The 57,124-nt window shown below is 39.2% G+C and carries 57 protein-coding genes (1 of these 57 cut by a window edge); 24 read left to right on the forward strand and 33 right to left on the reverse strand.

Going from position 1 to position 57,124, the window contains the following annotated elements; all coding sequences use genetic code 11:
• Window positions 1-182 precede the first annotated feature (182 nt).
• Both EHW67_RS11950 and mnmE read right to left on the reverse strand, forming a co-directional pair.
• On the reverse strand, window positions 183-1,337 hold the full coding sequence (locus EHW67_RS11950; protein ID WP_126162625.1) for a site-specific integrase: 1,155 nt from the start codon (window positions 1,335-1,337) through the stop codon (window positions 183-185).
• 180 nt (window positions 1,338-1,517) lie between these two features.
• Window positions 1,518-2,915 (reverse strand): tRNA uridine-5-carboxymethylaminomethyl(34) synthesis GTPase MnmE, encoded by a 1,398-nt coding sequence (gene mnmE, locus EHW67_RS11955; protein WP_126162626.1) that lies wholly within the window; start codon window positions 2,913-2,915, stop codon window positions 1,518-1,520.
• A gap of 297 nt (window positions 2,916-3,212) precedes the next feature.
• On the opposite strand from mnmE, the gene EHW67_RS11960 reads away from it, so the two are divergent.
• Complete coding sequence (locus tag EHW67_RS11960) at window positions 3,213-3,686, forward strand: hypothetical protein (RefSeq protein WP_126162627.1); 474 nt, start codon at window positions 3,213-3,215, stop codon at window positions 3,684-3,686.
• A gap of 135 nt (window positions 3,687-3,821) precedes the next feature.
• Window positions 3,822-4,163 carry a DUF4870 domain-containing protein gene (locus EHW67_RS11965; protein WP_126162628.1) on the forward strand — a complete coding sequence of 114 codons (342 nt, stop codon included), beginning with the start codon at window positions 3,822-3,824 and terminating at the stop codon, window positions 4,161-4,163.
• Window positions 4,164-4,279: 116 nt separating this feature from the next.
• Here the strand turns inward: EHW67_RS11965 and dnaN are convergent, their stop codons facing one another.
• From dnaN to EHW67_RS11990, 5 genes are all read right to left on the reverse strand, one after another.
• The gene (gene dnaN / locus EHW67_RS11970) at window positions 4,280-5,398 is read right to left on the reverse strand and encodes a DNA polymerase III subunit beta (RefSeq protein ID WP_126162629.1); all 1,119 of its coding nucleotides are present in this window, start codon (window positions 5,396-5,398) and stop codon (window positions 4,280-4,282) included.
• Between the two features lie 145 nt (window positions 5,399-5,543).
• A complete protein-coding gene (gene gldG / locus EHW67_RS11975; protein WP_126162630.1) occupies window positions 5,544-7,208 on the reverse strand; it encodes a gliding motility-associated ABC transporter substrate-binding protein GldG in 1,665 nt (554 codons plus the stop codon).
• On the reverse strand, window positions 7,208-7,939 hold the full coding sequence (gene gldF, locus EHW67_RS11980) for a gliding motility-associated ABC transporter permease subunit GldF (protein WP_126162631.1): 732 nt from the start codon (window positions 7,937-7,939) through the stop codon (window positions 7,208-7,210). Before gldF ends, gldG begins: the two co-directional genes overlap by 1 nt.
• Window positions 7,940-7,944: 5 nt before the next feature.
• Entirely contained in the window at window positions 7,945-8,241 is a 297-nt protein-coding gene (locus tag EHW67_RS11985; RefSeq protein WP_126162632.1) for a putative quinol monooxygenase, read from the reverse strand.
• A gap of 13 nt (window positions 8,242-8,254) precedes the next feature.
• Window positions 8,255-9,085: an SAM hydrolase/SAM-dependent halogenase family protein gene (locus EHW67_RS11990; protein WP_126162633.1), complete on the reverse strand. Its 831-nt coding sequence runs from the start codon at window positions 9,083-9,085 to the stop codon at window positions 8,255-8,257.
• A gap of 128 nt (window positions 9,086-9,213) precedes the next feature.
• Between EHW67_RS11990 and EHW67_RS11995 the strand changes: the two genes are divergently transcribed.
• A complete protein-coding gene (locus EHW67_RS11995; RefSeq protein WP_126162634.1) occupies window positions 9,214-10,167 on the forward strand; it encodes a PhoH family protein in 954 nt (317 codons plus the stop codon).
• Window positions 10,168-10,175: 8 nt separating this feature from the next.
• Complete coding sequence (locus EHW67_RS12000) at window positions 10,176-11,135, forward strand: phosphoribosylaminoimidazolesuccinocarboxamide synthase (protein ID WP_126162635.1); 960 nt, start codon at window positions 10,176-10,178, stop codon at window positions 11,133-11,135.
• A gap of 1 nt (window position 11,136) precedes the next feature.
• Here EHW67_RS12000 and EHW67_RS12005 read toward each other — a convergent pair whose 3' ends face one another.
• Window positions 11,137-11,802, reverse strand: coding sequence for a 3'-5' exonuclease (locus tag EHW67_RS12005; RefSeq protein WP_126162636.1), 666 nt, complete (start codon window positions 11,800-11,802; stop codon window positions 11,137-11,139).
• Window positions 11,799-13,721, reverse strand: coding sequence for a DUF294 nucleotidyltransferase-like domain-containing protein (locus EHW67_RS12010; protein ID WP_126162637.1), 1,923 nt, complete (start codon window positions 13,719-13,721; stop codon window positions 11,799-11,801). The genes EHW67_RS12005 and EHW67_RS12010 overlap by 4 nt, the downstream gene beginning before the upstream one ends.
• A 168-nt stretch (window positions 13,722-13,889) precedes the next feature.
• Between EHW67_RS12010 and EHW67_RS12015 the strand changes: the two genes are divergently transcribed.
• Entirely contained in the window at window positions 13,890-15,497 is a 1,608-nt protein-coding gene (locus EHW67_RS12015) for an FG-GAP repeat domain-containing protein (RefSeq protein ID WP_126162638.1), read from the forward strand.
• Between the two features lie 58 nt (window positions 15,498-15,555).
• Here EHW67_RS12015 and EHW67_RS12020 read toward each other — a convergent pair whose 3' ends face one another.
• Both EHW67_RS12020 and pepT read right to left on the reverse strand, forming a co-directional pair.
• Window positions 15,556-16,155: a YdeI/OmpD-associated family protein gene (locus EHW67_RS12020; RefSeq protein ID WP_126162639.1), complete on the reverse strand. Its 600-nt coding sequence runs from the start codon at window positions 16,153-16,155 to the stop codon at window positions 15,556-15,558.
• A gap of 35 nt (window positions 16,156-16,190) precedes the next feature.
• Window positions 16,191-17,423 (reverse strand): peptidase T, encoded by a 1,233-nt coding sequence (pepT, locus tag EHW67_RS12025; RefSeq protein ID WP_126162640.1) that lies wholly within the window; start codon window positions 17,421-17,423, stop codon window positions 16,191-16,193.
• Window positions 17,424-17,626: 203 nt separating this feature from the next.
• On the opposite strand from pepT, the gene EHW67_RS12030 reads away from it, so the two are divergent.
• Window positions 17,627-18,043 (forward strand): hypothetical protein, encoded by a 417-nt coding sequence (locus tag EHW67_RS12030; protein ID WP_126162641.1) that lies wholly within the window; start codon window positions 17,627-17,629, stop codon window positions 18,041-18,043.
• Window positions 18,044-18,125: 82 nt separating this feature from the next.
• Window positions 18,126-19,169 (forward strand): quinone-dependent dihydroorotate dehydrogenase, encoded by a 1,044-nt coding sequence (locus EHW67_RS12035; protein ID WP_126162642.1) that lies wholly within the window; start codon window positions 18,126-18,128, stop codon window positions 19,167-19,169.
• Between the two features lie 127 nt (window positions 19,170-19,296).
• Here the strand turns inward: EHW67_RS12035 and EHW67_RS12040 are convergent, their stop codons facing one another.
• Complete coding sequence (locus EHW67_RS12040) at window positions 19,297-19,719, reverse strand: Dabb family protein (RefSeq protein ID WP_126162643.1); 423 nt, start codon at window positions 19,717-19,719, stop codon at window positions 19,297-19,299.
• Window positions 19,720-19,853: 134 nt separating this feature from the next.
• Between EHW67_RS12040 and EHW67_RS12045 the strand changes: the two genes are divergently transcribed.
• The 6 genes from EHW67_RS12045 to guaB all read left to right on the forward strand — a co-directional run bounded on the left by EHW67_RS12045 (window position 19,854) and on the right by guaB (window position 25,489).
• The gene (locus EHW67_RS12045; protein ID WP_126162697.1) at window positions 19,854-20,477 is read left to right on the forward strand and encodes a LysE family translocator; all 624 of its coding nucleotides are present in this window, start codon (window positions 19,854-19,856) and stop codon (window positions 20,475-20,477) included.
• A gap of 34 nt (window positions 20,478-20,511) precedes the next feature.
• A complete protein-coding gene (locus tag EHW67_RS12050) occupies window positions 20,512-21,378 on the forward strand; it encodes a hydroxymethylglutaryl-CoA lyase (RefSeq protein ID WP_126162644.1) in 867 nt (288 codons plus the stop codon).
• A 147-nt stretch (window positions 21,379-21,525) separates the two neighbouring features.
• A complete protein-coding gene (locus EHW67_RS12055) occupies window positions 21,526-22,704 on the forward strand; it encodes a hypothetical protein (protein ID WP_126162645.1) in 1,179 nt (392 codons plus the stop codon).
• Between the two features lie 210 nt (window positions 22,705-22,914).
• The gene (locus tag EHW67_RS12060; RefSeq protein WP_126162646.1) at window positions 22,915-23,451 is read left to right on the forward strand and encodes an FMN-binding protein; all 537 of its coding nucleotides are present in this window, start codon (window positions 22,915-22,917) and stop codon (window positions 23,449-23,451) included.
• Window positions 23,451-23,951, forward strand: a complete 501-nt coding sequence (locus EHW67_RS12065; RefSeq protein WP_126162647.1) for a hypothetical protein — start codon at window positions 23,451-23,453, stop codon at window positions 23,949-23,951. The genes EHW67_RS12060 and EHW67_RS12065 overlap by 1 nt, the downstream gene beginning before the upstream one ends.
• A gap of 65 nt (window positions 23,952-24,016) precedes the next feature.
• On the forward strand, window positions 24,017-25,489 hold the full coding sequence (guaB, locus tag EHW67_RS12070; protein WP_126162648.1) for an IMP dehydrogenase: 1,473 nt from the start codon (window positions 24,017-24,019) through the stop codon (window positions 25,487-25,489).
• Window positions 25,490-25,605: 116 nt separating this feature from the next.
• Here guaB and EHW67_RS12075 read toward each other — a convergent pair whose 3' ends face one another.
• Window positions 25,606-26,139, reverse strand: coding sequence for a thioredoxin family protein (locus EHW67_RS12075; RefSeq protein WP_126162649.1), 534 nt, complete (start codon window positions 26,137-26,139; stop codon window positions 25,606-25,608).
• Between the two features lie 60 nt (window positions 26,140-26,199).
• The gene (gene lysA, locus EHW67_RS12080; RefSeq protein ID WP_126162650.1) at window positions 26,200-27,441 is read right to left on the reverse strand and encodes a diaminopimelate decarboxylase; all 1,242 of its coding nucleotides are present in this window, start codon (window positions 27,439-27,441) and stop codon (window positions 26,200-26,202) included.
• A 153-nt stretch (window positions 27,442-27,594) separates the two neighbouring features.
• On the opposite strand from lysA, the gene EHW67_RS12085 reads away from it, so the two are divergent.
• Entirely contained in the window at window positions 27,595-28,233 is a 639-nt protein-coding gene (locus tag EHW67_RS12085; protein WP_126162651.1) for an LON peptidase substrate-binding domain-containing protein, read from the forward strand.
• A gap of 263 nt (window positions 28,234-28,496) precedes the next feature.
• Window positions 28,497-29,690 carry an ADP-forming succinate--CoA ligase subunit beta gene (gene sucC / locus EHW67_RS12090; RefSeq protein ID WP_126162652.1) on the forward strand — a complete coding sequence of 398 codons (1,194 nt, stop codon included), beginning with the start codon at window positions 28,497-28,499 and terminating at the stop codon, window positions 29,688-29,690.
• Between the two features lie 76 nt (window positions 29,691-29,766).
• On the opposite strand, the gene EHW67_RS12095 is transcribed toward sucC, so the two are convergent.
• Window positions 29,767-30,135: a DUF1456 family protein gene (locus tag EHW67_RS12095; RefSeq protein WP_126162653.1), complete on the reverse strand. Its 369-nt coding sequence runs from the start codon at window positions 30,133-30,135 to the stop codon at window positions 29,767-29,769.
• 124 nt (window positions 30,136-30,259) lie between these two features.
• Between EHW67_RS12095 and EHW67_RS12100 the strand changes: the two genes are divergently transcribed.
• Window positions 30,260-30,661 carry a TerB family tellurite resistance protein gene (locus EHW67_RS12100; protein ID WP_126162654.1) on the forward strand — a complete coding sequence of 134 codons (402 nt, stop codon included), beginning with the start codon at window positions 30,260-30,262 and terminating at the stop codon, window positions 30,659-30,661.
• Window positions 30,662-30,780: 119 nt separating this feature from the next.
• Entirely contained in the window at window positions 30,781-31,206 is a 426-nt protein-coding gene (locus EHW67_RS12105) for an Hsp20/alpha crystallin family protein (RefSeq protein WP_126162655.1), read from the forward strand.
• A 142-nt stretch (window positions 31,207-31,348) separates the two neighbouring features.
• Here EHW67_RS12105 and uvrB read toward each other — a convergent pair whose 3' ends face one another.
• The 3 genes from uvrB to EHW67_RS12120 form a co-directional block, all read right to left on the reverse strand.
• A complete protein-coding gene (gene uvrB / locus EHW67_RS12110) occupies window positions 31,349-33,337 on the reverse strand; it encodes an excinuclease ABC subunit UvrB (protein ID WP_126162656.1) in 1,989 nt (662 codons plus the stop codon).
• A 223-nt stretch (window positions 33,338-33,560) separates the two neighbouring features.
• Window positions 33,561-34,394 carry an ABC transporter permease gene (locus EHW67_RS12115; protein ID WP_126162657.1) on the reverse strand — a complete coding sequence of 278 codons (834 nt, stop codon included), beginning with the start codon at window positions 34,392-34,394 and terminating at the stop codon, window positions 33,561-33,563.
• Between the two features lie 28 nt (window positions 34,395-34,422).
• Complete coding sequence (locus EHW67_RS12120) at window positions 34,423-35,325, reverse strand: ABC transporter ATP-binding protein (protein ID WP_126162658.1); 903 nt, start codon at window positions 35,323-35,325, stop codon at window positions 34,423-34,425.
• Window positions 35,326-35,402: 77 nt separating this feature from the next.
• Between EHW67_RS12120 and EHW67_RS12125 the strand changes: the two genes are divergently transcribed.
• The gene (locus EHW67_RS12125; RefSeq protein ID WP_126162659.1) at window positions 35,403-36,485 is read left to right on the forward strand and encodes a hypothetical protein; all 1,083 of its coding nucleotides are present in this window, start codon (window positions 35,403-35,405) and stop codon (window positions 36,483-36,485) included.
• Window positions 36,486-36,602: 117 nt separating this feature from the next.
• On the opposite strand, the gene EHW67_RS12130 is transcribed toward EHW67_RS12125, so the two are convergent.
• The 8 genes from EHW67_RS12130 to EHW67_RS12165 all read right to left on the reverse strand — a co-directional run bounded on the left by EHW67_RS12130 (window position 36,603) and on the right by EHW67_RS12165 (window position 44,873).
• Complete coding sequence (locus tag EHW67_RS12130) at window positions 36,603-37,661, reverse strand: nucleoid-associated protein (protein ID WP_126162660.1); 1,059 nt, start codon at window positions 37,659-37,661, stop codon at window positions 36,603-36,605.
• A 133-nt stretch (window positions 37,662-37,794) separates the two neighbouring features.
• Window positions 37,795-38,292 carry an IS1096 element passenger TnpR family protein gene (locus EHW67_RS12135; protein WP_126162661.1) on the reverse strand — a complete coding sequence of 166 codons (498 nt, stop codon included), beginning with the start codon at window positions 38,290-38,292 and terminating at the stop codon, window positions 37,795-37,797.
• Between the two features lie 27 nt (window positions 38,293-38,319).
• Window positions 38,320-39,354, reverse strand: a complete 1,035-nt coding sequence (locus EHW67_RS12140) for a COX15/CtaA family protein (protein WP_126162662.1) — start codon at window positions 39,352-39,354, stop codon at window positions 38,320-38,322.
• Between the two features lie 118 nt (window positions 39,355-39,472).
• Entirely contained in the window at window positions 39,473-40,897 is a 1,425-nt protein-coding gene (locus EHW67_RS12145) for a CCA tRNA nucleotidyltransferase (protein ID WP_126162663.1), read from the reverse strand.
• Window positions 40,898-40,900: 3 nt separating this feature from the next.
• Window positions 40,901-41,470 carry an L-threonylcarbamoyladenylate synthase gene (locus EHW67_RS12150; RefSeq protein WP_126162664.1) on the reverse strand — a complete coding sequence of 190 codons (570 nt, stop codon included), beginning with the start codon at window positions 41,468-41,470 and terminating at the stop codon, window positions 40,901-40,903.
• Window positions 41,471-41,478: 8 nt separating this feature from the next.
• Entirely contained in the window at window positions 41,479-43,299 is a 1,821-nt protein-coding gene (locus EHW67_RS20905) for a CDP-glycerol glycerophosphotransferase family protein (protein WP_126162665.1), read from the reverse strand.
• Window positions 43,296-43,982 (reverse strand): phosphocholine cytidylyltransferase family protein, encoded by a 687-nt coding sequence (locus EHW67_RS12160; RefSeq protein WP_126162666.1) that lies wholly within the window; start codon window positions 43,980-43,982, stop codon window positions 43,296-43,298. Before EHW67_RS12160 ends, EHW67_RS20905 begins: the two co-directional genes overlap by 4 nt.
• Before the next feature lie 24 nt (window positions 43,983-44,006).
• Window positions 44,007-44,873 carry an ATP-grasp fold amidoligase family protein gene (locus tag EHW67_RS12165; RefSeq protein WP_126162667.1) on the reverse strand — a complete coding sequence of 289 codons (867 nt, stop codon included), beginning with the start codon at window positions 44,871-44,873 and terminating at the stop codon, window positions 44,007-44,009.
• A gap of 102 nt (window positions 44,874-44,975) precedes the next feature.
• Here EHW67_RS12165 and EHW67_RS12170 point away from each other — a divergent pair, with 102 nt between their 5' ends.
• Entirely contained in the window at window positions 44,976-45,797 is an 822-nt protein-coding gene (locus EHW67_RS12170; RefSeq protein ID WP_126162668.1) for a glycosyltransferase family 2 protein, read from the forward strand.
• Here EHW67_RS12170 and EHW67_RS12175 read toward each other — a convergent pair.
• Window positions 45,779-46,573: a glycosyltransferase family 2 protein gene (locus EHW67_RS12175; protein ID WP_126162669.1), complete on the reverse strand. Its 795-nt coding sequence runs from the start codon at window positions 46,571-46,573 to the stop codon at window positions 45,779-45,781. The two genes, EHW67_RS12170 and EHW67_RS12175, sit on opposite strands and share 19 nt — an antisense overlap.
• Before the next feature lie 330 nt (window positions 46,574-46,903).
• On the opposite strand from EHW67_RS12175, the gene EHW67_RS12180 reads away from it, so the two are divergent.
• Window positions 46,904-47,542, forward strand: coding sequence for an adenylyltransferase/cytidyltransferase family protein (locus EHW67_RS12180; protein ID WP_126162670.1), 639 nt, complete (start codon window positions 46,904-46,906; stop codon window positions 47,540-47,542).
• Here EHW67_RS12180 and EHW67_RS12185 read toward each other — a convergent pair.
• Genes EHW67_RS12185 through EHW67_RS12195 form a run of 3 tightly spaced genes read right to left on the reverse strand, consistent with a single transcriptional unit; the run spans window position 47,539 to window position 49,333 of the window.
• Window positions 47,539-48,123 carry a LicD family protein gene (locus EHW67_RS12185; RefSeq protein WP_126162671.1) on the reverse strand — a complete coding sequence of 195 codons (585 nt, stop codon included), beginning with the start codon at window positions 48,121-48,123 and terminating at the stop codon, window positions 47,539-47,541. The genes EHW67_RS12180 and EHW67_RS12185 overlap by 4 nt on opposite strands.
• A 7-nt stretch (window positions 48,124-48,130) precedes the next feature.
• Window positions 48,131-48,508, reverse strand: a complete 378-nt coding sequence (locus EHW67_RS12190; protein WP_126162672.1) for a hypothetical protein — start codon at window positions 48,506-48,508, stop codon at window positions 48,131-48,133.
• A gap of 9 nt (window positions 48,509-48,517) precedes the next feature.
• Window positions 48,518-49,333, reverse strand: a complete 816-nt coding sequence (locus tag EHW67_RS12195; RefSeq protein ID WP_126162673.1) for a 2,3,4,5-tetrahydropyridine-2,6-dicarboxylate N-succinyltransferase — start codon at window positions 49,331-49,333, stop codon at window positions 48,518-48,520.
• A 102-nt stretch (window positions 49,334-49,435) separates the two neighbouring features.
• On the opposite strand from EHW67_RS12195, the gene ruvX reads away from it, so the two are divergent.
• The 4 genes from ruvX to EHW67_RS12215 all read left to right on the forward strand — a co-directional run bounded on the left by ruvX (window position 49,436) and on the right by EHW67_RS12215 (window position 53,721).
• Window positions 49,436-49,849, forward strand: a complete 414-nt coding sequence (gene ruvX / locus EHW67_RS12200; protein WP_126162674.1) for a Holliday junction resolvase RuvX — start codon at window positions 49,436-49,438, stop codon at window positions 49,847-49,849.
• 1 nt (window position 49,850) lies between these two features.
• The gene (def, locus tag EHW67_RS12205) at window positions 49,851-50,441 is read left to right on the forward strand and encodes a peptide deformylase (RefSeq protein ID WP_126162675.1); all 591 of its coding nucleotides are present in this window, start codon (window positions 49,851-49,853) and stop codon (window positions 50,439-50,441) included.
• Between the two features lie 58 nt (window positions 50,442-50,499).
• Window positions 50,500-50,925, forward strand: a complete 426-nt coding sequence (locus EHW67_RS12210; RefSeq protein WP_126162676.1) for a DUF5606 family protein — start codon at window positions 50,500-50,502, stop codon at window positions 50,923-50,925.
• A 216-nt stretch (window positions 50,926-51,141) separates the two neighbouring features.
• A complete protein-coding gene (locus tag EHW67_RS12215) occupies window positions 51,142-53,721 on the forward strand; it encodes an alpha/beta hydrolase-fold protein (RefSeq protein ID WP_126162677.1) in 2,580 nt (859 codons plus the stop codon).
• Between the two features lie 58 nt (window positions 53,722-53,779).
• On the opposite strand, the gene EHW67_RS12220 is transcribed toward EHW67_RS12215, so the two are convergent.
• The 3 genes from EHW67_RS12220 to EHW67_RS12230 all read right to left on the reverse strand — a co-directional run.
• Complete coding sequence (locus EHW67_RS12220; protein WP_126162678.1) at window positions 53,780-55,285, reverse strand: S10 family peptidase; 1,506 nt, start codon at window positions 55,283-55,285, stop codon at window positions 53,780-53,782.
• A gap of 114 nt (window positions 55,286-55,399) precedes the next feature.
• Window positions 55,400-57,019 (reverse strand): family 20 glycosylhydrolase, encoded by a 1,620-nt coding sequence (locus EHW67_RS12225; RefSeq protein ID WP_126162679.1) that lies wholly within the window; start codon window positions 57,017-57,019, stop codon window positions 55,400-55,402.
• Window positions 57,020-57,062: 43 nt separating this feature from the next.
• Window positions 57,063-57,124 carry the end of a GDSL-type esterase/lipase family protein gene (locus EHW67_RS12230; protein WP_238389912.1) on the reverse strand. The gene runs 583 nt beyond the window's last position, so the window shows 62 of its 645 coding nt (coding positions 584-645); its start codon lies off the right edge, out of view — the gene reads right to left on this strand; it ends in the stop codon at window positions 57,063-57,065.

The raw sequence follows: 57,124 nt of genomic DNA on the forward strand, positions 1-57,124 counted from the left end.
AAAAAGTACCCCGATCGATACCCCGCAACAGTGCTCGGGAAAACCTTGGAAGAGAACTTCCTTGCGGTAGGTGAAATTACCTACAACGTACGGATATAGTAACTTGTTATTATATATCTATTTTGGAAACAACTAATATAAGACTTATTTCATCAAAATATCCAATGAGCGGAACAGTAGCCTTACAATTCATCAATGTTCAATCTTGGGATTAAATATGCAGCCTCCTTCATCTTCTTATCGATTATCTTGGCATAGATTTCAGTAGTCCGTATTTCGCGATGACCAAGGCGTTTGGAAACGGTATAGATATCCGCTCCATTTTCCAAAAGTAAAACGGCATTGGTGTGCCGTGCCGAGTGGAAGGTGATATGTTTGTTGATACCGGCAAACATGCACCAACGGAGTAATTGCATGTTCATATGGGCGCTATACCGTAGGCCCTTGAAAACCCGGTCCTTTGGTTCCTTTCGTTCACCAAGGAGCTCCCTGGCCTGTTGGGATATATATAGATATTCCACTCCGTCTGTTTTCTTTTGCTGAAATACAATTCGGTAGATAGGTACTCCAGTATTGTCAATGCCTTCATCACGAACCTCGGACCATATTAATTTATTGACGTCTGACCATCGAATGCCAGTTAGTGCCGAGAAGAGAAAAGCGCGTTTTAAGATTGGGAGTTTGCATGGGGTATCTGCCAATTTTTGGAGCTCTTCCGATGTGAGGTATTCCCTGGTAGATTCTCCCATGGCAAAGCCTTTCACCTTTTTCATGTAGTTTTCCTTTAGGTAGCCTTCTTCGAAAGCCGCATTAAGGCAGGCCTTGAATTTATTAAAACAGGTGTGCTTGGTATTTTGGGAAAGATTCTTATTGCTTTTTGTGACGGCTACGGTATCCAGGTATTTTTTAAACCCTTTGATGAAATCCACATCCACATCGTTTAAAGTGATATGGCTGGGGCAGTAGGCCTCAATGTGTTTTTGTGCGGCATCCCAGTTGTCGTAGTTGCCTTTGGTTTGGTAGCGTTCCTCTTTCTTCTGAACATAAAAGTCTAATAAACCAACTTTACCTTTGGTGTCGTTTTTAAGGTTATACTTCCCTTGATAGAGGTCAGCCTTTCTTATGGTCAGGATTTTTTCTGCAAGTTCTAAGGTTTCCTTGTTTTTCTTTATCTCTGCATCAGTCTTGGGATCTGTTGTGAGATAGAGCTCCAAATATTCAAAATCCCTTAGATGTTTAGTTTTCCCTTCCGAAGTTAATCTATGTCCTTTATAGTACTCAATATATAGGCTAGACATTCCGCTCTTTAGCTTTTTTTTTCTGAGATGGACTTTCATACGAGATACATTTTTTACACCTCAGGTGTAAAAATCAATTGCGAGGTGTAAATGAGATGTAAAAAAGTACAAAAAATAAACAGCTAAAAGAAAATAAAATCCTGAAAGTTTTTAACAAAATGCTATAAATCAGCTATTTGTAGTTAAATAATATTAAATGATATCAAATAAAATGAATGTCTATTTGCCGATACAGAAGTTAGAAAAGATGTTACCCAACAACTCGTCATTGGTTACTTGCCCGGTAATTTCACCTAAATGGTAAAGGGCTTCCCGGACATCTATTGCTAAAAGATCGCTGGGGGTTTCCTCATCCATTCCCAATTGCACTTTCTCTATCTCTTCCAATGCTTTTATTAATGAATTATAGTGACGGGTATTGGTTACAATGGCATTACTGTTGCGCAAAGCTCCGGTATTTACAAATTCCAATAAGCGCGATTTTAATGATTCAACCCCTTGGCCCGTTTTGGCCGATAGCAGGTGAAGATCCTTAATCTGTGATTGCAGTGTTGCTATCTGATCCTGATCCAACCTATCTATTTTGTTGGCGATGACCACCAAGGGTTTTTGGGGGTATTTGCTTTTTATTTTTTCCAGTTCCTTGATGCTCGACTCTAATTTTGTGGTATTCATGGCCATTTGCCAGCCATCTATCAACAATACCACTACCTGGGCCTGTTCTATTTTTTCAAAAGTCTTTTTAATGCCTATGCTTTCCACAACATCTTGGGTATCCCTGATGCCCGCAGTATCTATAAACCGGAAACCTATGCCATCTATTACAATTTCGTCCTCTATGGAATCCCTAGTAGTTCCCGCAATATCACTTACTATGGCCCGCTCTTCATTTAACAAAGCATTGAGTAAGGTAGATTTCCCAACATTGGGCTCTCCAACAATCGCAATGGGAATTCCATTTTTAATGACATTGCCCACGGCAAAGGAATCTATCAGTCGTTTTAAGATCCGTTGTATTTTGGTCAAAAGTTTTTTAAACTGCGTTCTGTCGGCAAATTCTACATCCTCTTCTGCGAAGTCGAGCTCCAATTCCATCAAGGAGGCGAAGTTTAGCAGTTGGTCCCGCAATTTTTTTATCTCATTGCTAAAGCCACCACGCATCTGCTGCATGGCTATTTGATGACTAGCCTCGTTATCGGAGGCAATAAGGTCTGCAACGGCTTCGGCCTGACTAAGGTCCATTTTGCCATTCAAAAAAGCACGTAGCGTAAATTCTCCCGCCTTGGCCATACGGCATCCATTACGTAAGAACAACTGTATAATCTGCTGTTGGATATAGGGCGAGCCGTGACAGGATATTTCCACAACATCCTCACCAGTATAGGAATGGGGGCCTTTAAATATAGATACCAATACCTCATCCAACACCTTGTCATTTTCTACAATATGGCCCAAATGAATGGTATGGCTCTTTTGTTTTTTTAAATCCTTACCTCGAATCGATCTGAAAAAAGGACCGGCCAAGGCAATGGCATCCTTCCCCGAAATACGGATTATGGCTATAGCTCCGGCCCCTGATGCTGTGGCTAGGGCAATGATGTTGTCGTTGGTAATCATAATATTTTAATTGACCGTAAAAATACAATTTATAATTTTCAAAGCCTTTCGGGCCAATAATAGAAAATACATATGCTGTATTCCTAAAAATGGGCTAAATCCTAAGGTGATCATATTTCCAATGAGCAACACTAGTACAAAATCACTTTTTAGGCTAAAGGAAATAGAGAACGATGATTTTAATCATTATTATGTTCACACAAAATACATAATTTTAAATACCAACCCCCAAATAGACTGGAGTATAATTCACTATAAATGGCTTTAGGCCTGGGAAGTATAATTTAAAATTGTGATATGAAATTGATTAAAATAATCACTTTATTGGCCTTTGGTTTTTACTGCCAAGGATATTCTGCACAGGATACAAAAAAATCCAGTATGCCAGCGGAAAACACAGAACAACTGGAACAGATTAAAATTGTAAGTGATTCTCAGGAAGCCAAGGAAATCCATAAAAGGATACAAAAGGCGAAAAGGGAAGCCAAGAAACTGGAAAGAGCGCAAAAGAAAGCCGAAAAAAGTCAGAAAAAGGCTGAAAATGAATTGAAAAAAATGGAAAAGCTTGCTTCAGAAATAGAGTCCATAAGGAGGTCTATTGCCAGAGACGAGAAAAAAATTGACAGGATACTGAAAAAAATGAAGAAGGATGAGAAAAAGGGGAAATTGTCACCTATGGATATGGAGAAGTTAGACCATAAAATAGATAAACTTCAAGAGAGGATAGTTAGGGATAAGCAAAAACTGGAAGAATTGGAAATCAATCAATAGAAGTTTTTACGGAGAGCAATTTAGTATAAGAGTAACTATGTAACAAATGATTGTTTTTTTCGTCTATTGAATAGAGCCGAGTAAATTTTATTCATAGGCTAACCCTTCAAATACTAGTCAACAAAAAAACATTTCATGAAAGCAGAAAATAAACAACTATTGGTATTTACCCACTTAAGTCAGTTATTGGACCTTATAACGGGTTGCGGAGGATTTATAGTGCCTTTGATCCTATGGCTTACACAAAAGGATACTATTATGAACATGGATGAAAATGGCAAGTCTATCGTCAATTTTCAATTAAGCATGTTTTTGTATGCCCTACTATGTATTCCGCTAATGTTGGTTTTTGGTCTAGGGATATTGGGAATTATTGCGGTGGGCATATTTTGCCTTGTGTTTCCCATTGTCAATGCCATTAGGGTATCCAATGGAGAAAAACCTCATTATCCGCTGAGTATAAGGTTTGTGTCTTAAAACAATATTTTTCATTAGGATGAATCAAAAAAGCCATATTTCAGGTGAAATATGGCTTTTTTATAGTAAATGTGTGGGGTGTATTTTAGATTCAACTTTGGGCCGAATCTGTGTATCTAGCTGTTCAACATAACGGGCATTACCAACATGGTAACATTTTCACCCTCGTCCAAACCATCAATAGGAGTAAGGATACCTGCCCTATTGGGAAGGCTCATTTCCAACTGTACGTCATCAGAGGTAAGGTTGTTCAACATTTCTACCAAGAACCTGGAGTTGAACCCTATTTGCATATCATCACCTTGATACGAACAGGTCAATCTTTCCTCAGCTTTGTTACTGTAATCTACATCTTCAGCAGAAATATTCAATTCCGCACCAGCAATCTTTAGACGTATTTGGTGGGTAGTCTTGTTGGAGAATATGGAAACCCTCCTTACAGAACTTAAGAACTGCCCTCTGGTAATGGAAAGTTTATTTGGGTTCTCTTTAGGGATTACCGCTTCATAGTTCGGATATTTACCATCGATCAGCCTACATATTAGAACGGTGTTGTCAAACGTAAATTTGGCATTGCTTTCATTGTACTCTATAAGTACTTCTGTTTCGCTACCTCCCAATATTCCTTTTAATAGGTTTAAAGGTTTTTTGGGCATGATGAACTCGGCCACTTTGGAAGCGGTTACGTCTGTACGTTGATATTTTACCAATTTATGGGCATCTGTGGCCACGAATGTTAAACTCTCTGGGGAAAACTGGAAAAAGACACCGCTCATTACAGGTCTTAAATCGTCATTACCGGCTGCAAAGATAGTCTTGTTGATAGCAGTGGCCAATATATCGCCCAGTACCGTGGTAGATGAAGGGTTGGAAAGGTCTACGGATTTAGGGAATTCAGCCCCATCTGCATAGGCCAAGGCATATTTACCGTGGTTAGAGCTGATCTCTACTGTATTGTTGTCTTCCACAACAAAGGTTAGAGGCTGCTCAGGAAAGGTTTTTAAAATATCCAACAATAGTTTTGCAGGAACCGCAATGGTGCCCTCATTGTCAGAATCTACTTCCAAAACAGAACTCATTGTCGTTTCCAGATCGGAAGCTGAAACGGTAAGTTCTTTCTGTTTTAGATCGAATAGAAAATTGTCTAGAATAGGTAGGGTATTGCTATTGTTGATAACCCCACCCAATACCTGGAGTTGTTTTAGTAAATAAGTGCTAGATACTATAAATTTCATTAGTTTAATTTTATTAAGGAACCTTTATTGTTGAACAACCTAAAAAAGCCTTTTATCTGCTGTTTGAATCCGCAATATTCCTTGTATCACAGTCAAAACAAAGATATTTTAAATGTCCTTTTTAAGGAAACAAACTTATTAACACTTATGCCCCATATTTTTTCTTCCTAATAGTGCTAATTACGAATCCAAAAATAAAGGTCAAAACAAGGGGAAGCCCAATATTAATAAGCTGCCATTTGGTTTTTTGTTCGCTAATTTTCTCTTCGTCCAAAAATGGGATGGCAACTTTCTTGTTCCGAATGTTTATAAGTCCGGTATCGTCCAAGAGGTAATTAAGGCAATTTATTAGGAATTCCTTGTTCCCAAAGTAGTTATTTGTCCATTTGTCATAACCAAGTTCCAAAGGCCTTCCGTTTCTGATCTGATTTTTTATAAGATCACCGTCCGAAATAACTATCATCTTGTTTTCGGGTCCTTGGTCTTGAATATTCTTCAGGGGTAGAGGCTTGACCCTGTTGGTAAAAGTGGATTTAAATGCACCTTGGATCAGAACCCCCAAAATATTATTGCCATCCTTATAAAGTTCCTTGTCCGGAGGGGTGTTGATGATATCCAGGCTTATTTGTCTTGGCACCCCTTCGGTCTTGGAAAGAGGAGAGCTTGTTAATAGCACCTGTTTCTTATAAGCATTGGCCAAGGTATCCATACTGCCGGCAAATTGGAATCTAAGTGCCTCTATATTGTTATTAATTGGATGGTTGTTCTTGGAGAATACCATGGGGTTATAAAACCAAGGTACAGGATTGTATTGTGAACTATTGCCTTCACCGCTGGCCAAAACTATTTGGGTAAAGTATAGGTCGTTCACCAAATTTGGATTAAAACGTACGCCAAACCTAAAGAAAAAGTCCTGTAGATTAAGGTCTTTGGACACTGCCATGGCGGTGCCTTTTTCATTAAAAAGACTGTCCAATTCCATGCTGACCTTATCTATGAGCCATAAGGATTTCCCTCCGCTAACGACATATTGGTCTAAAATAAATTTTTCTTCATCCGTAAACCTTTCCGTTGGCTTGGCAATTAGGGCCAGATCAAAACCTTTTAATTGTTCCAACACCTTTTCAGGATTTTGGGAAACCGAATCCAGGGTAATGGCCCCTATATTGTAGTAGTCTTTTATAGTGGTAAGGAAATCGGCCATAAAGATATCTTCCAGCTCTCCGTTTCCTTTTATAATGGCTATCTTCTTTTTTTCTTTAATATTCAATTTGCTGAAGGCATCCGCAAAAGCATATTCCAAATGCTGTACGGAATTGTTTACCCGTTCTTCCGTGGTTGCCCCAAGTTTGTTTTTTAGTAGCGGAACCTTTACCGTATTGTTGTTGTAATTGACCATGGCCCAAGGAAAAATAATTTCTTGGGATACCTTGCCGTTTTGTTCTACCGTTACATTGGTTGGGGTAAGGCCCAATCCCTGTAAATCTGTAATTACGGCATCAATTTGTGAACTGCCCTCCAAAGGGTTCACAAAATTGAATTTTATATTGTTATTCTCAGAAGCAAATTCTTCCAGCAATTGTCGGGTCTCCTGCTTTAGTTTTACAAATTCAGGAGGCAGATTGTCATCCAATAAAATATCAATTATAACCGGGGCACTAAACTCCTGAACAGAATGTAAGGATGCCTGTGACAAGGTATAACGGCTGTCTTCCGTTAGATCTATCCTCGCATAGAAATAATCCGCGATACCATTTAGAATCACCAATAGAGCTACAGCCTTTATGATAGATAACCAACTTTTCTTCATTATCTACGTTGGTATTTAAGTTGGGTAAGGGTCAAAAAAAGAAAGAATAGGGTAAGGCTCATAAAGTAAACTATGTCCCGTGTATCCAGAACTCCTCTGGCTATACTTTCAAAATGAGCTTTCATGCCAAGTTCTTTTACAAAGATCATAGTGTTACCCGAGGGCATTGTGGTGGCCAAGCTCTCAAAACCGTACAACATAACAAAACAGAGGACCATGGCCGTAATAAAGGCTACGATTTGGTTTTCGGATAAGGTAGAGGCAAATAAGCCCATGGCGGTATAACTGGCCATTAAAAATAACAGGCCAAAATATGAGCCCACAACCATTCCCATATCCAAATTACCCGGGGTAACCCCCAATTGGGAAATAGTGTATACATAAAGTAAAGTGGGTATAACAGCTATAAAAGTAAGGCTAAAAGAGCCCAAGAATTTACCCAGTACGGTTTGCCATAAGGAAATGGGCTTTATAAAAAGTAACTCTAAAGTGCCCAATTTTTTCTCTTCCGAAAAACTTCTCATCGTTATGGCCGGTACCAAAAAGAGGAACACCCATGGGGCTAAAAGGAAAAAATTGCCCAGATCGGCAAAGCCGTAGTCAAAAATATTGAACGGTCCTTTAAATACCCATAGAAACAAACCGTTGAGTACCAAAAACAACCCAATGACCATGTAGCCAATAGGCGAGGTAAAGAATGATTGTATCTCTCTTTTAAAAATGGCGATCATATGGGTTATTTCATTGTTTCTTTTTTAATTAGGCTCCAAGCTTCCGGTTTATCATCAAATAGGTTCTTGGTTTCTTTCCATAGATTTTTGAAAAAATCTGAACTTCTGTACCTTTCCAAGTCGGCCTTACTATTCCAATAACTATAGGTGAAAAAGATGTTTTTATCCTCCTGATGCTGCAATAATTCTAAAAAGCAGCATCCTTCAGCCTGCCTAATTTTATTTTTATTCTTTTCAAAGATGGTCTCAAAACTAGCAATATTTTCCTTTTTAAAGGTCAGTTTTACAATTCTTACCAACATTTTTCATTTGTTTTTAGGAAAAATTTATCATCACTGTATCCCTATAGTCCAATCCCAATAGGGTAGAGGCACCACCTACGGTATTAAGGTCACTTTTATAAATGGCTATTTCCAAATAACCCGAAGAGTTGAAAAGTGCCAGTAACTCACCTGGGGCTTTGCGCTGACTTTTATCGAGTTGATAATTTATTATATCTCCATATTTTCTATGGATCTGCGTTATTTTTTTATTTCTGGCCAATAGCTCAAAAGGCCTTCCCTTGCCAAATGACTTGAATTTGTTTCTATGTATGTTGGTCACCACATTCCCATAGTTATCTATATAGATCACACTACCAGAAATAGTTCTACCGTCATCGGAAAACCTTGGATTAAATTCCCGTAATATCTTAAGGTCTTTAAATGCCCTGCCTATTACTTCCAATTTTCCTCCTCTTGCAATATGGCTGGCAACTTTTACAAAGACGTCCATTTCGGGAAAGGAGCTGTCTATGGGGTTGGGAAGTTGGATCTCTACAACTTTTTCTGGGACAATTTCAGAAATTATCAGTCCAATCACTCCGTTATTGGCCAAAATAAAATAGTGATTATCCACCAAAACTGCGATGTGTTGGTTTTCTGGAGACAGTTCAGAATCTACCCCTACTATATGGATGCTGCCGTCAGGGAAATTTTTATAAGAATTTTTTAGGATATAGGCGCATTCCTGAATGTTGAACGGGGCTATGGAATGTGAAATATCAACAATCCTGGCATCGGCCAATTCCTTGTATATTGTCCCTTTTATGGCCCCTGCAAAATGGTCTTTATGTCCAAAATCAGTAGTTAATGTAATTATCGCCATAGAGGACTGTTGATATGTTTTTGGTTCGGTGAGTTGTTTTTTACTTAATTTTGTTAAACAAAATTACACAAAAAATCAGCGAACCAAAATATATATTGTATATCTAAACTTAATAATACTTCTATTCTTTGAACGAACTTATCATAGAACTTACGGACATTAGCCCAAGGGAATTTTTTGGGCAGAATAATGAGAATATAGATTTATTAAAAAAACACTTTCCCAAGCTTAAAATAGTTGCGCGAGGTAATAAAATTAAGGTTTATGGAGATGAGGACCTATTGGATGAATTTGACAAAAGGTTTGATCTGCTCACTGCCCATTATGCCAAGTACAACAAATTGGACGAAAATAGTATAGAAAGGTTACTTGCCAGTAATGGAACGGAAGCATTCGAGTCGTCCGAAGCCAGTGGCGAAGTATTGGTGCATGGTGTTAGTGGAAGGCTTATAAGGGCCCAAACCGCCAATCAAAGGCGATTGGTAGATGCTGCCAAGGATAATGACATGGTTTTTGCCGTGGGACCAGCTGGAACGGGAAAAACATATACAGGGGTGGCTTTGGCCGTAAAGGCCCTAAAGGAAAAGCAAGTAAAACGTATCATCCTTACCAGGCCGGCGGTGGAAGCTGGGGAGAATTTGGGATTTTTACCCGGTGATCTCAGGGAAAAATTGGATCCCTATATGCAGCCTCTATATGACGCATTAAGGGATATGATTGCACCAGAGAAATTGGCGCACTATTTGGAAAATGGAACCATACAGATTGCACCAATGGCTTTTATGAGGGGGAGGACTTTGGACAATGCCTTTGTGATTTTGGATGAAGCCCAGAATACCACACATGCCCAAATGAAAATGTTCCTTACCAGAATGGGTAAAAATGCCAAGTTTTTGGTCAACGGGGATCCAGGGCAGATAGATTTACCTAGGAGAACTATTTCTGGTCTTAAGGAGGCCTTACTGGTATTACAGAAAATTGAGGGGATAAAGATCATTTATTTGGACGATAAGGATGTAATTAGGCATAAATTGGTAAAAAAGGTGATAGAAGCCTATAAAGGAATTGAGCATAACAATTAATAGAAGTAATGAGCAACACAATAATTGATACAAATTTTAATTTCCCAGGGCAAAAAAATGTTTATAAAGGAAAGGTAAGGGAGGTATATCATTTGGAAAATGATATTTTGGTAATGATAGCCACCGATAGGCTTTCTGCTTTTGATGTAGTGATGCCCAAAGGAATTCCTTATAAAGGCCAAATTCTGAACCAGATTGCCACCAAGATGATGGCGGACACTTCTGATATTGTTCCCAATTGGCTTATGGCTACACCAGATCCCAATGTGGCCGTTGGACACGCCTGTGAGCCTTTTAAGGTTGAAATGGTGATTAGGGGCTATTTATCCGGTCATGCAGCCAGGGAATACAAGCTGGGGAAAAGAGAGTTGTGTGGGGTGGCCATGCCCGAAGGGATGAAGGAAAATGACAAGTTTCCGGAGCCAATCATCACTCCGGCAACAAAGGCCGAAATGGGTGATCACGATGAAGATATTTCCCGTGAAGATATTCTAAAAAAAGGGATCGTCAGTGAAGCCGATTACCTAGTTTTGGAGCAATATACCAAGGCATTATTCCAAAGGGGCACGGAGATTGCCGCTAAAAGAGGGTTGATCTTGGTTGATACCAAATATGAATTTGGAAAGACCAATGAGGGTAAGATCGTATTGATAGATGAAATCCACACGCCGGATTCCTCACGTTTCTTTTATACTGAAGGCTATGCGGAACGTCAGGAAAAGGGGGAGGCCCAAAAACAGTTGTCGAAGGAATTTGTAAGACAATGGCTGATTAGCAATGACTTCCAAGGTTTACCGGGACAGACAGTACCGGAAATGAGTGATGATTATATTACAACTGTATCGGACCGTTATATAGAACTATATGAGAATATAACAGGAGAGACCTTTGTTAAGGGTGATATTTCAGCTATTCAGGACAGAATTGAGAATAATGTATTGGAATACCTAAATTCATTGGAAAAGTAGGCTAACCCATTTTTAAAAGGTCTTTTAATTTTAAATGCCCTTTACCTTTTAGTCTGCCTTTTATTTTAAGGAAGGCAATGGCAGTGATATACGCATCACCAATAGCGGTATGCCTATCTTTTTTTGAGATATCATATTTCTCCGCCAATTCGTCCAAGGAATAATGTTCCTTTTTTTTAAAGACATTGGAGTTTAAAAGTGTTTTCTTATATAGGTTGGAAGTGTCCAGATACTTGTTCTTAAGTTTTGGGAGCCCGTGCCTTTGCAAGGCCTTGTTTATCATATTAATATCAAAAATTGCATGGTGGGCTACTATAACCGCATTTTTCAGGTATCCTAAAAATAGTTTCAAAGCCTCTTCCTCACTTATGTAAGAGGCACCCCCATTTTTCAGGATACCGTGGATTTCTGCGGTCTCGGCATTATAATGTTCTTGTTTAATATACAGTTCCAAACTTTGGTTTATTGCAATGTTTTTATTGCATAAACTCAGTGCCCCAATACACAGTATTCTGTCGTTTAGATAATCAAATCCAGTGGTTTCGGTATCCAAGACCACAAACCTAACCTGATCGAGATCTTCTTTGGGTTTTTCTTCAAAACTTCTCTCATACTCCTGCCAAAATTCGGGGTAATTAGGTACTTTTTTCTTAAAAAAGTGTATCATCTCAATAAGTTTGTTACCTTAAATCTTATACTTACCAATTCTTGGATTTCTTTAATGGTCTTAAAAGTTCTTTTTAATTTGATCCGTTCCTCTTTGGTTAATTTATCAATGGCGATATATCTTCCAGAATCATTGTGTAGCAGTCCTTGTTTGGTCCTAAATTTTAGCAATGCCCTTGTGGCGTAGGAACAAGCCATAAAAATCTCTTCATTATTGGGTTCCAACTCTGCCAATTTTTCAAATCGTTCTGCTGTACTGTTTATAGATTTTACCGAATGTGATAAAATTAGGACCCGGGCAGCATCGGTCAAGGGCATTAAAGCTCTTCTTTTTAAATCGAACGTATCCTTGTGTTCTCCGTCCTGTTCTACCAACAATTGTCTGAAAAAACCTGTGGGAGAAGGGTTTTGTAAGGCTCCACTTGCGAGGTGCAAGTAGAAAATTGGATATTTTTTTGTGGTTTCAAATATGTGTTCAGATAGTTGGTTAACCAAACTGGCATCCCCATAGGTAATATTGTAATCAAAAAAGATGGATGAAAGCAATACCTCATCTGTACCAGGATTTATAATCCATTGTGCGATGGTTTTTTTCCATTCTTCCAAACTTAAGCACCAACTAGGGTTAGAGGCCATCATTTCTGCAGGACAATAGTCATAACCAATATCGAACAAGCCCTTGTTTACAATTTTGGCCAGTTTTAGGAAATAGTCGGTCGTTTCCATAAGTTTTTCCTCTGGTACATTGTCAAATACCAGAGCATTGTCCTGATCGGTTTGAAGAAGCTGCTCACTTCGTCCTTGTGATCCCAAGGCCAACCAAGCAAAGTTGACAGGTGGTTTATCTGGCATTTCCGCCAAGGACAGTTTTATAATTTGTTTTACACAGGCATCGTTAAGCTCGGATATTATTTTGGTGGTCAGTGTTAAAGGGATGTTTTGGTCCAAGTAGTCCTGTAACAAATGGGTTACGCTTTTTCTAATACGTTTTATTGACTTGATCTTTTTGGATCTTTTTATAGCCTTTATCAATACGGCCGGGTTGTTGCCAAGGGCGACCATAACATCGTGTTTGGAAAGTATACCTATTGCCTTTGAATTGGGGGTTCCGTCCTTGGTGATACATAGGTGACTGATATTGCTTTTCATCATGGCCATTTGGGCCTGGGTAATGGTGAGGTTTTTGTCATATGTTATGACCGGGGATATCATAATTTCCGAGGCTTTGGTGGTTATGGGATATTTTCCGCTTACAATATTGTTGCGAAGGTCCTTATCCGTAATGATCCCTATGGGCATTTTGTCCTTTACCACCAACATGGCCCCAACATTTTTCTCCGTCATTTTTTTTGCGATGGATTTTACGGAAGTGCCAGGGGAACAGCTTACCAGTTTCTTGGAATACTGTACCCGCTGTAAATCCAAAACTTGGGTATTGGGCACTATAGGGAGAGGATCCGGGGCTTCATCATATAGTTTTCCACGGTGACTTTTGGAATACGGGTTTCTAGTGTTGGAAGCAAAACTTTCCAAAAGAAAATTGCCTACTTCAATATTCTTCCTTGCATAGGGTTTAAAGATGTCTATAGGTATGGCATATAAAATACTTTCCTCATGGGCTCTGGCACTCATTTTATAGTTTTCCAAGGCCATAAGTGGTCGTAGCCCAAAAATATCCCCTTCGTCACACATATCCATTATTCTTTTGTCTGCCCCTTTTTTAAGGGCAACTGCTCCTTTGTGAACAACGTAGAAGTGTGAATGTGGTTCGTCAGTTTCAGAAAAAACAATACTATCTTTTTCTTTGTAGATAATCGTTACTTGTTCCGATAGGGTTTCAATATCCTTTTGACCCATGACATTAAATGGAGGGAAATTCTTAAGAAAATCTGCGACTCTATGGGAAATAGTATTTTTCATATTAGGTATTTAATGTAAAATTAGGGCATACAATCCTTAGTTCATTAATTTTTATTGCAATATGATAAAATTGTCTTTTACTTGAGCTCTAAGACCGAAAATCTTAGGGAGAACTGTCAAACAATAAAATACAATGGTATCTTAGCAATTAAGCTTATTGGTTTAATAATGAAAGAATCCTTCCACATTAATTGGGTTGCTAAACCCATTCTACTATTGTTCATCTGTGCAGGGCAATTGGCTTCCTGTACGGGAAAAAAAAGAGGGAATCAGGATATGGAACTTCAGGAAATCCCGGCCACTGGTCTGGCTGGAGACCAATTGGCCCAGATCCATTGTGCCAGCTGCCATCTCTATGTAGAACCTGCCCTATTGCCAAAATCTAGTTGGGCAAATGATGTGCTACCTGCAATGGGACATCGTTTAGGGATACATAGGGATAAAATGCAGTACGATAGTCTCTTTGATTCAAGAGGGGGAGAGCTGGTAAAGAAGGCCAATGTTTTTCCGGAAAATCCACTTTTAGCCCAAGAAGATTGGGAGAAAATTATAGATTATTACTTGGGCAACGCACCGGATACCCTGTTGCCCACTAAACGGCAGGCAAAACCAAAAATGGGACTAAAGCATTTTACCTATAAGGAGCCTACTTTTTCGCAAACCCCGGCACTTACCACAATGGTTAAATTACTTCCTCAAAATAATGGGGTAGTATTTGCCGATGGAAAGCGGAATATAAACTCTTTATCCTTTTTAACATCCAATTTGGACCGCGACCACGTAATGGGGGTGAAGTTGTCTCCGGTTAATTACCGTGAAAAAGGGGATACCCTGTATTTGACAACCGTTGGTAAGAGTATTTTTCCGCACGATTCCCCTGAAGGAATGCTGCAGAAAATATATAAGACCGGTGGCAGTAAGATATACAACGCTTCAAAAACTATCCTTGACAGCCTTACCCGACCGGTGCATGTGGCCTATGGAAATCTAAATAACAATGGATTGGAAGATATTGTAGTCTGTGAATATGGTAATGAGACCGGGGAGTTGGTCTGGTTTCTCAATAAAGGAGGAGACCAGTATGAAAGGCAAGTTCTAAACAATAGACCAGGTGCCATAACTGCTATCATAAAAGATATGAACGGGGATGGACTACAGGATGTGATGGCCTTGATAGCGCAGGGAGACGAAGGTGTCTTTTATTACGAAAATCAGGGCAATGGTTCCTTTGAGGAAAATAGGTTGCTTTCTTTTCTTCCCCTTAATGGCTCCCAGTACATGGAGTTGGCAGATTTTAATGATGATGGCTTGGATGACATACTCTATGTTTGTGGGGATAATGCCGATAAAACCCCCATATTAAAACCATATCACGGGGTTTATATTTTTCTGAACCAAGGTGGTCTTGATTTTCATCAGTCATTTTTTTATCCCTTGAATGGAGCCTATAAAGCAATACCCAGGGATTATGATTTGGATGGCGACCTAGATATAGCTGCTATTTCCTTTTTTCCTGATTATTACAGAAGTCCGGAGGAGAGCTTTATTTATTTGGAAAACACAGGGGGTATGGAATTTGAGGATTTTTCCTTTCCTCAGGCAACCAATGGCAGGTGGATTGTTATGGATGCTGAGGATATGGATGCCGATGGGGATATAGACCTTGCATTAGGCTCTTTTGTTTATTTTACCGCTATGGGAGATACCACCGGTTTAGGAAAAAAATGGCTGACCAAAGGACCATCTGTGGTGGTATTGGAAAACACTGTACGGTGATGCAGTTCAAGCTTTGTAACAACCTTTCATTTATTGTAACTTTTAGGCTCTACGTCCGCTAACTCTTGTTCCTAAACCTGTCATGTAGTCCTTTGCCCTTAAGAATTAATGGGATGCACTTGTCCAGTCTGGTTCGTTTGGTCTTTTCTTGTTTGGCACCTCCAATGTATTCATGGTATTCTCTTTGTTTATAAGGGGGAAGTTGGTTATAGTTGTGTTTCAGTTCCGCATTCTTCTCCATTGCATCATTTAGAAGCGGAGGAAGGGTGGTAATCTTTTCCTTTTTGGGCAAATACACTTTGCCCTTTTTCTGATTGGAAATGGCTTCTTGAAAGTAGTTTAGGACGGTTTCCTCATCAATTTCATTTATTGAGTTAAACTTCCAATGCCGCATTGCCTTGGTCTTCCCTTCCTGTGCGTTTACCAATACCTTTATGGGGTCCGATAAAAATACACCCTGAAAAAACCATATAGAGAAATGGTTCTTAAAGGCTAAAATGCCAAGCACATTCTTATTGTCAATGGTGTAAACCGGACTTCCCCATTTAAAGGTTTCTGTCAGTGGGGTTTTAAGGGCCAATTTTCGAAGTATTCCTATCCCTTCCTTAAAAGGTTGCTCCTTGGCATAGTAGGCATCAATTTTCTCTTTGTTTTTCATACTGGGCCAGGTTTAATTTTTAGGGAAGGGAAGTATTATTTGCCTTCCCTATTGGCAGTAAGTTCGCAAATTTTCACGATAACTTCAACAGCTTTCTGCATACTTTCTACGGGGACGTATTCGTATTTTCCGTGAAAATTGTGGCCGCCAGCAAAAATATTGGGACAGGGGAGGCCCATATAACTCAACTGGGAACCATCGGTACCTCCACGTATGGGCTTAATTATAGGGCTGATGTCCAAGGATTCCATGGCTTCCTTTGCAATATCGACAATATGCATAACCGGTTCAATTTTTTCACGCATATTAAAATATTGGTCCTTGATATCCACCACAATATATTCCCCGTACTTATCATTTAATTTTGCAGCAATATCCTTCAGCAATTGCTTGCGTTGTTCAAATTTGTTTAAATCGTGGTCCCTAATTATGAATTCCAATTCCGCCAACTCTATCTCCCCACTTAGATGGTGTAGATGGAAGAATCCTTGTCGGCCTGTCGTTTTTTGAGGGATCTCCTCGCTTGGTAGATGGGATATAAAATCGTTTGCTATGATCAGGGCATTGACCATCTTATCTTTGGCGTAACCTGGATGTACGCTTTTACCTGTTATGGTTATTTTGGCTCCCGCGGCGTTGAAATTTTCATATTCCAGTTCTCCTATTTGGCTTCCGTCCATGGTATATGCCCATTCTGCACCAAAAGCCGCAACGTCAAAATGATGGGCACCACGGCCAATTTCTTCATCCGGGGTAAAGCCTACCCTGATATCCCCGTGCTTAATTTCCGGGTGATTAATTAAATATTCCATGGCCGTTACTATTTCGGTTATACCGGCTTTATCATCTGCCCCTAATAAGGTGTTTCCATCAGTAGTAATAAGGGTATTGCCCTTATATTGTAGTAGATCATCAAAGTAGCTGGGAGAGAGCACTATGTTTTTTTCTTTATTCAAAATAATGTCACCTCCATCGTAATTTTCAATTATTTGAGGATTAACGTTGGTAGCCGTAAAATCCGGGGAGGTGTCAAAATGGGATATGAACCCAATGGTGGGAACCTCTTTATCTATATTACTGGGCAGGGTGGCCATTATGTAGGCCTTGTCATCAATTACCACATCCTGCATACCTATCTCTTTCAGTTCCGCAACCAACTTATGGGCTAGTGTCCATTGTTTTTCGGTGCTTGGGGTAGAAGAAGAGTTTGGGTCGCTCTGGGTATCTACGGAAATATATCTTATAAAACGATCTATAATATGTTGCATAGGAATAAATTTTGGCTAAAAGTACAGCATATTTTTGTTTTTTTGACTTTGGGATAAGGGCAATTGGAACTATTAATACAAGAGGGAGGTCTTAGTTTTTGTACCTTTCTGAGATAGCGGTTTTAGTGACTTCGCTTTTTTATTGTGGCCCGTTGTACTAGTATTATTAGCTTATATTTGTTATCTAATTAGATTTAAAGTCAATGTCGTCCAAAGTATTTGTTTTCTTTTTATTGGTCCTGGGAATATGGTTTACTTTGCCTGCACAGGAAGATTGTAGTCTTGCTATAGGGGTAACGGACACCGATACCATAATTCAGATTTTTCAGTTAAAGGAGGAACAGATAACAAAGTTGGAGGAGTTTAAGGCGGCCTTGGAACTGGAAATTAAATTTTTGGACGAGGAGCGTCAAAATCTTTTTGAAAACCACCCTCAAAGTACCCCAGAAGAATTAACGGCTCTGGGAGAAAAGCATAGGGTGCTGGAGGATAAGATTAAGCAGGTTTTTTTGAAGTATGATCTGCAGCTTTTGGCATTGTTCAATGAAAAACAATATGACCGCTATGCGGCGCTTTGCCAGGAGGTGTCCAGAATACCATTGGTCATTCGGCCAGAATAACTTCTGTTCCAATGTTAATAAAAAGCGATTTTATAGGATTGTATACTTCCGTTAGTTTGTATTTTTGCCGAAAATAATTTTCATGTATAAGTTTGTTCTTCGACCTTTACTTTTTGCGCTAGACCCGGAAAAGGTACACCACCTAATATTTAATTCTGTTCGTTTTCTTAACCGCATAGGGTTTTCTAAAATTTTCCGTGCTATTTATGTGGTAAAAGATCCACGTTTGGAAAGGGAATTGTTTGGATTAAAATTTCCAAATCCGGTAGGGCTGGCCGCTGGATTCGACAAGGATGCAAAACTTTACAATGAATTATCCGATTTTGGTTTTGGTTTTATCGAAATTGGAACTTTGACACCCAAGCCTCAGGAGGGAAATCCTAAGAAACGCTTGTTTCGCTTAAAAGATGATCAGGCCATAATCAATAGAATGGGCTTTAATAATATGGGGGTGCTTGAGGCGGTAAAAAACCTTAAAAAAAATCATAGGGTACTCATTGGCGGAAATATTGGGAAGAATAAAGTTACTCCAAACGATACGGCCGCAAACGATTACCTTATTTGCTTTGATGCCCTTTTTGATCATGTAGATTATTTTGTAGTAAATGTAAGTTCGCCCAATACGCCTGGTTTAAGGGAACTTCAGGATAGGGAGCCGCTAACCTTACTGTTAAAAGAACTTAAAAAGGAAAACTCCAAATTGGCAAGGACCAAGAAAGTAGGTGAAAAGCCGATCCTATTAAAAATTGCGCCCGACTTAACGGATGAGCAGTTGATGGATATTATTGGTATCGTAGAGGATACTACAATAGATGGGGTAATTGCCACCAATACCACCATTGCCAGAAAAGACTTAAGTTCCAGTGCCAGTTTGCAGCAGGAAACAGGAGGATTAAGTGGTAGGCCATTGAAAGAACGCAGTACAGAAGTAATCCGTTTTTTATCGGAAAAGAGCCAAAAGGCTTTTCCTATTATTGGAGTTGGAGGAATTCATTCCGCTGACGATGCCTTGGAAAAACTAGCCGCTGGTGCCGACCTTGTGCAATTGTGGACCGGATTTATTTACGAGGGGCCCGCACTTATCAAGAGTATAAACAAAGCCATTATAAAAAACTCTAAAGACTAAGTAATAAAGGTCCAGTCCTGTGCCCAACTAGGTGGAGGCATTAAAAAAAAAACAGGACTATCCAACTAGTGGATAGTCCTGTTTTTTTAGAACTAAGTACAATGTCCTTAATAGTATAAGCTAATTGTTATTTGGTCCAATAATCCACAACAGTAACATCTTCCAAATGTGGTGTTAGGATAGCTCCAAATGCCTTGTGATCAGGATGGGGAAGGTAAATGGCCCGGTCTTCCTCACTGTTGAACGTTAGGAAAAAACAATGGGTCAATCCTTTGTTTAACCCTTCAGGGCTATTGTTAATTCCCCATTCGTAACCTACAATTTGAGGTATCTTGGAAGGCAGGGCAGCAAAGGCTTCCTCTACCTTGGCAATATCCTCTTTGGATGTGTTTTCCTTAAATTTGAACAGTACTACATGGCGCAATACACTATCTTGTGCCTTGGGTGTCTCATCGCGTAAATCCTGACTCACGTTAAAATTGTTTGTGGTGTTAAAACTCATTAATAAAATGGCGGCCAATAGGCCAATGGAATAAAAAACTGGTTTCATATTTAATGATATATTTTTGATGAAGATATAAAAAAGTTGGATTATTGCAGGATATAGTCCGGATAATATTCCATCTTTTGGAGGCTGAGGATAGCCGTGGCCGTATTTGTAATGTTTATGAAAATTTCAGTGCTTTGAACTACGAAATATTACTGACCTTTATTTTTGCTACTGCAGCCCTGGCCATATCTCCTGGACCGGATAATATATTTGTATTGATACAGAGTATTACCAACGGTAAAAAGTACGGAATAGCCACAGTAGCTGGATTGATGACGGGATGCTTGGTACATACCAGTTTATTGGCATTTGGGGTTTCTGCCGTTCTAAAACAATACCCACAATTATTTTTCACCATTAAATTATTTGGTGCCTTATACTTATTTTATTTGGCATTTGGGGTGTACAAAAGTGGGGGTAACTTGGAAATTGGGAATGGAAATGGTGGCAAGCAATCACTGCTAGTACTTTATAAGCGAGGCTTTGTTATGAACGTGCTAAATCCTAAGGTAACTATCTTTTTTTTGGCTTTCTTTCCTGGTTTTTTATTTAGTGACCATTTAAGTGTTGTCATACAGTTTTATGTATTGGGAGGTTTATTTATTATAACTTCATTCCTTATTTTTAGTAGTATTGCAGTTCTTTCCGCTGTTATTTCCAAATACATTCGGGAAAATGAACAATTGGGGAGTTATCTTAAGTGGCTTCAGATTTTTGTTTTTGTGGGCATAGCTTTTTATTTATTACTATCTGATTAAATAATATTAATTTTGAAAAAGCTATAATTTGGGAATGTCCAACACCATAAAAATAATAGAATGTCCAAGGGATGCCATGCAAGGCATCAAGACATTTATTCCAACAGAAAATAAGGTCAGGTACATTCAGTCCTTACTGAATTGTGGTTTTGATACTATTGATTTTGGAAGTTTTGTTTCACCTAGGGCCATTCCCCAAATGGTAGATACGGCCCAGGTGCTAGAACAATTGGACCTATCCAAGACCAGTAGCAAATTATTGGCCATTGTAGCCAATGTTAGAGGGGCCCAGGATGCTTCGAAATACGGTTCCATTGATTATTTGGGGTACCCGTTTTCCATTTCCGAGAATTTTCAAATGAGGAATACCCACAAAACCATTGCCCAGTCTGTTGAAACTTTAAAAGAAATATTGGCCATTGCCGACGGCACAGGCAAAGAAGTTGTCACTTATATTTCAATGGGTTTTGGCAATCCATACGGGGATCCATGGAGTGTGGAGGTCGTAGCCGAATGGACAGAGAAATTGGCCGGAATGGGGGTAAAGATATTATCGCTCTCGGATACCGTAGGATCCTCTACCCCTGAAGTAATAGATTATTTGTTCTCCAATCTAATCCCTAAATTTCCCGAAATAGAATTTGGGGCGCATTTGCATACCACCCCTTCCAAATGGCATGAAAAAGTGGATGCGGCATATAAGGCTGGCTGTCAGAGGTTTGATGGGGCAGTACAGGGTTTTGGAGGATGTCCTATGGCCAAGGATGAACTTACGGGCAATATGCCGACAGAAAAAATGCTTTCCTACTTCACCAGTGCCAAGGTGGATACCAACGTAAACTGGATGGCCTTCGAGGCAGCATTTAATAAGGCCAGCGATTTATTCTCTTCATACCATTAACAAACTGGCACTACTTGTCTAAAAGATGTTAAATTTTAACTTTTATTTAGATTAATTTTAAATAAAATTTGGCAATAAACTTTGGGCTATTATATTTGCACTCGTTTTTTAATTATTTACAATCAGTCTAAATAAAAATACCAAAGGATGAGAAATTTTGTTTATCTATTTACCCTCTTTTTGTCTAGTTGTATGCTGGCGCAAACGGCAACCGACTCCATCATGCTTAACCCTCAAAAACAGTTAAACGCGGCCCAGCGGTTACTGTCGGGGAATTACGGTTCTGCTGTAACAATTGGAGCCTATGGGGAAATGTTGTATAACCAACCAGAGGGGGACAACGGGGAGTTGGATGTACAGCGCCTTGTGTTATTATTGGGGTATCGGTTTAACGATAAAACTCAGTTTATTACGGAATTGGAAGTAGAGCATGTTGAGGAAATATATGTAGAGCAGGCTTTTGTTAACTATAATGTTGCCAATAATGTAAACCTAAGAGGTGGTTTGATGTTGGTTCCTATGGGAATTATAAATGAATTTCATGAGCCTACTACCTTTAACGGTACCGAAAGACCGGCCTTGGACAATGTGATTGTTCCTACCACTTGGAGGGAATTGGGTATTGGTGTCAGTGGAAGATTCAACAACCTTTCTTTGGGATATCAGGCATATATTTTTAATGGCTTTAAATCTACAGAAGCTGATGGCGAAGGTGGGATTTCTGGTTTCTTAAAGGGGTCTAATGGTCTTCGAGGAGGTAGACAAAAAGGAATTCAGTCTACTGTAGATAGCCCTAATCTGGCTACTAAACTGGATTATTATGGAATTCCTGGTCTTCGATTGGGCTTTTCAACTTACTTTGGTAAAACCCAAGCTGCTGACGATGTAGAAAATTTGGACGGTGCCAATATTGGTATTTCCATGCTCGGATTTGATGCCCGTTATGCCTATGAGCGCTTTACAGCGAGAGGTCAGTTTATCTATGCCTCTCTTTCAGATACCGAGGCTTATAATACCTTGGCCAATAAAGACCTGGGAAGTGCGCTTCAAGGATATTATGTAGAAGGAGCTTACAATTTATTGCCAAGTGGCAATGAGCAGAAATTGTTTGCCTTTGCCCGATATGAGAATTATAATACCCACGCCGATACTGCAGGTAGCCTTTCTCAAAATGAGGCTTATGACAGAACGGATATAACTACCGGATTAAGCTATCATATTGCCCCAGGAGTAGTTTTAAAAGGAGATTATCAATTTAGGGACAATGCCCTTTCTGGAGATGGGGTAAAGGATAGATTGAATTTTGGAATTGGCGTTTGGTTCTAAAAGGGATGTCAAATGAATAAATAGAACCCAATTAGATCTATAATTTATTAAATCAACTCCGATAAATATTCCTCTAAGGGTATTTTTCGGAGTTATTTTTTTAGGGCCTTGTCTCACTACATTCTAGTTCCAAAGTAAAGAGTTGAAAAAAATATCCCCAAACGTTTCAATATATTATTAAAAATGATTCTAAATTAGTACTTTTGTCGCATGAAAAACGGAAATAAAGTTACTGGTTTTATACTGGTTTTGGCTTTAATATTGTTTGGTTTTGGTCTCCCTCAGAAATTAAAGAAAAAGGTAGACAAGGAAGTCGAGAAAGTTTTTGGTACCAATGATCTATCCATGACTTCCATTGAAGTACCCAATTCCATAAATGCTCAATTGCCTGCAAAAATTACCTCCGATAACTTTTTTAAATTATTGGAGGGCGATCGTATTGTTGGGTATATCTTCGTGGACAATGCTCCCAGTAAGACTGCAACTTTTGACTATCTAGTAGTGTTCAATGATCAATTGAGCGTTGTTCATTCCAAAATTCTTGTCTATCGTGAGGAATATGGAGGGGAAATCGGTAGTAAAAGATGGTTGCAACAATTTATGGGAAAAACGGGTCGGGATAGGGTCGACTACGAGACCAATATAGATGGTATATCCGGAGCTACCATATCAGTTCGTTCCATGACCAACTCAATGGACAATTTACTGCAGACCGTTGGGATACTTCAAGAAAAAAATATTCTTTAATGAACTATAATGGGCTATTAACTGTATTGCCAAAGGGAATAAAATGGTTTGTGGCCACTTTTGTTCTAGTGTTAAGTATAGGCTTTTATACCGGGCTCTTGTTTGTTTCCCAAACCAGTACCTCCTCACCAGATGGTATTGTAGAGAATTATTTGGGAAATGAAGATGATGAGGAGGCCGAGGTGATGAAATTTAAGAAAGGGGATAGGGAAATGCTCACTATAATCCATACCCACATTTTATCCATGTCATTAATATTTTTTCTATTGGGGGGGCTGGTTTGGCTTAGCAAGCTTCCGCAAAAACTCAAAATGTTTCTAACTGTTGAGCCCCTTTTGTCGGTTATATTAACTTTTGGAGGTATTTATTTAATGTGGTCCGGCCTGTTGTGGATGAAATATGTGGTTATTTTTTCGGGTTTTCTTATGACGCTTACCTATACAATTTCGGCTCTTTTGGTACTTTATCAACTGTGTCAAAAAAACGTTGTGGCCAATTAATTTTATAAGTGTTCCTAAGTTCCTTTAAATGTAGTATATTTGCACGCAATTAATCTTTAATTGCTATGCAAGCTCACCTAAATAAAATTGTCGGAGAAGGTCTTACGTATGACGACGTATTATTAGTTCCGGCTTTTTCGGAAGTACTTCCCAGAGAAGTCAATATTCAATCAAAATTTACAAGAAATATTACCATCAACGTTCCTATCGTTTCGGCGGCTATGGACACGGTTACAGAATCACGCATGGCTATAGCCATTGCGCAAGAAGGTGGCATTGGTGTGTTGCACAAGAACATGACCATTGAACAGCAGGCCTTAAAGGTTCGTAAGGTTAAGAGGGCAGAAAGCGGTATGATCATAGACCCTGTTACCCTTCCCATTAATTCCTTGGTACGGGATGCCAAGGCCAATATGAAGGAATTTAGTATTGGAGGGATTCCTATTGTGGATGACAATGGTAAACTTATAGGCATTGTTACCAATAGGGACCTGCGTTTTGAAAAAAATAACGACCGTCCCATATCGGAGGTAATGACCACTCACAACCTTGTTACCGTAAGTGAGGGAACATCCTTGGAGCAGGCTGAAGACATTTTACAGGAGAATAAAATAGAAAAGTTACCAGTTGTTGATAAGGATTATAAACTTGTTGGTTTAATTACTTTTAGGGATATTACCAAGCTTACCCAGAAGCCAATTGCTAACAAGGATCAATACGGAAGACTTCGTGTAGCGGCCGCTTTGGGAGTTACCGGGGATGCTGTTGACAGGGCAGAGGCCTTGGTCAATGCAGGAGTGGATGCTGTGGTTATAGATACGGCTCACGGACATACTAAAGGTGTGGTTTCGGTATTAAAAGCTGTGAAAAGTAAATTCCCTGATTTGGAGGTGATTGTAGGTAATATAGCTACTGGCGAAGCTGCCAAATATTTGGTAGAAGCCGGTGCCGATGCTGTCAAAGTAGGAATAGGTCCAGGCTCTATATGTACTACCAGAGTAGTGGCAGGGGTTGGATTCCCCCAATTTTCGGCTGTTTTGGAAGTCTCAGCAGCTATTAAGGGCAGTGGGGTTCCCGTTATTGCCGATGGAGGAATTAGGTATACTGGTGATATCCCCAAGGCAATTGCAGCGGGAGCGGACACCGTTATGTTGGGTTCTCTGTTGGCAGGTACCAAAGAGTCACCGGGAGAGACTATTATATACGAAGGCCGTAAGTTTAAATCCTATAGGGGAATGGGGTCTGTAGAAGCTATGAAACAAGGTAGTAAGGACCGATATTTCCAAGATGTGGAAGATGATATAAAGAAATTGGTGCCGGAAGGTATCGTAGGACGTGTTCCCTATAAAGGTGATTTGTACGAAAGTATCCATCAGTTTATAGGAGGACTACGTGCCGGAATGGGATATTGCGGAGCTAAGGATATTGAGAGCCTAAAGGAAAATGGTAAATTTGTTAAGATTACTGCTAGTGGTATCAATGAGAGTCACCCTCATGATGTTACCATTACCAAGGAATCCCCTAATTATAGCAGGTAATAATTAGTCCTTTGACTATTATTCCAAATTAGATATAAAAAAGACGGTTGATCCACATCAACCGTCTTTTTTTTATTTTGTTATGTGTAGTGAAGCACTTAACCCTTTAGATTATATTATTTGCTTTCGCTGTCGTAGGTGTTCCAATCCTTCTCCTTGTGAATGTCTTCCCCAAAATATTTGGCAATTTTAAGGAAGGGCCCTGGCTTTTGGTATCCTGGTACTGGAGAAAGCATATTCATTTGCTCATCCAAGAAAATTGTGGTTGGGTAACTCATTTTTCCCTGCATAAGGGCAGCGGCAAATTCGTGATATCCATTTCTTCCGGAAGGTACAAACTTAAAGGTCTTCCCTCTAAATTCAATAGGTTCCTTTCCTTCACCGTCCAGTTTCACCATATAATAGTTCTTGGACATATACTCGGCCACTTCTGGATTTTGAAAGGTATCCTTATCCATTTTTTTACACCATCCACACCAATCCGTGTACACATCGATAAAAATTTTCTTCGGATTCTTATCTGTTTCCGCCAATTTTGCTGCTTCATCCCAACTCAGCCAGTTTACTTCTTGGGCATTCATGCCGCTTGGCAAAATGGCCAACCCTGCTAAAATAGCAATTTTAAAAAATGACTTTGCAATTAATTTCATGCTTTTGGTTTTTAGGGTTAGTCAGGTTATCCCTTCAAAACTAACGAAAAAACGGAAATTTTATTTCGCTATTGCATTTTCTTTAACAGGAGTAAAGAGATCTTTGGCGTCAATTTGATTTCTTGTAAGGTCGTCAAAAGTTTCCCTTTCCCTGATCAATATGGCCTTTCCATTATGCCATAGTACTTCCGGTGGCCTAAACCTTGAATTGTAATTACTGGCCATGGTAAAGCAATAGGCACCTGCATTTTTAAAGCAGAGGATATCCCCCTCCGATATTTCACTGATACGCTTGTTACTTGCAAAAGTATCGGTCTCGCAAATATAACCTACTATGGAATAGTAACGCTCGCGTCCGTCCGGATTGGAAATATTGTCTATGCTGTGGGTGGCACCATAGAACATAGGTCTTATCAAATGGTTAAATCCAGAATCTATGCTGGCAAATACTGTAGAGGTGGTCTGCTTTACAACATTGACTTTGGCCAAGAAAAAACCGGCCTCGCTCACCAAAAACTTGCCCGGCTCAAAGGCCAAGGTAAGCTCCCTACCGTACTCCTTGCAAAAAGCATTGAAGCGGTTTCCTAGTTTTTTCCCCAACTCCTCTATATTGGTTTCAATATCCCCCTTTTTGTATGGTACTTTAAACCCACTTCCAAAATCAATGAATTCAAGTTCAGGAAAGTTTTTGGCAGTTTCAAAAAGAATCTCTGAAGCGTAAAGGAAAACATCAATATCCAAGATATCACTTCCGGTATGCATATGTATACCATTTATTTTCATATTCGTAAGGTCTACAATACGCAATAAATGAGGTATTTGATGGATACTGATACCAAACTTGGAGTCTATATGTCCTACGGAAATTTTAGAGTTTCCACCGGCCATTACATGTGGATTAATTCTTATACAAACAGGTATGTCCGGATGCTTGCTGCCAAATTGTTCCAATATGGATAGATTGTCAATATTTATTCGAACCCCTAATTTAGCGGCTTCTTCTATTTCTTCCAAGGAAACTCCATTAGGGGTGAATATAATGGAACTTGGCTCAAAACCAGCCTTGAGTCCCAATTGTACCTCTTGAATGGAAACCGTGTCCAAGCCGCTTCCCAAGCTGTTCATTAACCTTAAAATAGTAATATTGGAGAGTGCCTTAGCGGCGTAATTTAGTTTTAATTTCTTTACATCTTTAAATGCATTGGTCAATCGCTGAAACTGAGAAATAATTTTTTCAGAATCATATACATAGACCGGATCACCATAAGTTTTTGCTATCTTTAATAAATCAGTGTTTCGCATTTTTCAAAATTTTATGCAAATCTAGACTACTTATTGTAGTTGAGCAAAAATATATAGCAATTTTTGAAATATGTAACACTATGTTATATTTGTAACAAGTAATGATGGCTAGGTGTTTCCAAGTTCTAGCTGTTTTGAATTAAATAGAATACCATGTTGATACCACTATTTCCTTTGCCATCCGTTTTTTTTCCTGGAGAACAGGTGGCTCTGCATATTTTCGAGGAACGGTACAAGCAATTGATTTTGGATATAAAGGAAACTACCGGAACTTTTGGGGTACCTGTGTACATAGAGGGTAGCATTGTGTATGGTACGGAGCTAAGATTGGATAAGATTATAAAAACATATGATACCGGTGAGATGGATATTATATGTATTGCTGTGCGGTCCTTTAAGATTATTAGTTTTTACAAAACCATGGGGAATAAGTTATATGCTGGAGGAGAGGTTTACTTTTTAAATTATATGGACGACAGCGTGGCTTCACTAAGGGAAAATGTGTTGAGGCTTATTTTGGAACTGTATAAATTAATGGGGGTTTCAATTGTTAATTTAACGAAGGATAATTTTGACATATATCTTTTGATACATAAAATAGGGTTGTCCCTGGCCCAAGAATATAAATTGTTGCAAATGACCTATGAAAGTGAGCGATTATTGTTTATAAAGGAGCATTTGATAAATACTATCCAAGTCTTGGAGCAAGTTAACCAATCCAAAGAGATGATAGGTATGAACGGCCATTTCAAAAATTTTGACCCTATAGACTTTAAGGATTTCAAGTTATAACTTATTGTTATCATTTGGCAACCATAGGACCAAATGTAAATGCCAGTGTTCGTAGCTGGAAGAAAACTCTCTTGTCTAGGTAATCAAAAAGGGGAGGGGTGTTGGTAAATGTCTTGATTGATCCAGATTGTTGCCCCTGTATATACTTTGGCGAGGCCCGGTTGTTTTATTTGTTTTACGTGGTATTTTTTCTGTTTTATTTAATTAGGGTAAATCGACTGTGTTTCCTATTTTTGCAACTGAACAAATACAACCTTCAATTTATGAACCTTCACGAATATCAAGGAAAAGAGATTTTAGCGAGCTTTGGAGTACGCATACAACGCGGTTTAGTAGCATATAATGCCAAGGAAGCGGTAGACGCTGCAAAACAATTGACACAGGAAACGGGTACTGGTTGGCATGTTATTAAGGCCCAGGTACATGCAGGTGGCCGTGGAAAGGGTGGCGGAGTTAAGCTGGCCAAGAACTTGCGTGAAGTGGAAGATATAGCAGGTTCTATTATTGGTATGAATTTAGTTACGCCCCAGACTTCAGCAGAAGGAAAAAAGGTGCACAAGGTATTAATAGCAGAGGATGTTTATTATCCAGGGGATAGTGAGACCAGTGAGTTTTACATGTCCGTTTTATTAAATAGGGCCAATGGTAGAAATATGATCATGTATTCTACCGAAGGTGGAATGGATATTGAGGAAGTGGCCGAGAAAACCCCACACTTAATATTTACGGAAGAGATTGACCCTTCAACGGGTCTATTGCCTTTCCAGGCTAGGAAAATAGCTTTTAATTTAGGTCTTTCCGGTACGGCTTTTAAAGAAATGACCAAATTTGTCAGCAGTTTGTATACAGCGTACACTGAAAGTGATGCCAGTTTGTTCGAGATCAATCCAGTGCTTAAAACGTCGGATGATAAGATTATGGCGGTAGATGCCAAGGTTTCAATAGACGACAATGCTTTGTACAGAAGAAAGCAATATGCAGAGATGCGCGATTTGCTAGAGGAAAATCCAATTGAAGTAGAAGCAAGGGCAGTTGGTCTTAACTATGTTGATTTGGATGGTAATGTTGGATGTATGGTAAATGGAGCTGGACTGGCCATGGCAACGATGGATTTGATTAAAATGGCCGGTGGGGAACCTGCCAATTTCTTGGATGTAGGTGGTACAGCGGATGCTAAAAGAGTTGAGGAAGCATTTAGGATTATCTTAAAAGATCCAGCGGTTAAGTGTATTCTAATAAATATCTTTGGTGGAATTGTACGATGTGACCGTGTAGCCCAAGGAGTTGTTGATGCTTATAAAAATATGGGAGATGCTATAAAAGTTCCTATAATAGTTAGGCTTCAAGGAACCAATGCCGAATTGGCCAAGGAAATTATAGATAACTCAGGATTGGCCGTTCACTCTGCAGTTCAGTTCCAGGAAGCTGCGGACAAGGTTGAAGAGGTGTTGGCTTAATAAACACTTTATAACATAATCAAGAAAGGCAGTATTTTTAAATACTGCCTTTTTTTATGTCCTAAGTGTCCGATTGTCAGGATTTTTTCTTGTTCTTGTACTTTACGGAAGTAATATCGTGATCTATTTTTCTTTTTTGTTGCTCTTTAAACCTGGGTTTCTGGGATGGCTTGGTAGCGGCAGATTTCTTAGGCCTGGGCAAGGTTGTATTGGTGTCTTTTGGGTTATCCCTGGTCCCTCTGTAATATATTACCAATCCATTTAAAAAATTACGCAATATTTGGTCGCCACATTCCATATAATTGGGGTGATCTTCCTTTCTAAAAAAAGCTCCAAGTTCACTTTTGGAGACTTTAAAATCGACTAGTTTTAAAATTTCTACAATATCATCATCACGTAGTTTAAGGGCAACCCTTAACTTTTTTAAAACATCATTATTGGTCATATAATTAATTTTTTCACAAGATATTACAAAAAATAGGATGTGTGGCTAGTTTTGCAAAACTTTCCGCTAAAGGTTGGCTAGGAAACAAGCTCAAATAATGTAACTTAGTGATAAACTGTTAACTATGAATACGTATTTGGAGAAATTGGGCATTCTTTCCCAAATGATTTCCTTTGCAAGGATAGACAAAAAAATCTTGGATTCGGAGTATGATTTTTTATGGGGTGTGGCACAACAATTGGGAATAGGTAAAGAAGATTTTAATTCTTTATTTCACAAGGAGCCTAAAAAGGTGGTGTTAAAATCGGAGGCCGAACGTATTCTTCAATTTCACAGATTGGTATTGCTTATGAATATTGATCAGGAACAGAAATTGGTGGAAATAGAGGAACTGCACAACGTAGGTCTAGGTTTTGGGCTGCCGCAGGCAGCCATAGAACAGGTATTGATAGCCATGCACAGGTATCCAGATAAGGTGGTCCCACCAGAGGTTTTAATGGAAATCTTTAAAGTATATAAGAATTAAGTGACAATGTGTCGGTGTTTTCTTGTTCAAAAATGACATAGTGGCATTAAAAATGCTCTGGTATAGGATTTGACATTTATACTGTGAAAAGTATAAGTATAACGTAAAATATAAATATCATGAGTATAGTAAAAAGAAATAATGTTCTGTTTCCTTCCTTAATGAACGAATTTTTTAAACCAGACTGGTTTGGGGGTATGGATAATGTAAATTACAATGTTCCAGCTGCCAATGTTAAGGAGACCGAGAGCGAGTATCTATTGGAACTTGCCGTACCCGGTAGGAAAAAGGAAGATTTTAATGTTGAGATCGACAACGATGTGCTAACTATTTCTTCCGAGGTGAAGAATGAAGATAGTGAGGTTGATGAGGGGTATACCAGAAAGGAATTTACATTTTCCTCTTTTAAAAGGGTATTCAGCCTGCCAGAAACGGTGGCGGCCGACAAGATAAATGCGTCTTATGAAGATGGCGTACTTAAATTTGTTCTGCCCAAAAAAGAAGAGGCATTACCCAAGCCCAAGAGATTGATAGAGATAGCTTAAGAGTTAAGCTAGTCATATATCCACTAGGATATGTAGTAGTTTATTTGGTTGGTTGGTTAAGGAAAGCGCTTTGAGATATCAAGGCGCTTTTTTTTATGCTGTGAACTGCTATTTTTTTGGTAGATATGTTTAAATGCGAGTGCTATTCCTGTTCCTGTAAGGATTTAATCTCGTCCCTCAATTTCGCAGCTTGTAGGAAATCAAGATCCTTGGCCGCTTTTTCCATAGCCTTCCTTTTGTCACGGATCATTTTTTCTTTTTGCTCACTAGTAAGATACATCATGTCTGGTTCTGCAGCCTTCATTTCTTCTTTTTCAAAATGGTAGGTGGAAACCGAATTTTTTGCCAGTATGCTATCAAGGCTTTTGTTAAGAGCGGTGGGGGTTATCTTGTGCTCAAGGTTATAGGCCATTTGTTTTTCCCTGCGGTAGTTGGTCTCATCTATTGTCTTTTGCATGCTATTTGTAATTTTATCGGCATACATGATGGCTTTACCGTTTAGGTTTCTTGCTGCACGACCTACGGTCTGTGTTAGGGATCTGGCGCTTCTTAGAAATCCTTCCTTATCCGCATCCAAAATTGCAACTAGGGAAACCTCTGGAAGGTCCAACCCCTCCCGTAATAAATTGACCCCGATCAAGACGTCGAAGACCCCTTTGCGCAAGTCTTGCATAATTTCCACACGCTCCAAGGTGTCCACATCACTGTGTATGTACCTACAGCGAACGTTGATTCTAGTCAGGTATTTTGCCAGTTCCTCGGCCATCCTTTTGGTGAGCGTGGTAACCAAGGTCCTTTCATCCTTTTCAACCCTTAGCTGTATTTCCTCTATTAGGTCGTCTATTTGGTTTAGGCTTGGGCGTATCTCTATAATTGGGTCCAAAAGTCCGGTTGGTCTAATTACCTGTTCCACATAGACCCCTTGGCTCAATTCCAATTCGTAATCAGCAGGGGTCGCACTTACGTAAATTACCTGGTTTTGAAGAGCTTCAAATTCCTCAAACTTCAAGGGTCGGTTGTCCATAGCAGCAGGGAGTCTAAAGCCGTAATCCACTAGGTTTTCCTTTCTGGATCTATCACCACCGTACATGGCATGTACCTGCGGAATGGTAACGTGACTCTCGTCTACCACCATTAAATAATCGTTGGGAAAATAATCCAACAAACAAAATGGACGTGTGCCCGGTTCACGACCATCCAGATAGCGGGAATAATTCTCTATCCCGGAGCAATAGCCCAATTCCCGGATCATCTCTAAGTCAAAATTTGTCCGTTCTTCCAGCCGCTTTGCTTCTAAATGTTTGCCAATTTCCTTGAAATAGGCAACTTGTTTCACCATATCATCCTGTATGTGGTGAATGGCATTTTGCAATACGTCCGGTGAGGTAACAAACATATTGGCGGGATATATATTCAGCTGTTGGTATTTTTCCAGTACCTTATTTTTATAGGGGTCAAAGGCTTCAATTTCCTCGATTTCGTCCCCAAAGAAATGTATCCTAAAGGCATGGTCGGCGTAACTGGGAAACACGTCCACTACATCCCCCTTTACCCTAAAATTTCCATTCCTGAAATCCGCAGTGGTTCTGGAGTAAAGGCTTTGAACCAATTGATGTAGAAACTTGGTTCTTGAAATAACCTGATCCTTTTCTATGCTAATCACATTTTTTTGAAACTCAACCGGGTTTCCAATTCCGTATAGACAGGATACCGAGGCCACTACCAAAATATCCCTTCTTCCCGATAATAGGGAGGAGGTGGCACTCAGACGTAGCTTTTCAATATCCTCGTTTATGGATAGATCCTTTTCAATATAGGTTCCGCTCGATGGGATATAGGCTTCGGGCTGGTAGTAGTCGTAGTACGATACAAAATACTCCACCGCGTTCTCGGGGAAAAACTGTTTAAATTCCGAATACAACTGGGCAGCCAGTGTTTTGTTATGTGCCAATACCAAGGTAGGCCGTTGTACCCGTTCTATAACATTGGCCACGGTAAAGGTTTTTCCAGAACCGGTTACCCCTAAAAGAGTTTGATAGCGTTCATTGGTCTCTATACCCTCCTGGAGTTGTTTTATGGCCATCGGTTGATCGCCGGTAGGTTTAAACTCGGAAACAACTTTGAATTTCATTTAGTTAAAATTTCTAGTGAATAATGCTGACACAACATTTGCCCAGCATTGGTAACTGTACCTAAAATGGCAATGGGAAATCTTTTTATTCCGGATTTTAGATCAAAAGAGCATCCATATGATATCATGACATAAAATTAATAAAACAAGGGCAATACTAGGGTAGATTAAGAACTATTTAAGTCCATTTTAGCGATGGCTAGTAAATTTGAAATGTTGGTGATTATAAATCCCGTATTTTGAGCAATACATAGGATAGATATACAAAAATTCCTGTCCAACAGCCTACCACTAATAGCTCATAAAAGTGCACGGCGTAATCTTTGGTGAATTCTTCCCCTACCTGTTGGGCCATACTTTGTACCGCTTTAAACCTGGTGACAGGTTCTTTGATCAGGTTGCTCATAGATTCCAGAGGTAAAAATTTCATTACACTTACGGAAGCTTCCTTCCCGGCCAACCACCATACCAAGAATCGGATTCCTAGGTTTTCCATGGCGAACCATAAAATCAGAAAACCAAGAGCGAAAGCAGATCGTTTTACCAAAATCCCTAGGAAAAGACAGAAAGAAAAGAATCCTATCAATTTTACCAAATACGCTAAAAGGTACTCTAAGTCCGAAAGAACAATGGATATTTCCGTGTAATCCGAATAAAGGAGTCCTAAAACTAGCGAAACCACAAAAACAAAAATGGTCGAAAAAACGGAGAAGACCAGCACTGTGAGAAATTTGGAGGCAATAAATTCTTTTTTGCTCAAGCCATCAATTAAATTTTGCTTCAAGGTTTTGTTGCTGTATTCATTGGCCATCATGGATACTATTATTATGGCCAAGAAAAGTTTTAGCCCGCCAGCGATCCAAGTGTTAAGATGCCATATATAAGGAAAATTAAATATTCCTTGCTCTGCAACATGGAATTGTATGGGGCCTATATCAAATTTAATGGCAGCGATTAGGGCCATACATAGGATGAGGGCAAAATAGGCTAGTATTAAAACCTTACTGGCGTTATTGTTCCACAGTTTTATAAATTCTATTTGTAGTAATCGTAGCATATCGTAATGGGAGCTCTAGGCTTTTATATTAGTGGTTAGTGTGGTTGGTCAGGCTAAGGAACTGTTCTTCCAGGCTCTCTTTCCGTTTTACCAAGTGCGAGAGTATTATACCATTGTTAAATAGATCCTGATTCAATGTGGGGGCCTCCAATTCTTCTTTTAGGAAAGCGGTCACAAGGCCGTTTTCCTGTTTAATGCTACCAAAACTGGCATGTTGGCCAAGGTAGGAGACCAGGTTTTTATTGTCCGCACTCTTCAACTCAAAGAAGCCATGGCTCCTTAGCATACCATCCACGGGTCCGGAGTAAAGTTTTTCCCCTTGACGCAGTATTATTACATGGCTGCATACTTTTTCTACCTCGTCCAGTAAGTGGGAAGCTAGGAGAATAGTAGTGCCCTGGCCTGCTATTTTTTTAATGATTTCCCGGATTTGGTGTATACCTTGGGGATCCAATCCATTGGTGGGTTCGTCCAAGATCAATATAGACGGATCGTTTAGGAGTGCAGAGGCAATGGCCAATCGCTGTTTCATTCCCAATGAAAAAGTGCGGAACTTACTGTTTTTACGATCCAAAAGTCCAACTAGTTCCAATTTTTCCTCAATTTTATCTTCACTGACCTCTTTTATCTTGCACACCAATTTAAGGTTCTCTATGGCGGTCAAATAAGGGTAGAAATTGGGGCGTTCTATAATGGCACCTACTTTTTTTAAGGCCTTATGTGTAGATAGGGTTCCCCCAAACCATGAAAATTCGCCCCCACTGCTGTTTACCACATTGAGCACTATTCCCAAGGTGGTGGACTTACCACTGCCATTTGGTCCCAAAATACCATAAACATTGCCTTTTTCTATATTAAAGGATAGGTCTTTTACGGCAGTCAGGTAGCCAAATTTTTTGGTCAGTTTATTAACGGATAGTATAGTTTCCAAAATGGAGTAGTTTTTTTAGTTGTTTGTACCTAATTGACGAAGAAATCGTTATTTTGTTACAAATAAATGTTAGCTAGATGTCAGAGGAACGCTTAATGTCCAAGAAAAAACCTGCTTTTCCAGTATGTAAGGAATTGGACGCCTATTTGAAACACTATAGTAGAAAAATTGAAATACCAATTTTCTATGATGACCTATTGCGGTTTTCCGGTTCTGTAGTGGTGTATGATTCCAATGAAGAGGACACCCTATGGGTGCGGGTATATTATAGTGAATTTGATCGCACTGAAATTGATATTAGTCTTAAAAAGGTATACTCTATTCTTCATTCCGATGGTAGCGACAGCATTTTCCCATTTTTAAATGTGGATGCTGTGGACTTCTGTACATTTGGGAATTCCAAACCGTTCCGGATCAAGGTCCGAAATATACTTAATGATAATTATACTTATTTCTATGTAAAAAGGACCGATGCTTCCCGAATATATGGGTTGGAATTGGAGCATATGCTTTCACCTTACAATCTTAACTTTTTGGTGTACAAGGATACCTTAATTGAGGAGCACATTGCCGGTATACCCGGTGATGTCTTTATTAAGGAATTTTTACCTACCTGCTCCGAGTCCGAAAAATCGCAATTGGCAAAAGAATTTGTAAAATTCAATGAGCGGTGCATGATTCGATTATTGGGCGATATGCGTTCCTATAATTACGTAATTGTGCCCACCCATGATTTTGACCATGTAGTGTATAAAATTAGGGCAATAGATTTTGACCAACAGTGTTATGAAGGTAAACTAAAGGTTTATAGGCCCCAATTTTTCAAGGAGAATTTTAAAATGGTAATGTTGGTCAAGGATAAGCTACAACGCAATTCAGTGGATCAGTATAAAATAGAGGAACGGTCCATTGTAGCGAAGCGGATATTAAGTTCCGGTAATCGTATCAAACGCTTGATAGCTATAGCTAAGACCGATCATATTTCCAATGATGAAAACATAGCTTCCCTCGCCATGCATATTCATGAACTCACGGGGGATATAGATTTTAAAACCTGCAAGACCATGGGGGAGGTATTGGCCCTAGCGTTGGATTTTGTAAAAAGAAATTACCAAGATGTAAGTATGAAACAGATTATAGAGAACAAGATTAAGATGTAATGGTCAAAGATGTAGGTCCCTGTGCCTTTATGGCCAAGGAAAAAGGTCGAAGTTTTTTTAAAAAAACTTCGACCTTTTATAATTATATCAACACCCTCTAATTAAAGATCGTGGATACTAGGTTTTTTGCTCTTTATTAAAGTACACTAGGTAGTAGTACATTTGGCGTTCCTCATCCCATCCTTTTTCAACAAATTTTTCAGCTGATTCAGGATTGATAAAATCCATTTTAATCTGGATATTGGTGTCTAGATTAATGACGTTTTTAATTTTCTTTCTGGCATCTGATACGGCTTTATTGGCAATATCAAAGGTAGAAACATCCGCTATGCTGAATTTGGGCCCTTTTTCTGTCTTATAGTGTTTAAACTCAGGAATCAGTTCAGGGTTCTCCATCACTTCGTTCAAGAAATTGGATTCCTCAAAAGCGTCATTTTTCGCAAAATGGTTCACAGCCCTGTTCATGAACAATACTTCTTGTTGCTTGTCCTCTGCAGGTAATACCACATCCTTGGCAAAATTCTGACAGAATTTTAAATAGTTCTTGGTTTTAAAGTTGTCATCCGACAGCGCTTCTACACCTAAGAAATTTTCCAACCAATATTTGGTGTCGTATTTATTACTGTCTACGGATAGGACCTTGTATCCTTCTTCCTTATCGGTATTGAAGATTAGGCAACCCTTGTCCAGTTTGTTAATGTTGATCCCTTGCTGCACCAAGATGTCCAAGTTATTGCCATTTTCCTCGAACTGAAGAAAGTCGTGTTTAAGCTCGCTCTTGAAAACCCCAACGGCATTAACTTTTACATTGTCCAACAACAGATCGGTGAGATAGGCCACATAGACCTCTCCACTTTTTATATGCGGGTGATTGGATTGGTCAAATAAATGGGTGGCAATTTTTTTTGAATTTTCATGAAGGCTGTTAGGGTCGTTAAAAATATCGGTGACAACCTTGTGCATTTCATTAAATTCCAGATCCACTTCGTTGGCAAAATGATAATAGTTTTCCTCTTTCTCCCTAAAGGGCTTAAAGAAATATTCCTTTAAAAGACCTGTTGTTTCATCATTAAGGGAAAATGGCTCTTCTGAAAGGAAAGCACCTTCACTCTTATTTTTATTTCCCACACGATGTATGGAAATGGTTTCAATCTGGGTAGTGTATAAGTTGATCATAGATCTAGTGCAAAATTATGGTTAAACAGTACTTGGCCCTCTATACTGGGTTAAGCGGTAATTTATTGGAAATAATAGGATAGCCATGAAGTTCGTTATAAAAAACGAAATCCTAATTTTATTGCTCTAAATATTAGTTCCAATTTTCATCAAAATCCAAATCCTCGTAATTGTCCAAGGTATTGTCAAAATCGTATTCGCTTTTCTCGGCCTGAAATTCTTTTTCGGGAGGGGAGTCCGGTATTTCTCCAAAGCTGAAAAGCGTATTGGGATAGGTGCGACCGTCTTCTTTCTCAACTATATCCGCCAATTCCACAAAGAATGTCCACATACTTAGAAAGTCGTAAACATAAATAAGTTTGGGGGAATGTTCCGTAAGGATGTCCTTAAGTAGAATTTCATTCATTAATCGAACATCAGATCCGGATTCGCTCATGTCGAAAAGGGCAATTTCCTCGTCTTGTTTCCAATCATCATCACAGGTATAAAAAGATGCCATTTCATTTCCTAGAAAACCAAAAGCCTGGGTTATGGCGTTGTGAAAGTCTTCCATGGAATCGTGTTCCTCAATTTCAATATCCCTAAAAATATCATCCTCAGCATCTAATATTATCCTTATTTTATATATCATTGGGTACTTTTTTTTGTGCTGGCAAAGTTACAAAGTTTTAGTTGTTTTAGAAGCATATATGGCTTCCAAAACCAAATAGAACTGAAAACCGAATAATACCGAGGCAATTACCAAATGCAAGGGCTGACTGCTAAAGGGAAAATCCATGTAATACATGGCCATGCCGGTTATTACTTCAAGAAATAATAGTGCCAGTACCCAATTTATTTTAGTGTAACCAAGTTTCTTTTTAAAGATTCTAGTAGCTAAAAATACATTTAGTAAAATGACGAAAATTGAGAAAGAGCGGTGTAGGTAAAAAGCTATAGAGGGAGTGTCCAGCCAAAGTTGTGGAGCATTTTCACCCATAATTTTTGATTGTTCGTCTACAAATTGTCTTACCTGTGTTCCCAGTACTACTTGTATCAAGCTTGTAATAAGTGCAATCCACAATAGGTTTCGGGTGGTTTTATCCGGTAGTGAAGGACTTTGGGGATTTCTTGAGGCATGTATTATGTAAAGAATCATGGCAACAATAAAGAGTGCCATTACCATATGTACCGTTATTTTTGCGGGGGCCAAAACCGAATATACAACAGTGGCTCCCAGCCATGCCTGGAATCCCATGGCAAATACTACCAACCAGGAAAGAATAGTTATTTTAGGTTTCTTTTTCCAAAAGCTAAACGATACTATTGCCATTACCAAGGTACCAATTCCCGCAAGGGCTCCAAAAAGTCTGTTTATGAATTCTGTCCAAGTATGAAAGGGGTTAAAAATGGCATAGTCGTGTTTGGTATAAGGCTCCCAATTATTGGTGTTGTAGGAAGTGGAGGTAATAAAATTTGATTTAGCTACCCATAGGGAGTCATCTACAATTATAACCTGTCCTTTTTTGAAATCCCTATTGGCTGTCCACTGTAATTCACTTATATCGGTTGGGGGAATATAATAACCAAAACATTTGGGCCAGTCAGGGCATCCCATACCACTGCCCGTCATCCTTACCACAGCACCCGCTACTATAACGAGATAAACCAAAACTAAAGCGATTTTGGCAATTTTTGTAAAATATTTTTGCATTTGGACATTTGAAAGCGTAGGGCAAAATTAATACTCTTTGATTAGAATTAGGCCTGCGCAAGGTTCATTTTCTTGACAAAAAATTATCCGAATATCTCCATTTGGATTTATTCGTGATTTATTGGGATACCAGTCCCATTTCTTTACCTTTTTTCAGCATTAGGGCATAGGCGGCTTCGTACTCATTTGGAATTTCACCTTCCAAAATAGCCTCTTTAATAGCCTCTTTTATGATTCCTATTTCCTTGGATGGCTTTAGGTCAAAGGTTTTCATAATTTCCTCACCGCTAACAGGGGGTTGAAAATTTCTAACATGGTCTCTTTCCTCTACTTCTTCAATTTTCTGGCGTACAATTTTAAAATTATTTTTATAACGCTTTTGTTTTTTTGGATTTTTTGTGGTGATGTCCGCCTCGCATAAGGTCATTAGATCTTCCACATGGTCACCCGCATCAAAAATTAGCCTTCTCACTGCAGAATCGGTTACAAAGTCTTCGGACAACACTATAGGTCTAGAGCTCATAAGCACCATTTTTTGCACAAATTTCATTTTGTCGTTTAATGGTAATCTAAGACGTTTAAATAGTTTATATACCATCTTGGCTCCAATGAATTCGTGGGCATGAAAGGTCCATCCAATTTTTTTATCAAATTTTTTGGTCGGGGCCTTACCTATATCGTGCAATAAGGCAGCCCATCTTAACCATACGTTCTCCGTATTTTCGGCAATATTGTCTACTACTTCAAGAGTATGCCAAAAGTTGTCCTTATGCCGTTGTCCCTCAATTTCCTCTATACCTTCCAAAGCCACTAATTCTGGCATAATAAAGGAAAGAAGTCCTGTTTGATGTAGCAGGGAGAAGCCTAGTGATGGCTTTTTGCTGGCCAAGATCTTGTGTAATTCGTCTACGATGCGTTCATTGGAGATAATCTTTATCCTTTCCTTATTGTCGCTAATTGCCTGTAGGGACTCTGGGTGTATTATAAAGTTGAGTTGTGTGGCAAAGCGAATGGCGCGCATCATGCGCAGTGGATCGTCCGAATAGGTTAAATCTGGGTCCAATGGTGTTTTTATCAATTGCCTTTTTAGATCCCCAATTCCGTCGAAGGGATCCAATAGTTGTCCGTAATCCCTGCTGTTAAGTGAAATGGCCAGGGCATTGATAGTGAAGTCCCGCCGCTTTTGGTCATCTTCCAGACTACCATCTTCAACTACTGGCTTTCTACTGTCCCTGTGGTAGCTTTCCTTTCTCGCACCAACGAATTCAATTTCTATCTCCTTGAATTTGATCATGGCAGTACCAAAATTCTTAAAGACACTAACTTCTGAGCTTCCAGGTAATTTCTTAGCTACCAATTTGGCCAGTTCTATACCGCTGCCTATGGCAACGATATCTATGTCCTTGGGTATGCCTCTTTTTAAAAGATAATCCCTTACAAAACCTCCAATAACGTAGGAATCTACCGAGAGTTCCTTGGCCGCATCTGAAATAGTTGAAAATATAGGGTCTTTTAAAGCTTCTTCGTGGTTTGTTGCTATCATTTTTTATTCTCGGATCACTTTTACGGTACCATCATTACCGAGCATAATAATGGATGAGGGGGTACTTTTAATTTTATCGCGGTCCAAATTTACTATATAGTCCACACCTTTTAAAATCTCATCCGGTATTTCTTTGTAAGCCATGGGGGTTGGTTGCCCTGCCAAATTAGCGGATGTGGACACAATAGGCTTTTTAAACTTTTTTATTAGGTACTTACAAAATTTATCCGAAGCTACCCTAATGGCAAGGGTATTGTCGGCCGCTATCAGGTTTTCGGCAATCCCTTTTGGGGATTCGTACACAATGGTAGTGGGTTTGGTGGCCAGGTCCATGATGTCGTATGCAAGTTCTGGTACCTTTTCCACATGCTGTTCCAACATAAAATCATTGGCCACCAAGCAGATCATCGTTTTTGTATTGGATCTTTTTTTGAGAGTGTATATTTTATTTACTGCCTTGGCATTGGTAGCGTCGCAACCTATACCCCATACAGTATCCGTTGGATACAAAATAAGGCCTCCTTGAGAGAGAATTTCACAACATTGGTCTACCTCTGTAAGAATATCATCCATACTAGCATTTATTTTAAACTTCTTAATCGCTTTAGTTCCTTGTATCTGGAATATACTCCCAGCGCATTCAGATAACAAATGATCATTCCTTTTTTTCCGTCAAGAAATCCCAAACGAATAAAATAGTGATTGAAAAATTTATAGAACGGCCTAAATATGAAGTGGTACATATTGGGGGAATAATCTTTTTTTAATTCCTCCACCGCCTTCATTTGCCCATATTTGATCATTTTCGACTTATAATCTTCATAATTCTTATAGGAGTAGTGAATCATTTTGTTTTTGAGAACATCAGATTTGCCTTCCACAATCAAGGTTTCGTGAACTATCCTATCTTGGGTAAAATGTACTTTACTCTTTCTAAATAACCTGTAGTTTTTATCACTTTGCCATCCGCTAAAGCGCAGCACCTCTTTTTTAAACATAAAGGTCCTATAAAAATAGTAGGCGTCGGCAGTGGGCTCTTTAGCGTTTACGGTTTGGAGTATTTCGTTTCTTAAGGCATCCGGGACCCGCTCATCGGCATCTAAAAATAGGATCCACTCATTACTGGCCTGTTCCAATGCAAAGGACTTTTGATCGGTATAGTTAACAAAGGGTCTTTGTATCAATTTAACATTGGGGTGGGCCTTTATTTTATCTACCGTACCATCAGAGCTAAAGCTGTCCACCACTATAATTTCATCAACAAACTTTATATTCTCCAACACCGCATTGATATGTATGTCCTCGTTATACGTGATCAATATTCCTGTAATCTTATTGGTCTTGGGACCTACAAACGGATTTTTTACGGGCTTCCCGAACATAGAGTTTATTTTCAGTCTTCTGCTAAGCGAAAGCCTTCTTCTCTCCGGTACACCATGCAATTCAATATATTTTTTTACTGTATCTACCATTCTCCAGGCCGATCTCCCGTCCTGATAGGGGTGAAATTGCATGTTTATAAAGGTTCTTTCGGGCGCATATTGGTCCAACTCAAAGTTGTCCAATACCTTTTGGGTGAGTTGGTTATACGAATTTGAATTGTCCCATAGGACCTTGTCCGATATATTTTTGTAGGATATTACGGGCTTGTCCAAGAGTATAAACTCATATATTACAGAAGAGGTGTCGCTGATTAGGATGTCTGCCTGCAATAGCGATTTTATAATGTTCTTGTCTTCTTTGAATACTATATTGGGCGTGTCTTGGGCCAGTTCCCGGTACGCTTTTATCCACTTCGGATCCATTAGATCATGAAGTTTTATAAAAACTAAATACCCAGTGTTTTCTGCTAGTTTTTTTATTTCCTTTATCAGAAATGGCGCGGAGGTTAGGCTAGGGGAGAAGGTAGGGGCGTACAGTACAATTTTATCCGTATTAAATAACTCCAGCAAGGCTTTCTTTTCAAACTCGTATTTGTTTTTTTCAGTGCTGTAAACATCCAATTTAGGCCATCCGGTTTCAATTACCTCAAAATTCCTATGTACTTTTTTTAGAGTATTGAATTTATTGGTAAAATATGGACCTTGGGTAAGATATAGGTCAAAGTAATGGCGGATACGGAAGTGACCTTTTTTTTCACCCGCCAAACCATGGAATACCTGCACTTTTAACCCCCGTAAATAGTGGGGGACCTCATTGCCAGGGACAAATATAGCATCGCTTTTAAACAATTGTAGATCCAATATACTTAGGGTATACGGCTCATTTTTGAAGGGGAAATTGTCCAAAAGTTTTTCTGATATATACCAGAGAAAGTCGTGCTCCTGTTCATGGAGTATGTCCCTGATAGGGCCTAGTATTCCAAAAGCATAGGCATTTTGACAGAACAGTATTACTTTCATTTTTGGAACAGGTTATTGGCATTTTCCAAATCTTCCTTGAAGTCGACTTCCATGCAGTCGTACTCGGAAATGTCCACTGCACTGATTTTTAATCCATCTTTTTTTATGGCCAATTCCAAGCCTTTTTCAAAATAGTCATTGTCATCACATTCTTCCAACCTATGAATAAAACTCTTTATGTCCTTGGAGGATATAAAATTAATGCCCACGGCCTCACCCAAGCCATTTTTTACAGTTTTGGACAATTGATCTATAAAACCGCCTTGAAGGGTGTATTTTACTTCTTCCTCGGCCACCTTGCTTGTGTTTACCGCTACAAAGGATTCCTTCTTGTCTATAAAGGGTTTTAATACGGATAAAAGCCCGGCATCAAATACCACGTCCCCATTTAACCAAAGTACGGATTTGTCCCTATTTTTTCTCAACGCCTTTAAAAGACTTTTGGATGTATTGGTCTGGTCAAAGAACGGATTGTATATATAGGTCAGCTCTGGGAAGCGTTCCATTATTAAGTTCTTTTTAAAACCTACCACTACATTAATATCGTCAATGTTAAACGTTTCATCTAGGTTGTCGACCTGCATTTCCATGATACATTTACCATTCTTTAGGGGGGTTAGGGGTTTGGGGAATGGATTTCCAAGTCTAGATCCAATGCCTGCTGCTAAAATGACGATTTTCATAGTTTTTTAATTTTAAAAGCCAGTCTATACTAAACTGGTTATGTATTTTTCTCCTTTTGGAATTTTGGGTAGTACAAAGTAATCACCAATTATTTTGTTGTACTTCTCGGGTAAAAACCGGTTTCGTGCATCCGAGGGGTAAAAGGTCATTTCCCCAAAAAGGGTTTTTCCCTGTATAGAATATAGGTCTACCCTGGTAAAGGGAAGTTGGTCCGCCAAACGAAAGGCTACACTTTTCATCTCCTCAAAATTTTCCGGTCTTTGAACTTCCCCCTCATAGAAAGGTATTTTCTCTGTGTAAAGATCCAATTTGTTCCAGTCCATATCATAATAGCACCTATAATCCTTTGTCCCTCTTTCCATATCAATTTGGACAAATTTTGGGGTTCCGTTAAAACAAAAGAACTTATAGTCGTTCAGGGTAGTCTTACCCATTTCTTCCAAATAAGTCTCGGCCATAAGAAGGGGCTTTACATCCTTGTAGGCCCATTCCATACCCCCTCTGTAATATTGATTTTTGTTCATCCACTTCTTAAGTAGAAATCTGGATTTAAGTCTGTTGAGTTTGGCTTTGTCCTTTACAATTAAGTTGAAATGATAACCGTGTACCCCTTTTATTACAAACTGATCCGGAAGCTTGTCAAAATCTACTTCGGAACCTTTATTGTACAGCCCAAGTGTTTCGTTTAAATACTGTGCTCCAACCTTTTTTGTAACATAGGTTTTAACGGCGTGCTTGTCTACCAACTGGTTTAATATTTTAGGCCTAAAAAAAACTTTGTACCAAGAAATTTTTTCATAAAATTCTACAGGGTTCTGCAAATTCAATTTTCTTCCGGAATAATATTCATAATATATCTTGACGAAAGTCTCCTGGGGCAGGAATTTCATTTTTTTTAGGAGTCCAAATAATATTTTTTTTACCATAACCTAATATAAAGATAAAGGTGGTGGCAAAGATATATAATTAAAGGTATATATTTTTGTGGGGCGATGACTAGCGTACCCACCATATCTGTAATTATTAGCACCTACAATTCTGAAGAATGGCTACGGAAAGTGTTGTACGGATTTAATCAACAAACCTTTAGGGGTTTTGAGGTGGTCATTGCGGATGACGGATCTGGCCCAAAAACAAAAGAGTTAATACAGCAAATGGGCTCTGAAGTTTTTTTTAGGATGGTACATATATGGCAAGAGGATGATGGTTTTCAAAAATCCCGTATATTGAACAAAGCGGTCCGAGCTTGTAAGGCAGACTATATTATCATGACCGATGGGGATTGTATTCCCAGACAAGATTTTGTAGCGGTACACTACCTCAACAGTGCTCCAGGATATTTTATATCTGGCGGGTATTATATGTTGCCCATGCACATATCCAAGTTGATTGGCAAGGAGGATATAGAAAAGCAAAATTGTTTCAATATCCATTGGTTGAAATCACACGGCATCCCTAAGAAATTTAAGAATAGTAAGTTAACGGTAAAGGGACGGGTTTCCAAAATCTTTAATTCCCTCACGCCTACCAATGCGAGTTGGAACGGGCATAACTCCTCTGGTTGGAAGAGTGATATTCTAAAGGTCAATGGTTTTGATGAACGGATGCAATATGGGGGACAGGATAGGGAATTGGGAGAAAGATTGTTGAACAGTGGCATTAGGGCCAAACAGCTTAGGTACAGTGCAGTTTGTGTTCACCTAGATCATAAAAGAGGATATAAAACAATGCATTCCATTGCTAAAAATAAGGCTATCCGAAAAGTGGTTCGGACATCAAGATGTACTTGGACGCCCTATGGCATTGCCAAATAGTGGGCAAGCTCGTTTTTCTTCCAAAGGCGCTTTAGTTCCCTGTATCTTTCAAAATCTCCAAGGGCGTTTAAATAACATATGGTTATACCCTTTTTTCCATCTAGAAAACCAAGCCTCAGAAAGAAATTGTGAAAAAAATTCCAGCTGGGTTTATAGATCAGGGGGAGGTAATAGAATTTCTTCTCCTTGTAAAAGGCCTCTTTGGCTTTTAAACGTCCATATTTTAGCATTTTTAATTTATAGTCGGTGTAGTTCTTATAACAAAAATGCACCAATTTTTCCCGTAGTATTCCTGAGGTCCCATTAACTACAAGTGTTTCGTGAACAATTTTTTTGTCACAAAATCGGGCCTTACTTTTTCTAAAAAGTCGATAATTTTTATCTGTTTGCCAGCCGCTAAACCTTAAACGTTGATTTTGGAACATAAATGTTCTATAAAACCAATATGCACTGTGCTCGGAATTGGATACAGCCTTCGTTTTAATTTCTTCCTGCAGTGTTTCCGACACTACTTCATCGGCATCCAAAAAAAGTATCCAATCATTGGTGGCTTGCTGAAGGGCAAAAGATTTTTGTGCCGTATAGTTCACAAACGGATTTTGAATCACCTTTACTTTAGGGTGATTCAGTAAATATTGATAAGTGCCATCCGTACTGTAGGAATCAACAACTATTATTTCATCAGCAAAGGAAACGGATTCAATACATTTTTCAATGTAGCCCATTTCGTTGTAGGTGATGATCAAAGCTGTAATTTTTTCTGTTGTACTAGGCATATAATTAATGTTTTTCTATGGATTAGATAGCTTTTAAACAAAAAGTTGCGTCATCGTTGTAAGAATTTATCCACCTTCATCCATGGTATAACAAAAAATATGGCGTAAAAGTATATCGGTATGGGAAAGATTTTTAATTCTTTAAGCTTTAGCGTAATCTTTTATAAATGAAAGGCTAGGGATTCCAATTTTTATACTAGAAATTTTGTCATTTTCTGAGCTATTTCATGTGATATTTCTCAATATGGATATTTGTTTATAATAAATTTTTACTTCTAGGCGTTTTAGTATCTTTGCTGACTTTGTACTAATCTATTGGTTTATAATACTATGACAGAGGCTTATTTTCAAATATTATCTTCAAAGTATCCTAATTGGAATTTTAATACTGACCCCAATCACAAGGTGAAGTTGTTGGTTAGTTGTAAATTTAAATTTGAAGGCGCCCTGTTGGAGTTGCTGGAAATCCTCAAGAATATTAGCGTCTTTTATGATAACGAGGATTATGTTATAAAACTCAAAAAGGGAAATACCCTTGGGATCAAAGTCAAGTATAAAAAAGAAAACAAGAAGTATCATAAGATATATACTTCGGGCTGCTTTGATATTTTTCATTATGGTCATCTGAACATTTTGAAAAAGTCTAAGGAAATGTGCGATTACCTCATAGTAGGGGTGTCTACGGACGAGCTCATAGAAAAGGAAAAGGGTAGACCACCGGTTATTCCGTTCGAAGAAAGGATAAAATTGGTCAAGGCTATAAGTTTTGTCGACGAGGTTATTCCCCAATTGGATAAGAACAAACAGCGAATAGTGGATGAATATAATATTGATGCCATTTCGGTAGGGGATGATTGGAAGGGTAGGTTTCCAAAAACTTCATGTCCGGTTGAATATGTACCCTATACCGCTAATGTAAGTAGTACCATTCTAAAAAGTACTTTGCGCTTGGAGACAGTGAATTCCTAAGCTATAGCGTTATCGTCTTTAGAAGTGTCCCAGTTTTTTACTGCTTTTTGCCAATCTCCGTATCTATAGGTTAGATACTCATCTGTTAGGGCGGGAATCTTGTATTGGTAGCCCTTAAATTCCACCTCCTTAAAGGAACTGTAGAACTTACTGGGGACAAATTTGGTTTTACCATCAATCTCCCAGTAGCTGTTATTGTTGTGTTGGTATTTTATAAAAACATCCAAGCATACGGGGCCCTTTATAAGACCGAAAAATTTTTTTTCCCGAATCTTGATCATTCGAATCCCTCCCTCACTAAAATACTCGTTGGTATACGGGAAGTGCCTTGTTCGTATACGATAACCAGCATTTCTTAATTTGGAATAAAAATTCTCCAATTTGCCCAACTGATCTTCATTAATGGACAGGTCTATGTCATTGTCCCATGGGAGTAGTCTGTTCTCCCTTCTAATACCTAAAAGGGTGCCCCCTTCCAACCAATAGTCAATAGTGCACTCTTCCAAAATGCCGGCTACACGCTTTAGCATTCTTTCGGCAATAACTTTGTTTTTTCCTTCTAAGGTAATGTTATAGGCCATGTGGGGGTTATGTGATATTGTTTTTTAGAAAGGCATCCAATCCCCTTAAATCGTTCTTTGTGTAGTGAAATGTTTTAATGCCAACGGATTGGGCAGCGGTAACGGCCTCTAGGTTATGTTCAAAATACAGGACGTTTTGGGGCTTTAAATCAAAGTGCTGGAGCATTTTAAGGTAATATGCCTTATCGGTCTTGTTGGGGCGGTGCTCCAAGCTAAAAACCTCATAAGGCATATTAATTATTCCATATTCCGTACATTCTTGTTGGTTGGCATTGGTCAAGATTATTTTGGTATGGTCATAGGCATCCAATAATTTTTGCATTTCGGTGTCTATTCCATCTTGGGTAACCAAAGTATTCCAAGCGTCTACAAGAATGGTCTTCATAGGCAAGTATTAAACGGCTACGTCATATTCCCTTAAAGCATCATTCAGGGAAGTTTTTTTATTGGTGCTCTCTTTTCGGGTTCCAATGATCAAGGCACAGGGTACTTGATAGTCACCGGCAGGGAAGCTTTTGGTATAACTTCCTGGGATAACTACAGATCTTGAAGGAACCAAACCTTTTCTTTCTACAGGTTTGTCTCCTGTCACATCTATAATTTTGGTCGATGCCGTAAGTACTACATTGGCACCTAGAACGGCTTCTTTTTCTACGCGCACACCTTCAACCACAATACATCTGGAACCTACAAATACATTGTCCTCAATAATTACGGGAGCAGCTTGTAGGGGTTCCAATACGCCACCTATACCAACACCACCACTTAAATGTACATTTTTGCCTATCTGTGCGCAGCTACCAACAGTTGCCCACGTATCTACCATAGTGCCTTCATCTACATAGGCTCCAATATTTACATAACTGGGCATTAAAATGGCACCGGCCGAGATATATGACCCATGTCTTGCTACTGCGTTGGGGACCACTCGGATTCCTTTTTCGGCATATCCTCTTTTTAGGGGCATTTTGTCGTGGTATTCAAAGATACCAGCCTCCAAGGTTTCCATTTTTTGTATCGGAAAGTAAAGAACTACCGCTTTTTTAACCCATTCGTTGATCTGCCATCCTTCAGTAGTAGGTTCTGCACAGCGCAGTTTCCCATTGTCCAAAAGATCAATGACTTCACGTATGGCATTTTGGGTTGGAGTTTCTTTAAGTAGTTCTCTATTGTCCCAAGCGGTTTCTATTGTTTTTCTCAGTTCTTTCATTTTTAAAAATTCAAATTTCAGCAAATATAAGGGCTATGGGGTAATTAACCTTTAGTTTTTGCACATATAACAATTTATCGTTTATTTTTGCAAAAAATTAGCGTGGGAAGGATTGTAGCATTGGATTATGGAAAGGTACGGACAGGTATTGCTGTAACGGATGAGTTGCAAATAATAGCATCTGGCCTCACCACAGTTGATACCAAAGACCTCCTAAATTTTTTGAGGAACTATGTAAAGGAAGAAAAGGTGGAGCGATTTGTGGTAGGGGAGCCTAAGCAAATGAACAATCTACCATCTGAATCCGAAGAATTGATAAAACCATTTCTTAGAACCTTGGAAGGTGTTTTTCCAAAGATACCAGTAGAGCGGCAGGATGAACGTTTTACTTCTAAAATGGCCTTCCAAACCATGATAGATAGTGGACTTAAAAAACAACAAAGGAAAAATAAGGCTTTGGTAGATGAAATTAGTGCCACTATAATTCTTCAGGCTTATTTAAACAGAAAACAATAGTATGATATTACCCATAGTAGCTTACGGAGATCCCGTGCTTAGAAAAGTAGCGGAAGATATTGAGAGTGATTACCCAAAACTGGAGGAGCTGATCTCCAATATGTGGGATACCATGTACAATGCCAGTGGTGTTGGTTTGGCGGCGCCCCAGATAGGACTGCCCATTAGATTGTTTTTGGTGGATACCACTCCTTTTTCTGATGATGAAGACCTTACCAAGGAAGAGCAAAACGCACTAAAAGGGTTTAAAAAAGTATTTATCAACGCTCAAATAGAAGATGAAACAGGTGAGGAATGGGCGTTTAACGAGGGCTGTCTAAGTATTCCCGATATCCGTGAGGATGTGTCCCGTAAAGATACCCTTACCATATCCTATATGGATGAAAATTTTAAGGCCCATAAAGAAACCTATGACGGACTTTTGGCAAGAGTGATCCAACACGAATATGATCATATAGAAGGAATACTATTTACCGATAAACTCTCCAGCCTAAAGAAACGCCTCCTAAAAGGTAGGTTGACCAATATTTCCAAAGGAAAGATTAGGGTGGATTATAGAATGCGTTTTCCCAATCTTAAAAAAGCACGTTAAAACAATTTCTTATATAAACAAAAAGTAGCATATTTGCCGCTTAAATTTTAGATAGCAGATGAGTTTAAATAAAATATTATCCATATCAGGCAAACCAGGTCTTTTTAAATTGCTAACCCAAACACGATCCGGTTTTGTGGCCGAATCCCTTTTGGATGGCAAAAAGATTACCGTTAGTTTTAAGAACAATGTAAGTGTCCTGTCCGAGATTGCAATCTATACCCTTGAGGAAGAGGTTCCTTTAAGAAAGGTATTTGAAAAGATCAAGGAGAAGGAAGATGGTGGTAAGACCTCTGTGGGCCACAAAGAGAATAAGATTAAACTGGAGGAATATATGTTCGACCTGCTTCCTAACTACGATGAGGAGAGGGTTTATGCCAGTGATATAAAAAAGATCATTCAATGGTATAACTTATTGCTAGAACATGGTATTACCGACTTTTCCGAAGAGGAAGAAGAGGTTGGTGCCAGCGAAAAGAAATAAACCTATTGATAATACTAGACTATAAAACCTCCAAATTAGGAGGTTTTTTTATGTCGATATTTTTATATTTTCCCAGGAATAATTTTGTGAATATCCCCCCCTTAGGGCCTTGCTCCCTTTCCTTTAGCTTTTCTTAGTTGTTGTTGGTCTAAATAGTTATGCTTTGGATAAGGTATTGTGGAAATTAAATCACTAAATTCTTAATCAATATTTTTTATGGTTACATTACACAAGAAATTTACCCTTGTTTTATGGGTGCTTTTTAGTCTTCCTTTTATCCTATCGGGCCAACAACGAACAGGAAATATCGTGGAATATTTTGGCAAGGAAAAAGTGGAGGAAATTCATGAGGGAAAAGTAATGCATGTTTTTAACAAGGGATTGTTGCTAACGCTCCCAAGCTTAGGTTTTGAATCCTCATCATTTCCTTTAGATCCCGTATTTAACGCTTTTCTATTGGATCCGTCAATGGAGGTGACTAAAGATGATGTTTTTGATATAGATTTTACGGGAAAGGAATTAAAATGGAAAGGAATAGAAGTAGATAGTACCAATACTTTTTCGGGTAGGGAATTAAGATCTGGTTATGTGTATCTCAGTTATCGATCGGGAAGTGAAAAAACAGTATTATTTGAAGCTTCCGGTCATTCACTAGCTTCAATAAACGGATTGCCTTATGAGGGAGATCATTATGACTTTGGATATAACCTTATTCCCTTAAAATTGAAAAAAGGGAAGAATGTCTTTGTTCTTAAGGTGGGGCGTTTTCCCAGGGTAAGGGCAAGGTTGTTGGAGCCTAAGACATTGGTACAGTTTACCACCCGAGATGTTACAGCTCCCGATCTATTGGTAGAGGAGGAAGGGGAGTACCAGGCTGCCATACGGGTAATCAATGCCTCTGAAAAATGGGTGAAGGGTTCCCGTATTGAAGCTTCATTAAACAAGAAGGTACATAGTACTATCATTCAAGATATACCCCCAATGAGCGTTTATAAGGTTCCTTTTGTTATTTCGGCATCGGGATTGGATCCCCAAGAGGAGAAAGCAGTGGTTGCATTGACATTAAAATCGGCCAAGGGACAATTGGAGTCTTCAGAAGTATTGACATTAAATGTGAAGTCGAAATTTAGGCATCACAAGAGAACCTTTATAAGTGGTATTGATGGAAGCGTACAGTATTTTAGCGTGGCGCCGCAGAAGAATGGTATTACGGAAGGAGCTGCCTTGTTTCTTTCTGTTCACGGTGCTTCTGTAGAGGCTGTAAATCAGGCCAATGCCTATAAACAAAAGGACTGGGGTAATTTAGTGGCTCCTACCAATAGAAGACCTTTTGGGTTTGCATGGGAAGACTGGGGCAGGCTGGATGCTTTGGAGGTTTTGTCCGAAGGTAAAAGGATTTATAAGCCCAACGATAAGAAGATCTATTTAACCGGACATTCTATGGGTGGGCACGGCACTTGGTATTTGGGGGCTACCTACCCCGATCAATTTGCGGCCATTGCTCCCTGCGCGGGATATCCGGATCTGTTGTTGTACCGAGGAGGCAGAACAAAGAGAATTGCAGGACTCTCAGCTGAACAAAGGGAACAATATGGCATTACGCCTAAAATGTTTGAGAGAATTACAATGGACTATGTACCTACTCCGGTCGAAAACATGGTCAAGAGGGCGGGAACTCCAAGTAGAACCCTAAAGTTGATCCGAAATTATTTGCACCATGGGGTCTATGTACTGCACGGCGAAATAGACAATGTAGTACCTACCTATATTGCCCGGGATATGAGAGAGCGACTAGGGAAGTTCCATACAGATTTTACCTATTATGAATATCCAGGGGGTACACATTGGTACGGGGATCACAGCGTAGATTGGAAGCCTATATTCGACTTTTTTGAACAGAGGACCATTCCGGAAGCAAAGGACGTAAAAAAACTAGAGTTTAGTACGGGCTCGCCAGGCGTATCCGCTACATCACATTTTGTAACGATCCACCAACAAGAAAAGCCTTTTGAGGTAAGCTCCTTTAATTTAAAGAGGGAAAACAATTTTATTTTGGATACCGAAAATGTTTCCTTGTTGGAGGTCGATTTCACCCAAATACCTGAGTCCATTGATCAGATTGTATTGAATGGAAAGGAATTGGTTCTTCCGTTAAAGGAACGCTTATTTTTTGGAAAAAGGAATGGGGTTTGGCAAATTGTGACCAATCCATCCTTAAAAGAAAAAGGCCCACATAGAAATGGCGGTTTTAAGGACGCTTTTAGAAATGATGTGGTGTTTGTCTATGCCACTAAAGGGACTGCCATGGAAAATGAATGGTACTACAACAAGGCGAGGTTTGATGCCGATACGTTTTGGTATAAGGCCAATGGTAATATTGAATTGGTAGCGGACACCGATTTTGCTCCAAAGGACTATCCGGATCGTAATGTAGTGGTCTATGGTAATAGGTCCAATAATGCGGCTTGGAACAAGCTGCTAAAAGATAGCCCCTTGCAAGTATATAATGATAAATTGGAATTTGGGAATAAAAGTCTAGAGGGTGCCAATTGGGGCATGTATTTTATAGTCCCTAGGTCTGATAGCGATATGGCAAGCGTGGGAGTGATAACGGCCACTGGAGCTACAGGAATGAAGGCAGCCTATGCCAATCACTATTTGGTAAACGGTACTACTTTTCCTGATGTATTGCTATTTAATGATAGCGTACTCACCCAAGGGATGTCGGCTGTAAAATGTGCTGGATTTTTTGGTAATGATTGGGCGCTTGAAAGCGGGGATTTTGAGTGGAAATAAGAGAACACCGTCCCAATAATAAACCAGTGTTGGTTTGGTGTTGGGACGGGTTCTATGTTTATTTTATTGCAGACAATATAAATTGGGACACATCCTTTTTAAATTTCTCCATAGAGGGTTTATGGGTATACATCATGTGACCGGCCTCATAGTATTCCATTTTTATGTTGTCTTTTATTTCTTTGGTAAGCCCCATGTGGTTTATACTGTGTTCTACACCGTAAAAGACCGTAGCAATATCGTAAATACCGTTCAGGATCAAAACCTTCATATTAGGGTCGCGTGACAATGCCCTGGCCATGTCCATACCAGTATTGATTGCGGCAGTAGCCCCCCATCTCATATTGCCTTTGTGTTTCCAGTCCCATTTAAAACCATTTCTTCTGGCTGCGGAAATAGTGTATAATAGGTTTTTGTTCACCTTAAGATCGCCATAAAAATAATCCAAAAACCCACTGATAAAGGCAGGGGATATTGCAGAACTTTGAGGGTCGTGACTACCCTCCTGTGATAAAAGGTCTTCGTTGATCCCAGTAAATCTAGAGTCTAATCGGCCTACAATCTCACCCTGGTCCCTAAGAAATTCGGCGAAGAATTCACTGGCTTTCACCCTTAGTCCTGCTTTTAGCCAATAATCCGGTTCCGTTCCTGTATAGGTAGCTAGTTTAAGGGCTATATCGCTCTTTTCATTTTCGGTTAAACGGTCTCCTTTAAATAGGGCAGGGGCATATTCATTTTCGGTAAAGTATCTTACATCATCCAAAAATTCATAGACATCTTCGGGTTTATCCACTATTTTGTCATGGTACCAAGCTGTTGCCGCATAGGTGGGAAAGTGTACAATATAGGGTAGGTCGTCATTGGGAGGGAACAATAGCGTACGAAAATCAAATACGGCTGATACCATTACAACGCCATTCATAGCTATTCCTTGGTTTAAAAGATTGTTCATTAATCCGGCATTCCTAAAGGTACCGTAACTCTCTCCCAATAGAAATTTGGGGCTGTTCATTCTGTCGTTGTGTATCAGGAATTGGGTTATAAAGAGGGAAAGGCTTCTAATGTCCTGATCTACTCCCCAAAAGTCCTTAAACTTGGCCTTACCTATTGGTACACTTAGGCCTGTACCTACTGGGTCTATCATTACCAAATCGGCAATATCCAATAGGGAGTAATTGTTGTTTACAATCTTATAAGGGGCGGCAGGGGTAGATTTTGGATCATTTACCACTATTCTTTTTGGACCTAGAATCCCCATATGCAGCCAAAAGGAGGAAGATCCCGGTCCGCCATTAAATGCAAATACAATGGGACGCCTTTGGGTGGCCAATCCTCTTTTGGAGTCTCTGGTATAGTAGGTGAATCCCATTAGGGCTATGGGCCGTTTAGATTCGTCCTTTACCTGAAATGTACCCGCTTTTGCCGTTAAATAAATTGTTTTGCCATTTATGGTAACACTTTGCATGGTAGTGGCAACTTCCGCTTTGGGCAGGCTGTCATTTGTCATTTGGGCATGACATAATAACCCCAATAACATGGTGATAATGAGAGTAATCGCTTTCATGAGTTTAGTATTTAAATTAGTTTAAATAGCTAAACAGGTATATGCAATGATAGTTAGGGGTTTACAATATGCAAAAATTTGACCTTTAAAAAAAGGACTGGGTGCAAATGTATATCAATCCTTATCTATGGTTTTATAGGTATACTTACTTTTTTTCCACTCTATTAAAGGAGAAGGATAATACTTTACGTCCATTTTGTCCAAATAGGGAGCCTGATTCCCTAATCGTATCTTATAGTTCTCCCAATCCCGGTTTTCTTCCTTACTCCAGCTTAATTCGGAGTAACCTATCATTCTTGGAAATGCCAAATATTCCAATTCATCTATATTGCTGATGGTCTCTGACCATAGTGGGGCCTCAACACCTAATATATGTTCTTTGTTTATTCCTTGAACATAGCGTTCCGGTGTCCAAATGTATCCGGTATCCACAGGAATTAATCCTGCCCAATCCAATCCGTGCTTGGAGAGGGTGTCATATTTCATATCCAAATAAGCTTTTTTTCCAGGAGATAGGATTACCTTAAGGCCTTTTTCTACTGCTAGTTTGGCATTTTTTTCATTGGCCCAGAATTGTGCTATTGCGGTGGTATCTATATCGGCATGTACAATTTCGTCCCATCCGATCATTCTTTTACCGTGCTTTTTTACAATTTTATCAATTTTTGAAACAAAATAGATAAAGTCTTTTTTCTTGGTCACATGGCTTTCATCCCCACCAGCGTGAAAGTACGGACCAGGGGTTATGGCCGAAATTTCACGAACCACATCGTCTATAAAGGCATAAACGGTATCCTTGCGGGTGTCAAAAGTACTAAAACCAACTTGGGTACCTGTATAGATTTTTGGTGTTTTGCCATTTCCGTTGAGGAAGGGATAGGCTACGGACGCAGCATTGGTATGTCCGGGCATATCTACTTCTGGAACTATGGTGATATAATGTTTTGCAGCATAGGCCACAATCTCTTTGTAATCTTCCTGAGTGTAAAACCCTCCTTCTCCTCCGCCTACTTCGGAGCGGCCACCAACCTCGGTCAGCTTTGGCCATGATTTAATTTCTATTCTCCAACCCTGGTCATCGGTAAGGTGTAGGTGTAAGGTGTTAATTTTGTAATAAGCCAAAATGTCAATGTATTTTTTAACGTCCTCTACACTAAAAAAATGTCGGGCCACATCCAGCATGGACCCACGGTATTCAAAGTTGGGACTATCGGTAATTTTACCTGTTGGGATCAACCACATCTTATTTTCGGCCAAGGTGTCATTGGATATTTCGGGTATAATTTGTCGTATGGTCTGTACTCCCCTAAAAGCCCCCTCGGCAGTCTTGGCATTCAGGATTACGGAGTCTTGGGTAATATATAGATCATAGCCTTCCTTGGATGATATCTCTGTGCTGTCTGACTGATTAATGAAAATGATACGTTCCAATGTTGGGGATTCGGTGGTGTTTACCGGGATATCGAGATTGGTCTGCCATTTTATTTTTTCTGCCAAAAATTGGCCCACTTCTGGAAATCCAGAGGCATTCTCAGAGGTATGGATGGAAGTGTTTTTATCCAATCCAAAAGCACTGTTGGTAGGTGTTATTTTAAGCGGTTTGGGAATTAAATTCTCGGCAGATAAATCCGTTGTTGGGAAGTTTATTACTTTCTTTTTTTGTTGTTCACAAGCTACCAGTACAGTAAATAAACAAAATACGAACAGTGATTTTAGTAAGATTGATTGTTTCATTGAAAAAGGTTGAATTAGTGTTTTATTTTCTATTTAAAATATATTAGTCCATATGGGGTTTAATAACGGAATACCACAGATCATAACCCTCCTTGTTCATATGGA

This window comes from Arenibacter aquaticus, from assembly GCF_003957295.1.
GTDB classification, from domain to species: Bacteria; Bacteroidota; Bacteroidia; order Flavobacteriales; family Flavobacteriaceae; genus Arenibacter; species Arenibacter aquaticus.

What these genes read in the sequence shown, in the direction of transcription:
- EHW67_RS12005 (WP_126162636.1), bottom strand. Translation starts at nt 11,802, where the DNA reads ATGATACACTTTTTTAAGAAAAAAGTACCTAATTACCCCGAATTTTGG.
- EHW67_RS12195 (WP_126162673.1), bottom strand. Translation starts at nt 49,333, where the DNA reads ATGAAAGAACTGAGAAAAACAATAGAAACCGCTTGGGACAATAGAGAA.
- EHW67_RS12220 (WP_126162678.1), bottom strand. Translation starts at nt 55,285, where the DNA reads ATGAAAGCGATTACTCTCATTATCACCATGTTATTGGGGTTATTATGT.
- EHW67_RS12190 (WP_126162672.1), bottom strand. Translation starts at nt 48,508, where the DNA reads ATGAAGACCATTCTTGTAGACGCTTGGAATACTTTGGTTACCCAAGAT.
- EHW67_RS12125 (WP_126162659.1), top strand. Translation starts at nt 35,403, where the DNA reads ATGTCAGAGGAACGCTTAATGTCCAAGAAAAAACCTGCTTTTCCAGTA.
- EHW67_RS12185 (WP_126162671.1), bottom strand. Translation starts at nt 48,123, where the DNA reads ATGGCCTATAACATTACCTTAGAAGGAAAAAACAAAGTTATTGCCGAA.
- EHW67_RS12035 (WP_126162642.1), top strand. Translation starts at nt 18,126, where the DNA reads ATGTATAAGTTTGTTCTTCGACCTTTACTTTTTGCGCTAGACCCGGAA.
- sucC (WP_126162652.1), top strand. Translation starts at nt 28,497, where the DNA reads ATGAACCTTCACGAATATCAAGGAAAAGAGATTTTAGCGAGCTTTGGA.
- EHW67_RS12170 (WP_126162668.1), top strand. Translation starts at nt 44,976, where the DNA reads ATGACTAGCGTACCCACCATATCTGTAATTATTAGCACCTACAATTCT.
- EHW67_RS12100 (WP_126162654.1), top strand. Translation starts at nt 30,260, where the DNA reads ATGAATACGTATTTGGAGAAATTGGGCATTCTTTCCCAAATGATTTCC.
- uvrB (WP_126162656.1), bottom strand. Translation starts at nt 33,337, where the DNA reads ATGAAATTCAAAGTTGTTTCCGAGTTTAAACCTACCGGCGATCAACCG.
- EHW67_RS11985 (WP_126162632.1), bottom strand. Translation starts at nt 8,241, where the DNA reads ATGTTGGTAAGAATTGTAAAACTGACCTTTAAAAAGGAAAATATTGCT.
- EHW67_RS12130 (WP_126162660.1), bottom strand. Translation starts at nt 37,661, where the DNA reads ATGATCAACTTATACACTACCCAGATTGAAACCATTTCCATACATCGT.
- EHW67_RS12150 (WP_126162664.1), bottom strand. Translation starts at nt 41,470, where the DNA reads ATGGATGATATTCTTACAGAGGTAGACCAATGTTGTGAAATTCTCTCT.
- pepT (WP_126162640.1), bottom strand. Translation starts at nt 17,423, where the DNA reads ATGCAACATATTATAGATCGTTTTATAAGATATATTTCCGTAGATACC.
- EHW67_RS12010 (WP_126162637.1), bottom strand. Translation starts at nt 13,721, where the DNA reads ATGAAAAATACTATTTCCCATAGAGTCGCAGATTTTCTTAAGAATTTC.
- EHW67_RS12055 (WP_126162645.1), top strand. Translation starts at nt 21,526, where the DNA reads ATGAGAAATTTTGTTTATCTATTTACCCTCTTTTTGTCTAGTTGTATG.
- gldF (WP_126162631.1), bottom strand. Translation starts at nt 7,939, where the DNA reads ATGATCGCCATTTTTAAAAGAGAGATACAATCATTCTTTACCTCGCCT.
- guaB (WP_126162648.1), top strand. Translation starts at nt 24,017, where the DNA reads ATGCAAGCTCACCTAAATAAAATTGTCGGAGAAGGTCTTACGTATGAC.
- lysA (WP_126162650.1), bottom strand. Translation starts at nt 27,441, where the DNA reads ATGCGAAACACTGATTTATTAAAGATAGCAAAAACTTATGGTGATCCG.
- def (WP_126162675.1), top strand. Translation starts at nt 49,851, where the DNA reads ATGATATTACCCATAGTAGCTTACGGAGATCCCGTGCTTAGAAAAGTA.
- dnaN (WP_126162629.1), bottom strand. Translation starts at nt 5,398, where the DNA reads ATGAAATTTATAGTATCTAGCACTTATTTACTAAAACAACTCCAGGTA.
- EHW67_RS12065 (WP_126162647.1), top strand. Translation starts at nt 23,451, where the DNA reads ATGAACTATAATGGGCTATTAACTGTATTGCCAAAGGGAATAAAATGG.
- gldG (WP_126162630.1), bottom strand. Translation starts at nt 7,208, where the DNA reads ATGAAGAAAAGTTGGTTATCTATCATAAAGGCTGTAGCTCTATTGGTG.
- EHW67_RS12030 (WP_126162641.1), top strand. Translation starts at nt 17,627, where the DNA reads ATGTCGTCCAAAGTATTTGTTTTCTTTTTATTGGTCCTGGGAATATGG.
- EHW67_RS12215 (WP_126162677.1), top strand. Translation starts at nt 51,142, where the DNA reads ATGGTTACATTACACAAGAAATTTACCCTTGTTTTATGGGTGCTTTTT.
- EHW67_RS12180 (WP_126162670.1), top strand. Translation starts at nt 46,904, where the DNA reads ATGACAGAGGCTTATTTTCAAATATTATCTTCAAAGTATCCTAATTGG.
- EHW67_RS12085 (WP_126162651.1), top strand. Translation starts at nt 27,595, where the DNA reads ATGTTGATACCACTATTTCCTTTGCCATCCGTTTTTTTTCCTGGAGAA.
- EHW67_RS12040 (WP_126162643.1), bottom strand. Translation starts at nt 19,719, where the DNA reads ATGAAACCAGTTTTTTATTCCATTGGCCTATTGGCCGCCATTTTATTA.
- EHW67_RS12165 (WP_126162667.1), bottom strand. Translation starts at nt 44,873, where the DNA reads ATGAAATTCCTGCCCCAGGAGACTTTCGTCAAGATATATTATGAATAT.
- EHW67_RS12145 (WP_126162663.1), bottom strand. Translation starts at nt 40,897, where the DNA reads ATGATAGCAACAAACCACGAAGAAGCTTTAAAAGACCCTATATTTTCA.
- EHW67_RS11950 (WP_126162625.1), bottom strand. Translation starts at nt 1,337, where the DNA reads ATGAAAGTCCATCTCAGAAAAAAAAAGCTAAAGAGCGGAATGTCTAGC.
- EHW67_RS12210 (WP_126162676.1), top strand. Translation starts at nt 50,500, where the DNA reads ATGAGTTTAAATAAAATATTATCCATATCAGGCAAACCAGGTCTTTTT.
- EHW67_RS12225 (WP_126162679.1), bottom strand. Translation starts at nt 57,019, where the DNA reads ATGAAACAATCAATCTTACTAAAATCACTGTTCGTATTTTGTTTATTT.
- EHW67_RS12105 (WP_126162655.1), top strand. Translation starts at nt 30,781, where the DNA reads ATGAGTATAGTAAAAAGAAATAATGTTCTGTTTCCTTCCTTAATGAAC.
- EHW67_RS11990 (WP_126162633.1), bottom strand. Translation starts at nt 9,085, where the DNA reads ATGGCGATAATTACATTAACTACTGATTTTGGACATAAAGACCATTTT.
- EHW67_RS11965 (WP_126162628.1), top strand. Translation starts at nt 3,822, where the DNA reads ATGAAAGCAGAAAATAAACAACTATTGGTATTTACCCACTTAAGTCAG.
- EHW67_RS12050 (WP_126162644.1), top strand. Translation starts at nt 20,512, where the DNA reads ATGTCCAACACCATAAAAATAATAGAATGTCCAAGGGATGCCATGCAA.
- EHW67_RS12020 (WP_126162639.1), bottom strand. Translation starts at nt 16,155, where the DNA reads ATGAAAAACAAAGAGAAAATTGATGCCTACTATGCCAAGGAGCAACCT.
- EHW67_RS12095 (WP_126162653.1), bottom strand. Translation starts at nt 30,135, where the DNA reads ATGACCAATAATGATGTTTTAAAAAAGTTAAGGGTTGCCCTTAAACTA.
- mnmE (WP_126162626.1), bottom strand. Translation starts at nt 2,915, where the DNA reads ATGATTACCAACGACAACATCATTGCCCTAGCCACAGCATCAGGGGCC.
- EHW67_RS11960 (WP_126162627.1), top strand. Translation starts at nt 3,213, where the DNA reads ATGAAATTGATTAAAATAATCACTTTATTGGCCTTTGGTTTTTACTGC.
- EHW67_RS12060 (WP_126162646.1), top strand. Translation starts at nt 22,915, where the DNA reads ATGAAAAACGGAAATAAAGTTACTGGTTTTATACTGGTTTTGGCTTTA.
- EHW67_RS12000 (WP_126162635.1), top strand. Translation starts at nt 10,176, where the DNA reads ATGAGCAACACAATAATTGATACAAATTTTAATTTCCCAGGGCAAAAA.
- EHW67_RS20905 (WP_126162665.1), bottom strand. Translation starts at nt 43,299, where the DNA reads ATGAAAGTAATACTGTTCTGTCAAAATGCCTATGCTTTTGGAATACTA.
- EHW67_RS12160 (WP_126162666.1), bottom strand. Translation starts at nt 43,982, where the DNA reads ATGAAAATCGTCATTTTAGCAGCAGGCATTGGATCTAGACTTGGAAAT.
- EHW67_RS12115 (WP_126162657.1), bottom strand. Translation starts at nt 34,394, where the DNA reads ATGCTACGATTACTACAAATAGAATTTATAAAACTGTGGAACAATAAC.
- EHW67_RS12175 (WP_126162669.1), bottom strand. Translation starts at nt 46,573, where the DNA reads ATGCCTAGTACAACAGAAAAAATTACAGCTTTGATCATCACCTACAAC.
- EHW67_RS12140 (WP_126162662.1), bottom strand. Translation starts at nt 39,354, where the DNA reads ATGCAAAAATATTTTACAAAAATTGCCAAAATCGCTTTAGTTTTGGTT.
- EHW67_RS12135 (WP_126162661.1), bottom strand. Translation starts at nt 38,292, where the DNA reads ATGATATATAAAATAAGGATAATATTAGATGCTGAGGATGATATTTTT.
- EHW67_RS12015 (WP_126162638.1), top strand. Translation starts at nt 13,890, where the DNA reads ATGAAAGAATCCTTCCACATTAATTGGGTTGCTAAACCCATTCTACTA.
- EHW67_RS12075 (WP_126162649.1), bottom strand. Translation starts at nt 26,139, where the DNA reads ATGAAATTAATTGCAAAGTCATTTTTTAAAATTGCTATTTTAGCAGGG.